This is a genomic window from Pseudomonas sp. AM4(2022), from assembly GCF_036346515.1.
Classification (GTDB): Bacteria; Pseudomonadota; Gammaproteobacteria; order Pseudomonadales; family Pseudomonadaceae; genus Aquipseudomonas; species Aquipseudomonas paracarnis.
Window position 1 is genome coordinate 57,672 of sequence record NZ_JAOTNW010000013.1, and the last position, 57,671, is coordinate 115,342.

The window sequence follows — 57,671 nt, forward strand, 5'->3', positions numbered from 1 at the left end:
GCACCCTCATGGAGTTTCACGTGTTCGCCGTCTGGGACTTCATGACCTTGCTCAAGCGTATCCAGCGCGACCTCACCTGCGTGGAGTTGCCCTGGGTGCCGCCGGTACACATCACCGCCGCTCGCCTGATCAACGAAATCGTGGTGGGTGAAGAGACCGACGAGCACCCCAATGGCGGTTTTATCAGCCACCTGGATCTGTACCTCGCCGCCATGGATGAAATCGGCGCCGACAGCAGCGTATTCCGCCGCTTCCTGGCCGCCATCCAGGCCAAGGTGCCTCTGGCTAAGGCGCTCAACGACGCGCAGATTCCGACGGCCGCCAAAGTGTTCATGTGCCAGACCCTCGATGTTGCGCAACACGGCAGCACCGAAGCGGTCCTGGCGTACTTCTTCTTCGGGCGTGAAGACATCATCCCCGACATGTTTGGTCGCCTGCTGTCGCAATGGTCGGTCAGTGAACGCGATGTACCGATGCTCACGTATTACTTGAAGCGCCACATCGAGATGGATGGTGACGATCACGGCCCGGCGGCCAAACGCATCATCGCCGAAATCGTCACCAGCCCCGCGCAACACCTGCACATGGTCGAGAGTGCGAAAACCGCAATCAACTCACGGATTGACCTGTGGAATGGCGTGCATCAGTTCCTGCTGGACAAGGCTCAGCCGACGGTGGGTCGCCCTGCGCGGGAGGTCCACACCGTTTCTGAGCCTGCTTGACCTCAACGCGCATCGACAGGGAGTACCACATGACCAAAGGCAAGTTGATAAAACTGACGCTGTGCGGCGTCGTGGTCGGCGGGTTGCTGATACTGGGCTGGCAGCGCTGGCAGTATTCCAGCACCTACGTGAGTACCGACAACGCCGAGCTCGACGGGGTGATCATCCCGGTACGGGCCAAGCTTTCGGGCGTGGTGATCAGTGTGCCGGTGGTGGACAACGTCAGGGTACAAAGCGGCGACCTGCTGTTTCAGATCCGCGACAGCGAGTACCGCTACCAGTTGCAGCAGCGCGAAGCACAGTGGCAAGCGCTGCTCGCCGCCGCCGGGCGCGCAGGCGTGCCGGGCGCGCTGGACAGTCAGGTGCTCGGTGCGGTGGCCATGCGCGAGGCCGCGCAGGCGGCCCTGGCTCAAGCAAGCGCCAACCTTGAGCAAGCGCGCAACGACTACCAGCGTGCCCGTCGCCTCGGCGCCCAAGGCGTGCTGAGCACCCAGGACCTGGAGGTGGCCAAGGCGCGTTTCGACGCCCTCAGCCACGCCCAGGGAGTGGCGCGCAGCAACGCCCAGGCCGCCGCTCAAAGCACCTTGGCCAACAAAGCCGAACTCAAGGTGCAGGACTATCGGATCGCGGCCGCGCAAGCGGAGCTGGAACAATCCAGGATCCAGCTCAACGACACCCGCCAGACCGCGCCGATGCGCAGCATTGTCTCGAAAAAAGAGGTGGAACCCGGCCAGTTTGTGGTCGCTGGCCAAAAGCTCATGAGCCTGATCGCCACCGACGCACTGTGGATTACCGCCAACTTCAAGGAGACCCAGGTGGGCCGCGTGCGCGTGGGCCAGAATGCCCGCGTCACCGTGGACGCCTTCCCCGGGCACGCCTTCGACGGCGTCGTCGAAAGCCTGGCACCGGCCACCGGAGCCAAGTTCTCATTGCTGCCCCAGGAGAATGCCACGGGCAACTTCACCAAGGTGGTGCAGCGCGTACAGGTGCGCATCGCGCTCAACGATGTGCCAGATGACTACAAGTCGCTATTGAGCCCGGGCATGAGCGCGTTTGTCGAAGTGGCCGCACCTGACGACGCCGGCCACACGCTATGAAGTCGCCTTACCTGATTGCGCTGACCGTCACGCTGGTCTCGATGATGGAGTTGCTCGATGTCACCATCGTCAACGTAGCGATTCCCAGCCTAATGGGCACCTACGGTGCGTCGGTGGATGAAATCTCCTGGGTCTCCACCGGTTATGTGGTGGCCAACGTGGTGATTCTTCCGGTCAGTGGCTGGCTGTCGGCGTGGTTCGGCCGGCGGACTTATTACCTGGTCTCTACCGCGCTGTTCGTGCTGGCATCATTGGGCTGCGCGATGTCTGCCGAACTTTGGCAACTGGTCGCGTTCCGGGTGCTGCAAGGCCTGGCGGGCGGCGGGTTGCTGGGGATTTCCCAGGCAATCATCTACGACGTGTTCCCCAAGGAAAAGGTCAGCAGCGGCATGGCGCTGTACGGCGTGGGCGTGATGATGGGGCCCACCTTGGGTCCGACCGTCGGCGGCTACCTGATCGACACGTTGTCGTGGCATTGGATCTTCTTGATCAACTTGCCGATCGGTGCCGTGGCCTTGTTGCTGTGCTGGCTGTGTATCAACGACTCGCCCAACGAACAAAAGCCTTCCAGTGTCGACTACAGCGGCTTTTGTTTGCTGGCCCTGGGCGTGGGCAGCCTGCAGATCCTGCTGGAGCGCGGCGAGCACTGGGACTGGATGGCGTCCAACTGGACCGTGGCCTGCCTGTTGCTCAGCAGCTTCAGCCTGGTGGGTTTCTTCTGGTGGGAGCGGCGTGTAGCCAACCCGATCGTCAACGTCGCGCTGTTCCAGAACCGCGAGTTCCTGATGGGGTGCATCTGTGCGTTCTGCGTGGGCTTCGGGCTGTACAGCACGTTGTTCATGGTGCCGCTGTTCTTGCAGACCCTGCTGGCGCAGAGCGCTTACCAGAGCGGGTTGGTGATTTTCCCCGGGGCGGTGGCCAGCGCCATCAGCACCTTGGTGATCGGCAAGCTGTCCCAGGAAAACAAGATCGACGAGCGTGTGTTCGTCACCCTGGGCATTGTCATGTACTGCTATGCGATGTTCCTGCACACCCAGTTCACCCTCGACAGCAACCCCGACTCGCTGTACTGGCCCTTGGTGATCCGCGGCCTGGGCCTGGGCATGATCTTTGTGCCGCTGACCAACCTGGCGATGCGGCGCCTGCCGCTGACATTGATCTCCGGCGCCTCAGGCGTACTCAACCTGATGCGCCAGTTGGGGGGCAGCGTTGGCATCGCCATCGCAGCCACCTTGCTCACACGGTTCTCGTGGGAACGCTACCGCCTGCTTTCCGAGCATGTCACCGAATCGAGCCTGGTGGCCAGTGGCTGGGGAGGTGTGGAAACCGACCCGTTGTTTCTTTCCCTAGGCCTGGCGAGCCATCAACAAGCCCTGGCCCTGATGCCTTACCTGCAAGCGCGCGAACAAGGGCAAATGCTGGCGTTCAGCATGCTGTTCGGCACCTTGGGAGCGGTGATGGCCATCGGGATTCCCATGGTGCTGATGATGCGCAGAAGCCACCTCAGTCGATAAATCTTTCAGTGGAGCACACCCCTTGCGTATTCCAGGCCTGCATCTGAACACCACCCCGCTGCTCATGCCGCTGTATTGGCTGGCACTCGCCTGCGCGCCCACTCAGGTATTGGCAGATGACTTGTACCACCTGTACCAGAAGGCGCTGACCCACGACATGCAGTTCGCGGCCGCACAGGCCCAGCAATTGGCCACGGCAGAAAAGGAACCGCAAAGCCGTGCCAACCTGCTGCCGGACCTGTCTGTCACCGGCGGCGCGGCCTGGGTCGATGCCGAGGATTCGTCCGACTATCATCGCAATCGCAATAACACCAACGCCTACGCCGTGGTCCTCACACAGCCGCTGCTGCGTTGGCAGAATGTGATCGCCCACGACCAAAGCAAACTGTTGATCAGCGCCAGTGAACTGCACACCGAACAGGCGCGCCAAGCGCTGATGCTGCGCGTCGCCCGCGCTTATTTCGACGTGCTGCTCAATCAGGAGCTGTTGAATACCCGCACGCAACAGCTACAAACCCTGCGCGAGAGCCAGACGCGCAGCCAACGACTGCTGGCCGACGGCGCCACCACCGCTAATGCGCTCGCCCAGGTGCAGGCCAAGTACGACCAGGCCTTCGCCGAACAGGTGGCCGCCCGTGGCGCACTGGACATAGCCAACGAAACACTCACCCAATTGACCGCCGCGCAGGCAGGCCCGTGGTCAGGCAAAGAGCCGCAGTTCAGTGCCCCGGTGCCCGCTGCCATCGATGATTGGGCCACGACCGCGCAACAAGGCAACCTTGCCGTACAGGCGGCGCAGATTGCCCAGCGCCTGGCCGAAATGGACATCGACAAAGAACGGGCCGGGCATTTGCCGACCCTGGATCTGATCGCCGCCCATGGCCGCTTCGCCTCTGTCGGCGGTGATGTCTACGATGTGACGTTGCCGGAAAACCGCTATAACCAGACCGTGGTCGGGGTCAAACTGAGCGTTCCCCTCTACAGCGGTGGCCGCACCAGCAGTCGCGTGCGCGAAGCCCATGCACTGCAAAGCAAGGCGGCGGACGAAGTCGAAGATGCACGCCGCAACGCCGGGCTGAAGGCGCGCCAGGCCTACCTGCAAGTCACCAACGGCATGAGCCAATACCAGGCACTCAAGCAGGCCTTGAACTCCAGCCAGATCAACCTCGCCGCCGTGACCCACGGCTTCGAAGCCGGCTCGCGTATCAACACCGATGTACTGGATGCCCAACAGAAAGTCACCGATACCCAGCAACGCCTGGTCCAACAACGCTATGCGATCCTGATGGCCCAGTTGCACCTGTTGGCATCCACCGGCAACCTGAGCGACGCGCGCCTGCGCGAAATCAGCCACACGCTGAACTGACGCGCTGGTGAATAATGCGCTGACATTCGCTCAACGTGAGGGCTGAGTTGGATTAAGCTTGGGCATCTCAAAAATGGAACGGTGCCCATGTTCGACCTCAACGAACTCTTCCTCTACGCCAAGGTGGTCGAGCACGGCGGTTTTGCGGCGGCGGGCCGTGCGCTGAACCTGCCCAAATCGACCTTGAGCCGCAGAGTCAGCCAGCTTGAAGCCAGGCTGGGGGCACGGCTGATACAGCGCTCGACGCGCCAGTTCCAGGTCACCGATATCGGCCAGGCCTACTATCGCCATTGCGTGGCGATGATTGCCGAAGCCGAGTCGGCCGAAGATGTGATTGCCTTCAACAAATCAGAGCCGCGCGGCGTGATCCGCTTGAGCTGCACCACTGCGCTGCTCAACTATTGGGTGGCGCCGATGCTGGCCCAATTCATGGCGCAATGCGCCAGCGTCGAACTGAATGTGAAGAGTTTTAACCGCAAGGTCGACATCATCAGCGAAGGCTATGACATGGCCTTGAACCTGTGTTTCCCCCCGCTGGAAAGCAGTGAGCTGGTCATGAAGGTATTGGCTAAAAGTCCTCAGGTGCTGGTGGCGAGCGCGACTTTTTTGCAGGGCGCTCCCCTGCCCTCGCTACCAGCTGACCTTGCCGGGCTGGCGACTATCCATTGGGGCAACCCGTTGCTTCAGTACCTGTGGGACCTGACCGGGCCGGACGGCGCCACGGCGCAGGTAGTGCACACGCCACGCCTGGTCAGCGATGACATGTCCACCCTGAAAAACGCTGCACTGGCGGGCGTGGGCATCGCCAACCTGCCGCAGGTAGTGGTGAAAGACGAACTGGCCGACGGACGCTTGATTGCCGTATTGCCTGAATGGCAACCCGCTGAAGGCGTGATCACCGCCGTGTTCCCCTCCAGGCGTGGGCTGATGCCGTCGGTGCGGTCCTTGATCGACTTTCTGGGCGATGCGTTTGAGGCGCCGTGAGGCACCCATGCCTAACTGCAAAAGTTCCTTGCACCCTCAGCAACAGTCTTTTGTCATCAATGACATTGATAGCTCCCTAACAAAACCCCCATGCTAGAGGGCTGACTCCGCGCTTATATCATTCCGAATGATAGTTACCTTTGCTTCATTCGATTCGTGACATAGCACCTCCCCGCGCATGATCCGCCCATCTCAAATACATTGGCGGATGCACCTCATGGAACAGTCACTCAAACATTTGCGCTTCCCCTTGGCGATCTTGGCCGTAGTGGTGATGAGCGCGTGCGGCAAGACCCCGGAACAAGCGGCCGCCATGCCTCCTGCCAAGGTCAGCGTGGCCAAGGTGCTGGAACAACCGGTCAACGAGTGGGACGAGTTCACCGGGCGCCTTGAAGCGCCGGAAACCGTGCAGATTCGTCCGCGGGTGTCCGGCCAGATTGACCAGGTGGCGTTCACCGAAGGCGCGCTGGTGAAGAAAGGCGACCTGCTGTTCCAGATCGACCCTCGCCCATTCCAGGCCGAAGTGCGCCGCCTCGAAGCCCAGCTTGCGCAGACTAAAGCCGCCGCCACTCGCAGTGAAAACGAAGCGCAACGTGGCGAGCGCCTGCGCCAGAGCAATGCGATCTCTGCCGAACTGGCCGACTCGCGCACCACCGCCGCCCAGGAAGCCCGCGCCGCGATGGCCGGGATCCAGGCGCAGTTGGACCTGGCCAAGCTGAACCTGAGTTTTACGCGCGTGACCTCGCCCATCAGTGGCCGCGTCAGCCGTGCCGAAATCACCGCCGGCAACCTGGTGACCGCCGATACCACTGCGCTTACCAGCGTGGTCTCCACCGACAAGGTCTACGCCTACTTCGACGCCGATGAGCGTGTATTCCTCAAGTACACCGAACTGGCCCGTGAAGGCCGGCGTGGCGCAACCACCCCTGTGTACCTGGGCCTGTCCAACGAAACCGGCAACCCGCACCTGGGCCAGATGAACTTCGTCGACAACCAGGTCAACCCGGCTACCGGCACCATCCGTGGCCGTGCAGTATTCGACAACAGCAAGGGCGAATACACCCCTGGCCTGTATGCGCGCTTGAAACTGGTCGGCAGCGGTACCTATTCGGCAGTGTTGATCAATGACGAAGCCGTCGGCACCGACCTGGGCAAGAAATTCGTACTGGTGATGGACGGCGACAAGCCGGCTTATCGCGCGGTGGAACTGGGGCCGAAAATCGAAGGTTTGCGCATCGTGCGTAGCGGCCTGACCAAGGACGACACCGTGATCGTCAAGGGCCTGCAGCGTGTACGCCCAGGCTCACCGGTCGCACCAGAAACCATCCCGATGGCCAGCAAGGAAACCCTCGCCGCCTTGGCCCAACAACGACAAGCGCTTGAAGCCAGCAACCTGGAGCAAGTAGCGCCGCAAACCGCAGCGCCCAAGCTCGCCAGCGCTGCGACTCCACGCGGTTAAGGGATACTTAAGATGAATTTTTCCAAGTTCTTCATTTCACGGCCGATCTTCGCAGCGGTGCTGTCGCTGTTGATCCTGATCGCCGGTGCGATCTCGTTGTTCCAACTGCCGATCAGCGAATACCCGGAAGTGGTACCGCCGACCGTGGTGGTGCGCGCCAACTTCCCGGGCGCCAACCCCAAAGTCATCGGTGAAACCGTGGCCGCGCCGTTGGAGCAAGCCATCACTGGCGTCGAGAACATGCTGTACATGTCCTCGCAGTCCACCGCTGACGGCAAGCTGACCCTGACCATCACCTTCGCCCTGGGCACCGACCTGGACAACGCGCAGGTGCAGGTGCAAAACCGTGTGACGCGCACCCAGCCCAAGCTGCCAGAGGAAGTGACGCGCATCGGCATTACCGTGGACAAGGCCTCCCCCGACCTGACCATGGTGGTGCACTTGACCTCCCCGGATCAGCGTTACGACATGTTGTACCTGTCCAACTACGCGATCCTCAATATCAAGGATGAACTGGCACGCCTGGGCGGCGTCGGTGACGTGCAGTTGTTCGGCATGGGCGACTACTCCCTGCGCGTGTGGCTCGACCCGAACAAAACCGCTTCGCGCAACCTGACCGCCACCGATGTGGTCACGGCGATCCGCGAGCAGAACCGCCAGGTGGCAGCCGGTGCCCTGGGCGCCCAGCCTGCGCCGAGTGACACCAGCTTCCAGTTGTCGGTCAATACCCAGGGCCGCCTGGTCACTGAAGAAGAGTTCGAGAACATCGTGATTCGCGCCGGCGCCAACGGTGAAATCACGCGCCTCAAGGACATCGCCCGGGTCGAGCTGGGCTCCAGCCAATACGCGCTGCGCTCGCTGATCGATAACCAGCCGGCCGTTGCGATTCCGATTTTCCAGCGTCCCGGCTCCAATGCCATCGACATCTCCAACGATGTGCGCAGCAAGATGGCCGAGCTGAAAAAGAGCTTTCCGGCGGGCATGGATTACCGCATCGCCTATGACCCGACCATCTTTGTACGCGGTTCCATCGAAGCGGTGGTGCATACCCTGTTTGAAGCATTGATCCTCGTGGTATTGGTGGTGATCCTGTTCCTGCAGACCTGGCGCGCCTCGATTATCCCGTTGGTGGCGGTGCCGGTTTCGTTGATCGGTACGTTTGCGGTGATGCACCTGTTCGGGTTCTCGCTGAACGCCCTGTCATTGTTCGGCCTGGTACTGGCCATCGGTATCGTGGTGGACGACGCCATCGTGGTGGTGGAGAACGTCGAGCGTAATATCGAGCTGGGCCTTGAGCCGTTCCCAGCGACCGAAAAAGCCATGAGTGAAGTGACCGGCCCCATCATCGCCACGGCGCTGGTGCTGTGTGCGGTGTTCATTCCGGCCGCCTTTATCAGTGGCTTGACCGGGCAGTTCTACAAGCAGTTCGCCTTGACCATCGCGATCTCAACCGTGATCTCAGCGTTCAACTCCCTGACCCTGTCTCCTGCACTGGCCGCTGTGTTGCTGCGCGGTCACGACGCGCCGAAGGATCGGTTCTCGAAGTTCCTCGACAAGATCTTCGGTGGCTGGCTGTTCCGTCCCTTCAACCGCTTTTTCGAAAAGGCCAGCCATGGCTATGTAGGCACCGTGCGCCGAGTGATTCGCGGCAGCGGTATTGCCTTGTTCGTCTACGCAGGCTTGATGGTGCTGACGTTCTTCGGGTTTGCCCACACGCCGACCGGTTTCGTCCCGGCCCAGGACAAGCAATACCTGGTGGCCTTCGCCCAACTGCCCGACGCCGCAAGCCTGGACCGCACCGAAAACGTGATGAAGCGCATGTCGGAGATCGCCCTGAAACAACCCGGCGTGGAAGCTGCAATTGCCTTCCCGGGCCTGTCGATCAACGGGTTCACCAACAGCCCGAACAGCGGCATCGTGTTCGTGACCTTGAAGCCCTTCGATGAGCGTAAAGACCCAAGCATGTCTGCCGGTGCGATTGCCGGTGCACTGAACGGCCAATACGCCAATATCGAAGAAGCCTACATGGCGATCTTCCCGCCGCCGCCGGTACAAGGCCTGGGCACCATCGGGGGCTTCCGTCTGCAGATCGAAGACCGTGGCAACCTCGGCTATGACGAGCTGTATAAAGAAGTGCAGAACGTGATTGCCAAGAGCCACAGCGTGCCTGAACTGTTCGGCCTGTTCACCAGCTACACGGTCAACGTGCCGCAAGTGGACGCGGCTATCGACCGCGAAAAGGCCAAGACCCACGGCGTGGCGATCAGTGACATCTTCGACACCCTGCAGGTCTACCTGGGTTCGTTGTATGCCAACGACTTTAACCGCTTCGGGCGTACCTATCAGGTCAACGTGCAGGCCGAGCAGCAGTTCCGCCAGGACTCCGACCAGATCGGCCAATTGAAAGTGCGCAATAACAGAGGCGAGATGATCCCGCTGGCGACCTTTATCAAGGTCAGCGATACCTCGGGCCCGGACCGTGTGATGCACTACAACGGCTTCATCACCGCCGAAATCAACGGCAACGCCGCGCCGGGCTACAGCTCTGGCCAGGCCCAGGCCGCGATTGAAAAACTGCTCAAAGATGAACTGCCCAACGGCATGACCTACGAGTGGACCGACCTGACCTATCAGCAAATCCTTTCGGGCAATACCGCGCTGTTCGTGTTCCCGCTCTGCGTACTGCTGGCGTTCCTGGTACTGGCCGCCCAATACGAAAGCTGGAGCCTGCCACTGGCGGTGATCCTGATCGTACCGATGACACTGCTGTCGGCCATCACCGGGGTGATCATCTCAGGCGGCGACAACAACATCTTCACCCAGATCGGCCTGATCGTACTGGTGGGCCTGGCGTGCAAGAACGCGATTCTGATCGTCGAGTTCGCCAAGGATAAACAGCAGGAAGGCCTCGACCCGCTCGCCGCAGTGCTGGAAGCCTGCCGCCTGCGTCTGCGGCCGATCCTGATGACCTCGTTCGCGTTCATCATGGGTGTGGTGCCACTGGTGCTGTCCAGCGGTGCCGGTGCCGAGATGCGCCATGCCATGGGCGTGGCGGTGTTCTCCGGGATGATCGGTGTGACCTTCTTCGGTCTGTTGCTGACACCAGTGTTCTATGTACTGATCCGTCGCTATGTCGAGCGCAGTGAAGCGCGCAAAGCGGCCAAGGCCTTGAAGCTGGAGACACAGCAATGAGTGTGAAAGTATTCCTGCCGAGCCTGTTGGTGCTGGCGCTCGCCGCCTGTGCCGTAGGCCCGGACTACAAGACCCAGCAATTGGAGGCGGCCAACATCACGGCCGCCGCCGACAGCAAAAGCTACGACCATGCCAAGTACGAAGGCATCTGGTGGCAGCAGTTCGACGACCCGACCCTCAACCAACTGGTGACCCAGTCCCTGAGCGGCAACCGTGATTTGCGCGTGGCCTTCGCCCGTCTGCGGGCGGCACGGGCTATCCGTGATGATGCGGCCAACGACATCATGCCGGTGGTCACCTCCCGCGCCAGCAGCGATGTGGGCAAGGGCCAGATTCCAGGGCAGACCACCAAGCGTGTCAACAGCGAGCGCTACGACCTGGGCCTGGACATGGCCTGGGAAGTGGATTTGTTCGGGCGCATCCGCCGCAACCTGGAAGCCAGCGACGCTGACCAACAGGTGGCCGAAGCCGACCTGTACCAGCTGCAAGTCACCATGATTGCCGAACTGGTGGATGCCTACGGTCAACTGCGTGGCGCGCAACTGCGTGAACGCATCGCCCTGGACAACCTGAAGAACCAGCAGGAGTCGCGCACCATCACCGTCAGCCTGCGGGATGCCGGCGTAGGTGATCAGCTCGACGTAGAGCGCGCCGACGCCCGTCTGGCAGCAGTTGAAGCCAGCGTGCCGCAACTGCAGGCCGAACAAGTGCGCGAGCGCAACCGCATCGCCACCCTCCTCGGCCAGCGCCCCGACAAGCTGAGCGTGGACCTGAGCCCGAAAGACCTGCCAGCGATTGCCAAGGCGTTGCCGATTGGCGACCCGGGGCAACTGCTGCAACGGCGCCCGGACATTCTCAGCGCCGAACGCAAGCTGGCCGCCGCCACTGCGCGTATCGGCGTGGCCAAGGCCGACCTGTTCCCACGGGTGAGCCTCAGCGGTTTCCTCGGTTTCACCGCCGGGCGTGGTTCGCAGATCGGCTCGGCCGCCGCGAATGCCTGGTCTTTGGGCCCGAGCATCACCTGGGCAGCGTTTGACCTGGGCAGCGTGCGTGCTCGTCTGCGTGGCGCGAATGCCGAAGCCGATGGCGCGTTGGCAACCTACGAACAGCAAGTGCTGCTGGCCCTGGAAGAGTCCGAGAACGCCTTCAGCGATTACGGCAAGCGCCAACAACGCCTGGTCTCGCTGATCCGCCAAAGCGAATCCAGCCGCGCCGCCGCCGACCTCGCCGCGATCCGCTACCGCGAAGGCACCGTGGACTTCCTGGTACTGCTCGACGCCCAGCGCGAACGCCTGGCCGCCGAAGACTCCCAGGCCCAGGCCGAAGTGGACCTGTATCGCGGCATTGTGGCGATCTACAAGGCCTTGGGTGGTGGCTGGCAGCCGGATACGGTGGTTGCCAGCAGCAAGTGAGGTAAAGAGCTCCTTTGGTTGGTCGCATCCAGCCAATTTTTAGCCCTGCGGTCCATTCGGTCGCGGGGCTTTTTTTTGCCAGGACTTCCTAAAATGTTGAAAGTAACTTCTGTAAGTCAAATAAGAAGGCCTTCGTAGGTAATGTCCTAGTCCCGCGCTGTACCTCGCCGCCAGGCTTTAATGCCTCACAACCAACTCACATTTCAGACGCCACGCGCCATTAAAGTAATACGCACACGCGTCGACAACGAAGTGTCACTTACTAATGGAGGAAGGGACATGGCTATCTTGTTGACTGCTGAACAGATGCGGTATACCAAGGCAACCAATGCGTTCGTGATCAAAAATCCTGAGCAGACAATGAATGCATTCACAATTACAGAGAAGAAGGTGGCAGCTGACACCCTACAGCTCAATGACAACAATCAAATCATCCAGCTGAAGGCTTATTTGAAAGATTATGACATGACGTCTATCAGTTCAGATGACCTAAGAAAAGTAGGGCGCACACTATTTGAGCAGGAAATGATTGATATCTATGCATTCAGAATGTTCATAGGTGGTAATTTGCATACCGATGCGAAAGGTGTTCCAACAGAGACGCACGTAAAATTCAACGCAATTGCCTTATTTAATGAGCGACTGGTGGAGTACAGTGAATTCCTGGAAGACAACCCTGCAACCGCAAACGAGCATACGTTGAGATGGCGGCAGGGAATGGTTGCAGCTAATCACGCCATGGGGGCACTGGTCTATTTTGTAAACTCTTCCAATACGGCTTTATCCATAGATGAAAAAGCTTGATTCAGATGCTCGCAAATAGTGCGCCAATAACCTCGTGGCGCACTGTTTAGCTTAACGACTCAGCGACCGTATCGTGCGGTGCCAGAGTAAGATTGCACCTCGGAACCAGAATTAATCATGACGACTCGATAGGTTCCAAACACACCTGAGAAGGACGTACTACTTCCAAAGGTTCCAGCAACATCTCCCCAAGAAGCCCCGGTCTGCTTTTGAATTATCAACTGCGGCGCCCGCCCCCCACCGCTTGTGGAAGCAGAAACATCAATGGTCGCACCAGCACACCCATTAGCAGATGTTATTGTGAACGGACCATAAACTGCCGTTTCCACGCCTGGCTGCAAAAGCCCGCTATAGCTATCACTTATATACAGACACAAGGCCGACACCTGAGCAGACAAAAGCATTAACGCGAGACACGGCAACGCAATAAGACTTTTCATGATCTCACCTCAAATCAGCAAATAGTAAATAAATCCCCACTCGATATATCTGATCTTTTATTTCCCCATAAGCGCACCTCGCAGTTAAGCAACGGCTGCCAGCACATGACACTCGATATCAACCCAGCAGATATCAAGCACCCACTAATGCGGGTAGAAACACGTTGCTTACGGTGCACGAAATCAAGCGCTAAATATGCCAGCCACGTCCTAAAATATCGAAGGAGCGTTCTGTCATACTTGGGTGAAGGAATAAGTGAGAATTGTCCTAATCCCGCATGACGGAAGTTAGAGTCGACTCGACTCGTTCAAAATCAAACTTCGATAATGCCCGGGATTCGATCCAGACCACTTACGAAACGCCTTATAAAACGAACTCGCATCGGCAAACCCCAACCGCGTGGCGATTTCGGCAAAACTGATCTGCGGTTCAGCCAACCACACAATCGCCAGTTCTTTGCGCACGCTGTCCTTGAGGCCCTGATAGGTCTGCCCCTCTTCCGCCAGGCGGCGACGTAGGGTGGACGCAGAAATACACAACCTGGCGGCAAGCCCTTCAGTTTCCGGCCAGGTGTCGGGGGGCATCTGCCGAAGGTCGTGCTTGATGCGTGTGGCGAGGCTTTCCGGGTCGCGGTATTTGACCAGGATGTTAGCCGGTGCATGAGCGAGAAAACGTTGGAGCTCCTGCGGGCTGCGCTTGATCGGCAGGTCCAGGCAGTCGGCTGAAAAGATCATGCGGGTGCGTGGTCGATCAAAGCGCAGGTTGTCAGAAAACATCACCTGATAGTCGTCACAGAAGTCCGGCTGAGCGCAGCGCAGTTCAATGGCGAGGATCGGAATACGCCGCCCCGCCAGCCAGCAGGCGACGCCGTGGACGATCATCCAGTAGGTGAAGTAGGTAAACGCACGCTTGGGTTCATGCTCAGGTTCGAGCAGGACGATCTCCGCCAGGCTCTGTTGGCGCACCAGCTGGGCCGGAAGGTGCTCCAGCATCAGCGAGAGAAACCCCAAGCCGGTTTCCAGGCCCGCAGCCAGGCTGGGTTGCGCCATGGCGGCGCGACACAGAAACGCCAGGCTGCCGGACTTGAGTGGGCGTGGGTCCATGCCAAAAAACTCATCGTCCCTGCGCCGCGCCAGCAAACGCCACAGGCGTGCATAGGCGGTGGCCGCCACGCGAGCGTCGGGCTGCTCAAGCAACGCCGGATCAATCCCGACTTTGCTCAATGCCTCAACGGTGGCCGCTCCCGGCGCGCAACTCTGCAACAGCGCTTCGCGCACGAGGTGAATGGAGATGGTGTCTTTTTCCGACATGGGGCGTTGAGCTATCCGGCTGCGGTCTGATTGGCCCGCATCATAAAGGCGGTTGCGCTTCGCCACCACTGTTCAGCCCACGTTCAGCAAAGGTCAATATTTCTTGTTTAGCAATGAGTATCATTATGTTACAACTTAGCTCCCTAACTAGTTGCGCCCGGGTGCCCGATGCTCGTTCCTTTTTTAATCATGCTGCGCGAAGGCATTGAAGCGGCATTGATCGTTGGCATTATCGCCAGTTACCTGCAACAGACCGGGCGTGGCCAGTGGATGCCTGCGGTGTGGATCGGCGTGTTCCTTGCAGCGGCGCTGGCGCTGCTGGTGGGCGGCGGCCTGGAATTGGTCAGTGCGGAATTCCCGCAAAAGCAGCAGGAATTGTTTGAAGGTGTCGTCGGTCTGGTCGCCGTGGGCATCCTCAGTTCCATGGTGTTCTGGATGCGCAAAGTAGCGCGCTCGATTAAACACTCGCTGCATGAATCCCTCGACCATGCGTTGGCCGGTTCCAGGCATCAGGTATTTGCCCTGATCGCCATGGTGTTTTTTGCCGTGGCCCGCGAAGGGCTGGAGACGGTGTTTTTTCTGTTAGCCGTGTTTCAGCAAAGCGAAGGCCCGGGCGCTCCGGTGGGCGCCCTGCTCGGCCTGGTCCTGGCCATTGTCGTGGGCTTGCTGATTTATTCCGGCAGCATGCGCCTGAACCTCAGCGCGTTTTTCCGCTGGACTGGCCTGTTCATCCTGGTGGTCGCGGCCGGCATTCTCGCCAACTCGGTGCAAGCCTTGCACGAAGCCGGCGTGTGGAACCACTGGCAGACCGTGCTGTTCGATTTCAGCGCTGCATTACCCATGGACAGCCCGCTCGGCTCGGTACTGGCCGGCATGTTCGGCTACCAGGAGGCGCCGACCGCCAGCACCCTGGGCGCCTATCTGATTTACCTGGTGGTGGCCCTGGTGATGTTCTTCCTGCCCTCGGCCCCCGCCAAGCCTGTCGCCACGACTTCTTCCGTTTCCAGCCAGTAAGGACCGTCTCTTGTCCAACCCAACCCCTCAATCGGCTCCGCCATCCCGCGCCTTGCGCTGGGGTGTGGCCGGCTCGGTGGTGGTGATGATCGCCGCCGTTGGCCTGTTCTACTACGCCTCGCAATTGGCCGCGACCAAACGCCAGACCAACCACAATGAAATCGCGGTCACGATTCACAGTCACGCCTGCGAGCCCAACGCCCTCACCGTGCCGGCCGGGCGCGCAAGCTTTCGTATCATCAACCGCTCCGACCGTGCGGTGGAGTGGGAAATCCTCGACGGCGTGTTGGTGGTCGAGGAACGGGAAAACATTGCCCCAGGCCTGAGCCAGGTGATCAATGCCAACCTGTTGCCCGGCGACTACGCCATTACCTGTGGCTTGTTGAGCAACCCGCGTGGCACCTTGCATGTCACGCCCACGGCAGAGTCCGACGCCCAGGCTAAGGCCAAGCCGTCGATGGTGGCGTTTATCGGCCCGTTGTCGGAGTTCCGTGTGTACTTGAGCGGCCAGAGCGGTGCGCTGATCAAGGCGGTGACGGCGCTGCAACAGGCTATCGACGCCGGTGATCTGGCCCAGGCGCAGGCCATGTATGTGCCGGCCCGTGAGGCGTATCAGCGCCTGGCGCCTGCCTCTCAACGCCTGGCCGAATTGGATAACGCGATCAACGCCCGCGCCGACTACTTTGAAAAGCGCGAGCAGGACCCCGCCTTCAGCGGCTTCCACCGCCTCGAATACAGCCTGTTCCAGCAGCACAGCCTCGATGGCCTGGCGCCGGTCGCGCAACGACTGGTGGCCGACGTCACCACGCTCAAGCAACAGTTACTGGCCCAGTCCCTGCCACCGGAGCAACTGGTGAGCATTGTGGTGCGCAACCTCAACAGCCTGGCAGACGTTCGCGCGGCGAGCGGTGAAGAGGAACGCTACAGCCACATCGACTTGAACGGCTTTGCCGCCAATCTGCAGGTCGCGCGCAAGGTGGTCGACCTGATGCGCCCGTTGCTGGGCAAGTCCGCCGCCGACCTGCTGCCCGCTATCGACAGCGCGCTCAGCGCCTTCGACACCGAACTCGACAGGCTCAAGGTGAATGACCGCTACCCCAGCTACGACAAGGTTACAGCTGATCAGCGCAAGCAGATCGCCGACAAGGCCAAGGCACTGGCCGTTGCACTCGATGGAATCGACCCCGCCCTTGGCCTTTCCGGCCTGCAGTGAAGACGACCGCATACATGAGTGATAAAGAACAGTTTGACCTCCAACGTCGCCGCGTCCTGTTGGGCATGGCGGCCACCGGCGCTGCGATTGCCGGCAGCAGCCTGTCCTGCCCGGCGATGGCAGCAGTGGCCGAGCAAGTCACCACGGCCCCGCGCAGCGACAAGACCCAGGACCACCAGGCGTTTTTCGGCAAGCACCAAAGCGGCATCGTCACCCCGCGCCCGGCCTGCGGCATGGTCGTGGCGTTCGATGTACTGGCCAGCGACCGCGATGACCTGGAACGCCTGTTTCGCACCCTGAATGAGCGCATCGCGTTCCTGATGACGGGCGGCACCGTGCCCCAGGTCGACCCGAAATTGCCGCCCACCGATTCCGGTATCCTCGGCCCGGTGGTCACGCCGGATAACCTGACTATCACCGTGTCGGTCGGCGAATCGTTGTTCGATGAGCGCTTTGGCCTAGCGGCGGCCAAGCCCAAGCGCCTGAGTCGCATGGTCGGTTTTCCCAACGATGCGCTGGAACCGGCGCAGTGCCATGGTGACCTGAGCCTGCAGTTCAGCTCCAACACGCCGGACACCAATATCCACGCCCTGCGCGACATCGTCAAAAACCTGCCCGACCTGCTGCTGGTGCGCTGGAAGCAAGAAGGCAGCGTGCCGCCCCAGGCACCGTCCAAGCCCGGCGAACCGGCGCAGAGTGCGCGCAACTTCCTGGGCTTTCGCGATGGCTCGGCCAACCCCAACTCCAACGATGACAAGGCCATGGACCAGATCGTCTGGGTACAGCCCACCAGCGACGAACCGGCCTGGACCGCCCATGGCAGCTACCAGGCCGTGCGCATCATCCGTAACTTTGTCGAGCGCTGGGATCGCACCCCGTTGCAAGAACAGGAAAGCATCATCGGCCGTGTCAAACCCACGGGCGCGCCCATGGACGGCCAGCATGAAACCCAGGTCCCGGACTACAGCAAGGACCCTGAAGGCAAGTTGACCAAGCTCGATGCCCACATCCGCCTGGCCAACCCGCGCACCCCGCAGACCCAGGCCAACCTGATCCTGCGGCGGCCGTTCAACTACTCCAACGGCGTCAACAAAAACGGTCAACTGGACATGGGCTTGTTGTTCATCTGCTACCAGGCTGACCTGGAGAAAGGCTTTATCAGCGTGCAAACCCGGCTCAACGGTGAACCATTGGAGGAGTATCTCAAGCCGGTGGGCGGCGGGTATTTCTTCACCTTGCCAGGGGTCACCGGGCCCAAGGACTTCATCGGGCGCACGCTGCTCGCGGCAACGCACCCTCACGAACCTGCCAAGACCTAAAACACACCAGAGCGGAATGTCTCCCATGAAGAAGTCGTCTATCGCGTTGTTGTTACTCAGCCTTTCGCCACTGGCAAGCTTCGCCGCTACTGCGCCGTTGGACCTGGTGGGCCCGGTGTCGGATTACAAGATCTACGTCACCGAAGAAATCGGCGAACTGGTCACCCAGACCCAGGCGTTCACCGACGCCATCAATAAAGGCGACCTGGCCACCGCCAAGAAGCTCTATGCGCCAACCCGCGTGCACTATGAGTCCATTGAGCCGATCGCCGAGCTGTTCAGCGACCTCGACGCGTCCATCGATTCGCGTGTCGACGACCATGAAAAAGGCGTGACGGCCGAAGATTTCACGGGCTTCCACCGGATCGAATACGCGCTGTTCTCGCAGAACTCGACCCAGGGCCTGCAAGCGCTGACCGCCAAGCTCAACGCGGACGTGAATGACCTCAAGACCCGCGTCGACGGCCTGACCTTCCCGCCGGAGAAAGTCGTCGGTGGTGCCGCTGCCTTGCTCGAAGAAGTCGCGGCCACCAAGATCTCCGGTGAAGAAGACCGCTACAGCCACACCGACCTGTACGACTTCCAGGGCAACATCGACGGCGCGAAGAAAATCGTCGACCTGTTCCGTGGCCAGATCGGGCAGCAGGACCAGGCCTTCCTGGCCAAGGTCGACAAGAACTTTGCCAGCGTCGACAAGATCCTGGCCAAGTACAAAACCAAGGACGGCGGCTTTGAGACCTATGACAAGGTCAAGGACAACGACCGCAAGGCCCTGGTCGGCCCGGTCAACACCTTGGCTGAAGACCTCTCGACCCTGCGCGGCAAGCTGGGCTTGAACTAACTGCCGCACACAGAAAAACACCCAGTCCCTGTCGAGGGGCCTGGGTGTTTTTTTGCCAGCCCGTTGCTCGGCTAGAGGATGCGGTACAGCAAGCGCTCGATCCGCACCCGGCTGACACGCCGCAGGAATTTGCCGACGGCGGGCGGGTAATCCACCAGCGTCTGCAATTGCTGGTAACCCTGGATACGCGTGGTGTGCTGGAAAATATTCGCAAGCTCAGCGCCTCGCGGCTCCAGCCATTGGCCTTGAGGGTCGTCGATCAGCAAGCCGTTTTCCAGGTCGAGGCGAAACGCTCGCGGGTTGAGGTTGTTGCCGGTGAGCAAGGTGTAGCGCTCGTCCACCCACATGCCCTTGAGGTGATAGGTGTTATCGCCGTCGCGCCATAGGTGCAGGTTCAACTGGCCGTTGTTGATCATCGGCTGGTGCCGCTTGGCAAAGCGCCGCAGGCTGATCTCGTACAGGTACGGCAACGCCGCAATCACCTTGAAGGGTTCAGTGGGCGGGATATAGAAGTCGTTGGCGGTCTTGTCACCCACCACGATGTCGATCTTCACACCGCGTGCCAGGGCGCGGTTGATCTCGCGGGTCACCGGCAATGGCAGGTTGAAATACGGCGTGCAGATAGTCAGTTGCTGCTGGGCGCTGGCGATCAGTTCGAGGATCACACGGCTCAACGGGTTGTTCTTGCCGACGCCCAGCAAGGGGCTGACCGACAGATGGCCATTGGGCAACTGCCCGGCTGTGGTGTCGTAGGTCGCATGCTTGAGACGGCTGCGCAGGTCGCCGATATCGTTGCGCAGGCTGCGGGTGGTGGGCGGGTTTGGCAGGTCCAGGCGATGCACTGCCTTGGATGCCACCAGGCCGTGTTCCACCAGGTGCTGCATCGAATCGGCCAAGGGCTGGCTATGGATCAGGTGATAACGGTCGAAGCGGTATTTGTCGAACTTGTGCAGGTACACATTGTTCAGGCTGGCGCCGCTGTACAGCACGCTATCATCGATCACGAAACCCTTGAGGTGTAACACGCCGAACAGCTCGCGGGTTTGCACCGGCACGCCGTACACCGGTACTTCGCTGGCGTGACGCTGGGTCATCGCCTGGTACCAGGCGCTGTTGCCCGGTTGCTTGCCCGCGCCGATCAACCCGCGCTGGGCGCGCAGCCAATCAACCATCACCACGATATCCAGTTCGGGCCGTGCGGCTTTGGCGGCGTGCAAAGCGTCGTAGATTTCCTGCCCCGCCTCGTCCTGCTGCAAGTACAAGGCAACGATGTAGATACGCCGGGTCGCCTGGGCGATTTTCTCCAACAGGCAGCGACGATAGGCGTCGGCGCTGGGCAGCACCTCAAGGGCCTCGGTGGACAGCGCAAAACCGCGCAGCTTGGGCAACAGGGAGCGTTTGAAGAACGACGGCATAGGGCTCGCAATGGGTCGAATCCGAAGAGGCCCAAAGCTTACACCATGAGGCTGCTCAGGTCTCGCAACGGGCAATCGAAAAAAGACTGTTGACCATGAAGAACGATCGTTCTACTGCGCTCGACATGAACGATATAACCCAGAATGAAACCCGCGACATTATCCTCGACGTCACCGAGAAGTTGATCTATCGCCACGGCATCGCTGCCACCGGCATGGACTTACTGGTGAAAACCGCCGGCGTGTCGAGAAAAAGTATCTACCGCTACTTCGCCAACAAGGATGAGTTGGTGGTGGCCGCCCTGCAACGCCGCGACGAGCGCTGGATGCAATGGCTGCGCAGCGAAGTAGAACGCAGCACCGACAGCGGCGAGCGCCTGCTGGGGCTGTTCAGCGCGCTCAAAGGCTGGTTCGGCTCGGTAGACTTTCGCGGCTGCGCCTTTATCAACACCAGTGGTGAAACCGGCGATGCCCAAGACCCGGTGCGCCTGTTGGCCAAGGCCCATAAACGCAAACTGTTCGAGTACGCACTTGAACTGTGCCAAGCACATGGCACCCCCGACCCGGAGCAGCAGGCCGCGCAACTGCTGATCCTGATCGATGGCGCCATTACCGTTGCCCTGGTCATGGGTGATTCAACAGCTGCCGATAATGCGCAATGCATGGCGCGGACCTTACTGCAACTTTGAACTCACAGCCCAGGCAACTTTCGACCCAACCTTTATTGCATTGAGGAGTCGCCCATGTCAGCCCAAGAAGAAGTCCGCCCGCCCCTGCCGCCGTTTAGCCGCACGTCTGCCATCGAAAAAGTCCGCCTGGCCGAAGACGGCTGGAACTCCCGCGACCCGCAGCGTGTATCCCTGGCCTACACCCTGGACACGAACTGGCGTAACCGCGCCGAATTTGCCCATAACCGCGAAGAAGCCAAGCAGTTCCTGAGCCGTAAATGGGCCAAGGAACTGGATTATCGACTGATCAAGGAATTGTGGGCCTTTACTGATAACCGCATCGCCGTGCGCTACGCCTATGAATGGCACGATGATTCGGGTAACTGGTTTCGCTCGTACGGCAATGAGAACTGGGAGTTCGATGAGAACGGCTTGATGGCCAACCGCTTTGCCTGCATCAACGATATGCCGATCAAGGAAAGCGAACGCAAGTTTCATTGGCCGCTGGGGCGGCGCCCGGATGAGCATCCGGGCCTGACTGAGCTGGGGCTATAACCCCGACTCTGCAGACAGAATGAGATCCAATGTGGGAGCTGGCTTGCCTGCGAAGACGGTGTATCAGTCGCTGCATCTGTTACTGAACCACCGCCTTCGCAGGCAAGCCAGCTCCCACATTTGGATCGCGGGGCATCAATTAGATCTGCGTCTGCTGTCAGCCCCCTCCCACACGTTTAGTCCTGATTCAGCCCAACCCGGTACAACACGCCGTCATCCTCATCGGTCAGCACATACAGAAAGCCATCCGGCCCCTGCCGTACATCGCGGATCCGCGCTTTCAATTCGCCCAACAAGCGTTCCTCGTGGACCACCTTGTCGCCCTCGAACTGCAACCGAATCAGCTCCTGACTCACCAGCGCACCGACAAACACGTTGTGCTGCCATGCCTTGAATCGGTCGCCGTCATAGAACGCCATGCCACTGACGCCCGGCGACTTCTCCCACACATGATGGGGCGCCACTGTGCCCTCTGCCGTTTTGCCCTTGGCTTCGGGAATCGGCAGCAGGGAATAGTTGATGCCATGGGTCGCCAACGGCCAGCCGTAGTTCTTGCCGCGCTCGATGATATTGACTTCATCACCGCCACGGGGCCCGTGTTCATTTTCCCAGATCGTGCCGCTCCAGGGGTTCAGGGCCAGCCCTTGCGGGTTACGCTGCCCATAGGACCAGATCTCGGGACGCACGCCGGGTTGACCGACAAAAGGGTTGTCGTCCGGCACGCGCCCATCCGGGTAGATGCGCACTACTTTGCCTTGCAACTTGTCCAGGTCTTGGGCCGTGGGGCGGTCGTTGTTCTCGCCCAGGGTCACGAACAGGTAGCCGTCCCGGTCAAAGGCCAGGCGTGAACCGAAGTGGTTGCCAGTCGACAGCTTGGGCTCCTGGCGCAGGATCACCTTGAAGTCCTCCAGGCCACTCAAGTCAGCTGCCAAGCGCCCACGGCCTACAGCTGTGCCGGCCTTGCCGCCCTCGCCACCGCCTTCGGCGTACGACAGGTACACCAGGCGGTCCTGCTTGAAGTCTGGCGACAGCACCACATCCAGCAACCCGCCCTGCCCTTTGGCCCATACCTGCGGCACGCCCTTCAAGGGCGCGGACAGCTTGCCGTCCGGGCTGACAAACCGCAGGTTTCCAGGCCGTTCGGTCACCAGGAAACCTTGCTGGTCGGGCAAAAACGCCAGCGCCCACGGATGGTCCAGGCCCTTGGCGACTGGCGTGGCGGTGATGCGGCCTTGCTCACTGGGGAACTGTTGGCTATCGGCGGCATACACCGCGCTCAACGGCAGCAATGCGGTGGCGCACAGGGCGACTAGCAGGGTTTTACGTGCAAACATAAGGCGAAATCCTCAGCGGCGATTGCCGTTGGCATCATAGGTGGGCGCTTTGGGTGCGGTGGCCGGTCGGCTGGGGGCCGCCTCCTGCTTGGGGTAGCGGTTGCCGATGCCGCCGTTTTCCAGCGTCGGCCGCGGGTTGGCCGGGACTGGCTGGATACTGCGAACCGCCGGTGCATTGGGCTGGGTGCCCTGCATGCTATTGGGGTTGGCCCGGTGAATAGGGCCGTGGTCGCTGCGCCCTGGCAAATTTTGCGCCTGGGCCAATGGCGCAAGGGCCAGGCCCAGCGCCAGTGCTGCAAGATGACGTACACAACGGTTCATGGCCAACCTCTCTATGCCAAGCACTACGTGCTTTCGATAACACGCTACGCCGTGGGTTCGCGTTGTGACACTAAATAGTTTCTCATCAGGTGTAACACGATCTGTCCGAGCATCTGTCCGCCGAAACTTTTGCCCTGCCCTGCGAGTCACCAGCACACAGGCTCTTCGTTGAGGAATCACACCTATGCCACGGGCAATCTGGAAAGGCGCCATCAGTTTCGGCTTGGTTCACATCCCGGTATCGCTGGTCTCGGCGACCTCTTCACAGGGCGTCGACTTTGACTGGCTGGACAAGCGCAGCATGGATCCGGTGGGCTATAAGCGCATCAACAAAACCACCGGCAAGGAAGTCACCAAGGAAAATATCGTCAAGGGCGTGGCCTTTGAAAAAGGACGCTACGTGGTGCTCAGCGAAGACGAAATTCGCTCCGCCCACCCCAAATCCACCCAGACCATCGAAATCATCGCCTTCGTCGCCAGCGACCAGATCCCCCTGCAAAACATCGACACACCCTACTTCCTCGCTCCGGATAAACGCGGCGGCAAGGTCTATGCACTGCTGCGCGAAGCGCTGAAAAAAACCGGCAAAGTCGCCCTGGCCAACGTCGTGCTGCACACCAAGCAACACCTGGCCGCGTTGATGCCGCTGGAGTCGGCCCTGGTGCTGGTCATGCTGCGCTGGCCCGCTGAAGTGCGCAGCCTGGATGAGTTGGAACTGGGCAGCGATGTGACAAAGCCGACCCTGGCCAAAGGTGAATTGGACATGGCCAAGCGCCTGGTGCAAGACATGAGCGCCGATTGGCAGCCCGATGAATACCGTGACAGCTTCCAGGACAAGATCAGGGCGCTGGTGGCGAAGAAGGCCAAGGCCGGCAAGATCGAAGATGTGGAAACGGTCGAAGGCGGCGAAGAGCGCAAATCCGCGGATGTCATCGACCTGACCGAACTGCTCAAACGCAGCCTGGCGGGTAAACCTGCGGCGAAAAAAAGCGCCGCGAAAAAGTCCAATAACAAGGCCTCTTGAGCCTGCCATTGAAGGGAGAACGACATGGCAAAGCCCCTGAGTGAGTACAACCGCAAGCGCGATTTCAAGATCACCGCCGAACCCGCCGGCAGCTCACCCGCCAGCAAGCGGAACGTCTCGGCCCTGAGCTTTGTGATTCAAAAGCACGATGCGCGCAACCTGCATTACGACTTTCGCCTGGAACTCGATGGCGTGCTACTGAGTTGGGCGGTGCCCAAGGGCCCAAGCCTGGACCCGAGCCAGAAACGTCTGGCGGTGCATGTTGAAGACCACCCACTGAGCTATGGCAGTTTCGAGGGCAGCATTCCCGCCGGCCAATACGGTGCGGGGGATGTGATCGTGTGGGACCGAGGCATCTGGCAGCCCCACGATGACCCGCGCAAAGCCTACGCGGCGGGCAAGCTCAAATTCACTCTGGTGGGTGAGAAACTCTCCGGTGACTGGGCGCTGGTACGAACCCGGCTCAAGGGCAGCGGCGACAAGGAGCAATGGCTGTTGATCAAGGAAAACGATCAGCAGGCGCGCCCGGCGGCTGAATTCGATATCGTCCAGGCCGAGCCCGCCAGCGTGCTCAGCGATGCGGTGGTGGGTAAGCCAAAGGCCAAGGCCAAGGCCAAACCCAAGGCCGCGCCAAAAGCCAAAACGCCCAAGCGCACCGCTGCCTTACCGGATGAGTTTGCCCCCCAATTGGCAACCTTGGTGGACCGGGCGCCCGAAGGTGATTGGCGCTACGAGATCAAGTTCGACGGCTACCGCATCATGGCGCGCATTCGTGACGGTCAAGTGCGCCTGTTCACCCGCAACGGCCACGATTGGACCGAGCGCCTACCGCGTCAGTGCAAAGCCTTGCAAGCCCTCAAGCTCAAGGACAGTTGGCTGGATGGCGAAGTGGTCAGCCTCAATGGCGACGGACTGCCGGATTTCCAGGCGCTGCAAAATGCGTTCGATATCGGCCGCAGCCTGGACATTGTCTATTACCTGTTCGATGCACCGTTTTTGAACGGCCGCGACCAACGTGAGGACCCGGTCGAAGACCGCCGGGCCGCGCTTAAATCTGCGCTGTCCGGCAGTCGAAGCAAACTGCTGCGCTTCTCCGAAGCCTTTGCCGCCAGCCAACGCGATATTTTCGAGAGCGCCTGTGACCTGGCGCTGGAAGGTGTGATCGGCAAACGTGCCGGCAGCCCCTACGTGTCGCGGCGTAGTGACAACTGGATCAAGCTCAAATGCCGCCTGCGCCAGGAATTCGTGATTGTGGGCTACACCCGCCCGCAAGGTTCGCGCAGCGGCTTTGGTGCGCTGCTGCTGGCGGTCAACGATGAGGCGGGCCTGGTGTATGCCGGGCGCGTGGGCACGGGCTTTGACCAGGCGGCGCTGAAAAGTATCTATGCCAAGCTCACCCCGCTTGAGCGCAAGGACTCGCCACTGCAAAAGCCATTGACCAGTGCCCAGGCCCGTGGCGTGCACTGGGTTGAGCCGAGCCTGGTCGGTGAGGTGCAATTTGCCGAATGGACCCGTGAAGGCGTGGTGCGCCAGGCAGCGTTTGTGGGCCTGCGCACCGACAAGCCAGCGTCGCAGATCATTCATGAACAGCCGCGCGCGGCCAAGTCCGTCAAGGCACCCCACACATCGAAAGCCGGTAAAGCGCAGGCAACGGTGAAGAACGTGAAAATCACGCACCCCGAGCGCATTATCGATAAGCACAGCGGCACGCAAAAACAGCAACTGGCGCAGTTCTACACCGATATCAGCGGATGGATCCTGCCGTTTCTGCGCGCACGCGCGGTATCACTATTGCGGGCGCCAGAAGGGATTGAAGGGGAGCAGTTCTTCCAGAAACACTCAGAACACCTGGCCATTCCCCACATAAAGCAATTGGACCCGGCGCTGGATCCGGGCCATGCGCGCCTGATGGAAATAGACAGCGTGGATGCCCTGGTCGGTGCCGTGCAAATGGGTACGGTGGAGTTTCACACCTGGGGCGCCACCGCAGACAAGATCGACACGCCTGACCTGTTCGTCCTCGATCTGGACCCGGACCCGGCCTTGCCCTGGAAAGCCATGCTGGAAGCGGCCCAACTGACCTTGTCGGTGCTGGATGAGTTGGGCTTGCAAGCTTTCGTCAAAACCAGCGGCGGCAAGGGCCTGCATTTGATCGTGCCGTTGGCCCGGCGCGACGGCTGGGACACCGTGAAGGCGTTCGCCAAAGCTATTGCCCAATTCATGACTCGGCAACTGCCCGAACGCTTTACCGCCACCAGTGGCCCCAAGAACCGCGTGGGCAAGATCTTTATCGATTACCTGCGCAACGCCCGTGGCGCCAGCACCGTGGCGGCGTATTCAGTGCGGGCACGCCCAGGCCTGCCAGTGTCGGTGCCGGTGAGTCGAGAGGAGTTGAAAGGATTGCGTGGCGCCCAGCAGTGGACAGTGGCGAACCTGCACCAGCGGCTGCAGGCGTTGAAGGATGACCCCTGGGCGGGGTATGCCAATCGGCAGAAGATCAGCAAAAAGATGTGGGACAAGCTTGGCGCGCAACCACCCGGGTGATCCGCGCCTTGAGCCAGGTCAGATAAGAATGAAGATCAGCGCCAGACCGGCAAAGATCGCCCACTTTTCCAGGTAGTAGCGCGTGCGATTACGCTTCTTGAGCTCTTTGCCACGCAGGCGAATCTTATACAGACGGGTGAATGCACGGTTGAGGCCGCCGGTCTTGTCGCCCTCATCGTTGGGCGAACCCGCGGCCGCCATCACATTGCGGCTGAACCAACGGTTGAACGCTGCTGCCCAGCGGTACTTCATCGGCCGTTCGATATCACAGAACAGAATGATGCGGTTCTGTTGGGTGGTGTTTTCCGCGTAGTGAATGTAAGTCTCGTCAAACATCACCGGCTCACCGTCGCGCCAGTAATAGTTTTCACCATCCACGTTGATATAGCAGCCTGGGTCATTAGGCGTATCCAGCCCCAGGTGATAACGGTAGGAGCCTGCATACGGGTCTCGGTGACGCACCAGCTTGGAGCCCGGAGGCAGCTCGGCGAACATCGCCGCCTTGATCGAGCCGATGCTCTGCACCAGCTCGGTGGTGCGCGGGCACAACTTCATCGCCGACGGATGACTGTCGCCGTACCACTTGAGGTAGAAACGCTTCCAGCCGGTCTTGAAAAACGAGTTGAAACCTACGTCGTTGTATTGCTCCGAGCGCTTGATCTCCCCCGCTCGCATCAGATTCTGGCCTTCTTCGCGGATCTCTTCCCAGTGCTCCTGCAATGGGCTCAGGTCCGGGAAGTCGCTGGGCGAGAGAAAGGGACGGCTGGGCTGCTTGGAGAACAGGTACAGGAAACAGTTGATCGGCGCCAGGAACGTCGAGTGATCGCTAAGCTGGCGACCCAGCTTGTGTCGCACCCGACCGCGCAGGTGTACATACGCAATGGAAGCAACGTAGAGAGCAACAATGATGAGTTTCAAGGGATTCGTCACACGTCAGGGAGAGAACAGGCTGCTCCTGCGGGCCCACAACGGCCGAGGATGGATAAGCAGCACCTGAAATCACAATTCACATACAGGCGACACGGCCGGCGGGATAACCGCCTGCGTGCGTCCATTGGCAGTTATTTAGCCACACTTTGTAACCAAAGGTTAACTAAGAATTGTGAAAAGCTGTCTACTGAGTGTGCTGGGGGTAGGAGCAGGCAGGCTCATGAGCCTGCCTGTTTGAGGGCGTTTGAAGGGTTACAGCGGGGTGTCTTTATCCTCGCGGCGATCCCCTAATGCCGTATAGGGAACGGCCTGGGTGCGGCTGCGAACGAAGTAGCGGATCAGCGCAATCATCAGGCCCAGCAACAGGCCGCCGACGAGGCTCAACGCGATGACCAGCGGTTTTTTCGGCTTGATCGGCGACAGAGGCTCTTGGGCTCGACGGTCAATCGTCACCAGCTTGAGGTTGCTCATGTCGATGTTCAAACCACGCAACCTGGCGACTTCAGCCCGAAGCGGCTCGACGTCCTGCAAGAAGATGTCTTCATTGCCACGCTTGCGCAGCACCTCAACCTCGCGGTTGCTTTCCAGCAGTTGCAGCTCTTTGCCGATCTCGGCAATGCGCGGGTTGGTAAAGTCATCGCTGGTACGCTGCTGCAATGCAGCGCGCTCGGCTTCCAACGCCTCGGTCCCCATGAAATACAGCGGGATCTTCTGGTTGTTCACCTCGGTACGCATGACCTGGCTCGAACCCGTGCGGGTGGAGTCAGCCATAGAGGACGGCGTTGTCGGCGTACGGATGCCCATGGACTTGGCAATGCTGATCGCTTCGGCCAATTCGGCCAGGCGGTTGGTGCGCTCCATCTTCATCTGCAAGCGCAAAGCGCTGAGCTCGTCCTGCAGTTGGGCACGCTTGAGCCGGTCAGCTTCCAGCAGCTTGGCGATTTTCGATTCTTTATCGGTATCGTAGTTGGCGCGGGCGGCGTCGATCTTGCCCTTGAGCTCGCTCAAGCGGTTATTGACGATCACCTTGAGGTCGGCCCCTACTTGCTGACGCTCGGCGGCAATGGCGTAGTCCACAAAACCGTTGAGGATCGCGACACCATCGACGTCGGTCGGGTATTGCAGCTCCAGACGGATGTAGCTGCTCAACGAATCGGATTTCTTGGGGTCGGGCAAAATCAGATTGACGGAATTACGGTTGAACGCCTCAAAGCTCTGCTCAAGGGTTTGCCCCGGTTTCTTGAACGCCTTGAACAGCTCCTCATGATCTTTGAAGAATCCCAGACGCGCATCATAAGAGTCCAACTGCGCGCCCACTTTGAGCAACGCATCGGCAGGCGGCAATTTATACACTTCCGAACGGTTCAAGGCGTCTAGCTCGTTGATTGCCGCAGGCCGTAACACACTGCTGACTTCATACGTCTTGGGTGCCAGGAAGGCATAACCTGCGCCTAATACCCCGGCCAGAAGCGTACACCCGACCACCAGCTTTTTTTGTCGCCAGATGGCGTGAAACAATTCAAATAAATCAATTTCATCAGACGCTGCGGAAGGCGGAAGCGGGGAAGTACGATTCAAAATAAGAACACCTTAAAATAATACTAAAAGGCCATCATTCTCAGAAGTCTGAATGACTTCAAAAATCAGGGGCAACGCCCTGGATACGGCAGACCAATGGCGATGTGACCACTCAGTCCCCTGAAATATCCCACAGACTTAGGGATTATTTCGGTTTCATTTCGGTGAGTAAGCCAAATGACACAGCCATGTCAGACTGATCTGGTTGCAAGCGTAGTCAATACAACATGAAAAAGCTGTCAAATACCTGTCTTATAAAGAAAAAAATTTCGCCTACAGGTGGGACAGTGTCAGCCTCAATACAATTGAACATTTTTTTGAACAGCAATAAGGAGTTTGCATGTCACCGCTTTCAGCCTCGGACTTTCACGCACTGCAAGGCACTTGGGAACAAACAGCTCTTGAAGACGGTGGCGTGCTCAACCCCGTGGATGCCCACAGCGCGCCCGGAGCGACGACGACAATTGCGGGGGATCGCTTCGAAGTGACCACGGTCAGTGGCGAAGTATTATTGGCAGGACGCTTCGTACTGGACGCCAGTACCACGCCCAAAAGCATTACCTGGACGGACGACATGGGTGATGATGCAGGCAAACAGCTCCCCGCCAGTTACCGGCTCGACGGCGATGATTTCGTATTTATCGCAGCGGATGAAGGCATGCCCAGGCCCACCGTGTTCAGCACCGGCCCAGGGCAAACCATGCGCACCTTCGTACGGCGCTCTTGATCAAATGTGGGAGCTGGCTTGCCTGCGATAGCGGTGGGTCAGATCAACTAACCTGTCACTGATACACCGCTATCGCAGGCAAGCCAGCTCCCACATGTTGGAACGCGGGGCGTCAGGCAGATAGGCGGTGGCTGGCAGGCTGTTACGGGAGCAAGCTCCCTCGCCACAGGTGGACACATAAGACGTGATTATCCGATTTGATCACGGTATTTTCACAAGGCCTTCACTTTTCGACCTATAAGGTCAGGCCTACCTACTCCAGTGAATCACTTGGCCCGCCCTCTCCTCGCGGGCCTTTTTTTGCGTGCGCAAACCTTGATCAGCCATCACGCCTGATCGCGGTCATGGTAAAGCACAGGGGCAGTTGCGCGGCCTGATGCTCATATTGATCGTAGAGTTCTTCTCGGTTGGAATGCGGGTATTCCTGCAAATCAGCGATCTGCAACTGCGCTGCGATAGCCCCGCTGACCACACTGCCCAGGGTATGTACATACCAATAGGAGGTCGGCCCGGGCCGCTCATCCTTCCCTTCATAGACAATTGCCTCCTGCAGCACAAAGGGTTCGCGCTGGAAGTAAGAACTGGCAGGCAGCATCGGGTTGGCCCCACAGGGGTCAAACATCTCGAGAAAGGGATGGGTTTCGTACATGACCAACGTACCGCCGGGCTTCAGCACACTGGCAACCTGCTGCATGAACAACGCCACATCCGGCATCCAACCCAGCACGCCAATGGTCACCAGGGCGATATCGAACCGTGCCTGCAAACGCTCGGGCAAATGGTGGATATCGGCCTCAATAAACTCAGGGCTGTGTGGCGAGACCTCGGCCAACTCCCGCGCCTGTTCAAGAAACGCCCGGGATTGATCAACCCCCACCACCGAACGGGCACCCAAGCCATACAACGAAAGGCTTTCGCGCCCGTTGTTGCAGCACAATTGCACCACATCCTTGCCCACCACGCCCGCCTCTTGCAGCAAGGTGGTGATGGTCGGGTCAAGGCAGGAAAAATCAGGCTCGGCTACCGAGGCCAGCAGTGCCGCCCAGGTCGCGGTATCTTTGTGCAACCTGGCGGATTCGTCCCAGGCATTTTTATTGCTGGCGATCGCCTCTTGCGCTGAGGGCATGTCCATTGCTTCTCCAGAAACTCATTACAGTGGGCTTTGGAAAGTAAATTAAACGCGCGCTGGAGGAAACCCTGGCCCACCGCGAAACTTATCACCCAGCCCACCGGTCATTAATCCAACGCGTGTTCAGCCCCTGAACGCCGCTCTTGAAGGTCGCATCGTGGCCCGTCATTCAGACCTGCGCATCGCTCTATCGCTGGACAGCCTGAACTTCTTTCTCGCCGATGTGCGCGACGGTCTCGGACCGTACCTGGCGATCTACCTGCTGGCCGTGCATCAATGGGAGCCGGCCAGCATTGGTGTGGTCATGACCCTGGCAGGCATCGCTGCCTTGCTGACCCAAGGCCCTGCGGGTGCGCTGATCGACCGCACTCGCAGCAAACGCGCGGTGGTTGCCATTGCCGCGCTGTTGGTAACGGGCAGTTGCCTGATGCTGCCCTTCGTCAGTTCGTTTGGCTGGGTAGCGTTGACCCAGGCTGCCAGCGCCGTAGCCGCCTCTGTCTTTGCCCCGGCCATTTCCGCGATTTCGCTGGGGATCACCGGGCCGCGCGCCTTCACCCGGCGTACCGGGCGCAACGAGACCTTCAACCACGCCGGCAATGCTGTGGCCGCGTTGCTGGCCGGCGGGCTGGCCTACCTGTTCGGACCGGTGGTGGTGTTCTACCTGATGGCGTTCATGGCCGTCGCCAGTGTCATTGCGGTCAGTTGCGTGCCGGCCAAGGCAATTGACCATGAGGTCGCCCGTGGTTTCGATCCGGCCCATCACAACGACCATGAACAGCCCTCGGGCCTGAAAGCATTGCTGGCCAACCAACCGCTGCTACTGTTCGCCATCTGCTGCGCACTGTTTCACCTGGCCAATGCCGCGATGCTGCCGCTGGTCAGCCAGAAACTGGCGCAGATCAATTTGCAGATGGCCACCCCGCTGACGTCAGCCTGCATCGTCGCCGCCCAATTGGTGATGGTGCCGATGGCCTGGCTGGTCGGGCTCAAGGCCGATGTCTGGGGGCGCAAGCCGCTGTTGCTTGCCGGTTTCCTGATACTGCCACTGCGTGGCGTGCTCTATACCCTGTCCAGCGACCCCTACTGGCTGGTGGCCGTGCAGATGCTCGACGGTATCGGTGCCGGCATATTCGGCGCCCTCTTCCCGGTAATCGTCAAAGACCTGACCCAAGGCACCGGGCGCTTCAACGTCAGCCTGGGGGCCCTCTCCACCGTATTCGGCCTCGGCGCGGCGCTCAGTAGCAGCCTGGCCGGTTTCGTGGTGCAGCAAGCTGGCTACAACGCGGCCTTCCTGACGTTGGCGGCGGTTGCAGCCGTTGCCTTGATGCTGTTGTGGCTGGCCATGCCGGAGACATTGGCAAAACCATCCTTCGCTCGCCATACAACTGTCGCCTGACATATGCGACAATGCGCGCCAAATTCCAACACACATCCCAAATTTTGTGCTCAGCGACCGGGTTTCGCGCCTTGATGTCGCTGTTGACGCACGCCTGAAGGCACCTGCCGTCACGCTCGCAACCCATTGATAGGTACAGTAATTGATCTCCACAGCTAACATCACGATGCGATCTTAGATGCATCGTGATGCGGCCAAAAGCGCAATAAAATCAGTCGGTTAGCGCGCAGGAGATCGCACCAGAATACGCCTTTTTGCAGCTGATGGTATCAAAATTGGTATCAGCTTTAGTCCTGCAAGCTTTCGATATGCCAGCTGCTGGGTAAGCAGCCCCCCTGGGCGCCTCTTCGTGAGCATTTTGATCAAAACTAGCCCACCGAAGATTAAATTGGGCATGTCCTACAAAACACGGGATTTTAATTCCATAACTTTCTTCTTTTAAATCATTAACTTAGGGACATGATTTTTCCGCATCGCACACATTTCTTATCCGTTCCAAGACAGCAAAATCAGCACCTCAAAATAAATTGCGGAAAGAAATCTGGCTGTAGAATCCCGCATTCTAAGACAAGCCAGACGCCAGTATGTAGAGAGGTCTGGCCTTCACCGTGCGCCGGTCGACTGGATCGCCGATCAGTTGGGCCATACTCATGGAAAGATGATTAGTCAGCAGTACGGAACGTGGATCAAGGATGACGGACCGGACGTGGTAGATATGCTACAGATTGACATGAAGCTATCACTGGTAACGGTCGCCTCGTCTAGCTAGGCAGAAAGGATCGGTGGACCCAGCCCACGGGGGCCAGTTTCCGAAGTGGCAAGAAAGGGTGCCCACGCCTGGGCTAGGTGTAGGGGCCGATTGAACATATGCAGGAATTCCACCTATCAGTCTTCAAAGGCCGCTATCGGCCGTAAGCGGACGTTCGCAAGCGGGCGCTATCGGACAGCAACGGACAGTGGACAGACTGATGGCGAAACAGTAGCGTCAGGTTTTTATCTAGGAAATTAAAACCATGTCATCGCCGCTGCACCTCTACAAGTATGAGCGCTTTACCGCTCAGTCGCTTCAGAATCTTAAGGACCAATTAATCTATTTCGGTTCCCCGCTCGCTTTCAATGACCCTTACGACTGCGCCCTTTCACCGCGTATCAAGGAGCCAACTGACGACGATGTTGAGAAACTGCGAAGCTATTACTTAGCGAAGCCCGAAATCGAAAATGGGATTCGGCGAGAGTTCGAGAAGGCATCCCCTACAGTGCTTCGGGATATGCTTCTTCGCATAGGACAAAAAACTTTAGATGACATGATCAAAAGGTTTCTGTCACAACGTGGGGTCAGCTGCTTTTCAGAGAAGAAGGACAACTTGTTGATGTGGTCCCACTACGGGGATCATTGCAAAGGTTTCTGCCTGGAGTTCTCAACCTTGGCCGATCCATTTCACAAGATTAAGAAGGTCCGCTACACACAAGACATGCCCATTCTCGACATCGTTCCGATCCTGTGCGGTGAAGACTCCGACCCTGTATCCGATCTCTATTGTACCAAAGCGATTGATTGGGCTTATGAGCACGAGTGGCGTGCTATTCATAGCCAAGCCGGTACGGCGTATCGGTATCCTTCCGAAGCACTCACCGGCATCTACTTCGGCCCCGACATGCCCCTAACTGCGATTGAGATCATCGCGTTAGTTCTCGCAGGACAAAATGAACACGTCCAGCTCTGGCAAGGCTCTCGTAGCAAGTCTAACTTCTCAGTTGAATTTCAGCCCGTAGAATACATGTCACATCTGGAAGCAAAGCGGCTAGGACTGCTGGGGACAGCAGGTACTTAATCGGCCACTCAAATTGCCCCCTCGAATCATGATATCTCCTGCCCGTCCAGCACAGCAGGCTTCTTTCGGCCATTAGCAGCCATTCAAAAGAAGATGTATTCAATCCAAAGCCCGCAGGCATTCTTCTCTTAAAAAATGCGCAGGTGCCGTTGGGTTGAATGGCAGCAACGCTATGCCTCCAAATAGCTAGAAATTATATTGTCGAAAGTCATCCGGAGTTAGATAAATCTAATACAAATATGTCAACCAATCCGTATAGCTCAGACGGCAACGATGTCTGAATGCAGAGCTTAAGTTCTTCCGCTGATCCTATTCCAGAGGTCTTGATACCCGCTGTAGATATGTCTGCCCCAAACCACAGAACGAGAAAAACTCCTTGGTACTCGGCATCGGGATGTATTGAGTAACGCTCATGCAACTGACATTTTGCGGCTGTATATAGTTCTTTGTGCCACTGTCCTTTGACCTCCGTAACCAGTAGTCGTCTTTTTCCATTTATCACCTTTGAGGCAGTGAAGTCGCTTCGCTTGTCATCTTTAAGATGATGCTCAGGTGTAATTATAATGCCTTTCGACAAAAGCTTAAGGCTTAACCGCTCCGCTATGATTGATGTACAGGAGTTTTCATTTAAATGCTTTCCGTTTTCGAAGAAGCGAGCGCCTGAGTTGAATTCGCCCCCATCGATAGCTCTTTGAAGGTCACGTAGCTCATCAATGATGCATTGACGCAATCCTTCTACTGTTACAATCGAATCTAAATCCAATAAGTCCGAAACCTGCTTTGGACTAGGCGCCTCGTAATCTTGAAGGGAGAGTTTTCTAAATTGGCTACTGTATATGCTGTTAAGATCCCTGTGCAGATCGTTGAACCTAGGATCTGCGATTAGCTCCATTAGCGGCACTATAGCGTCATCTGGATCAAAGGAATTAAAACTCCAAACCAAATCCTGTATATAGCGGTATGCTCTTTCGCTATTTGGACTATCGCTTCCCCATTGGTCCGGTAAATATACACTCGGCCACCGTTCGACATAGGCGTCTAGCACAGCTTTCGTTTTTAAGGCCGTCAAACTTGGCCAGCCGTGGCTCCGATTGCCGAATCGACTCGACCGGTTGCACAGATTAAAGATTGAATTTGGATCTGCTTGCAGCCAGTGCCATTGCGGATAGCTGATGCAATCAATGAAGTAAAATTCTCGAATGAACCAGAACTTGCATTTGCAAATTATGTCAGGATCATCTGGAGTCTTGGTGATTTTGTCTACTAAAGCAGAAGTGCGCTCCCTAATGATATCAATTAGCAGCGAGCGCTCGCCATACCCTGCGGCAACATCAAATATACTTTCGAGTACACTAAGATTTAAGTTTTCGAATCTAACGAGCCACTCGATCGAAAGCTTGGGTTTCAGCTCACTGAATGCATCATCGCTACACAACAACCAAACGTCAGGATTCGTACAGGATGAATTTTCCAGTTGAGGCTCGACAAACTGCCTTAAAAACGTCTCTAATGCACCAGCTTCTGCAAATATAATCCTATCAATCTCTTGCTTCAGAGCGGTCTTGGTGTTCTCGCCAATAGTGCTGTAATGAATGTTGATGCATGGTCGCAATGATCGAAGCAGGCTCGGATCAACTTCATCCAATGAGTTTTTGGCCACCATGATTAGAGCGCAGGCGGCGTGCAGTATCTGAATGTTTCTGGAAATTCTGGAAGAGCAGCTTAACTCTGCCAGTTCGCGTAGCCCTGGGACTGATGGGGCTATAAAGCTGAGGCAGTTTTTCAATGCTGTATGTACTATTTCTTTGTCACCAAACTCTTCATTAATTTTTTCTGGGTGCATCAATGTAAGCTCTGCGAATCGCGCAAGACATGCCCAATGTGCGCCCGATGCAATTAGATCTCTGTTCTCCCTGACGTATAGAATATTTTTTTCATGAATTAAAGCCTGCCTCCTTTGACTGCGTTTGAACCTTCGCTTGAGGTTTCTGGGGAGTCCATCCAGTTTTCCCATTTTAGATGCCGCACGAGCAAAAATAGCCCAAGCGCGCATGAATTCAGGTTTTGCCAAGGCTTGTTTGCGAAGGCGTTGCCTCAATGGATCAGACCCTAGCTCATCCGCCGTACGATGTTTGTGGTGAAGAGGAATGCAAGTTCCCCATAGAACGGGGTTATCATTTTCAAACGCAAGATCAGCTAAATATTGCGTGTCATCTCGAAACACACCAAGCCCAGAGTGTGAATGAAAATCAAAGTTGTGGATTCTTGTGTTAATAATTTCCTCTCGATCAGCAAGAGGAGCAAATACTAGTGCGAGAACGCCTTGTCTCAATTCGATATTCTCTCGCATCACTTTGACGGCAGCGCTCTGCTCAGTGCTTTTCTGATAGTAATAGTTTAAGTTTCTCACCCACTGCCAGACTTGAATCGGATTGTAGGGTGAAGGCGCAGCACTAAAATAATTATCCAACAGCAAGCCGATTATTTTGCTAATTCCGGTTCTACAACTGCACTCGTAGTTTTTTTTGTCACAGATGCACTCTAGCCCCAAGGTCAAATCATCTAAGAGGCGCTCCGCCGTTCTAAAATCTAAATCCGCTACGAAACGTCTTACAAAGTAGCGAGATTCAATCTGCGGGTTATACTGTTCATATCCCTCTGGATAGAGCTTTGCACACTCCCTAAGAAAGTCGAGCGTGACTTCATGGTTGTATGGCGAAATATAGAGAGACTTGATGATTTCTGAAGCCACGCGCAATGAATTGTGACTGGTCTCAGAGATTAAAACTGAAATATCTTTTTTATGATCGAAAGAGGAAATCGAAAGCAGGCACTTACTCGCTAGCAACCTAGAGTTTTGGGATTCTTCCGCCGATAGGAGAATGCTTCGAAGATCCGCCTCAAAATGTGATGCTTCTTTGCTAGAAACAAGCAACTCCAGTATAAGATCTCGAAGATGCCCATCTGTTCCAGCTGATAAAATTGGTCTAATTTCATCGATGACATCCTTCGAGAAAAAGCCAGCTATGCTGAAACTGCGTCCGTAGTCGCCTCTTCGAAAATAAGGATCTTTTATTTCAATCTCACGGAGCTTATGAATTAGCGCCCGCCTTGTGGATGAATGGAGCTGAGAGGGGTCTCCGTTAGCAAGCACCGCGTACGGATCAAGCTGGATAATGGTGTTCTGTACATCTTTACCTCCCAGTGCGGCCATCCATCCGATTAATCCACGCAGTTCATCTCGTACAGTAGCGTTGGGTGCAATTATCGACACGCATTTTGATAGCGTCAGCGTATCTTGTGCGTTTTCAATTCGTCTCACTAGATAGCAAGCTGCGCAATATTCAGCCACAACCTTATGGACGGGGCGGTGAAGATCAGGGTGATCTCCAAGCTTAAACAATCTCGTCGACAATATATCGATGTTACAGATATTTTTGCTTTGTACCGAGTTAAGCATCGGAAATATCCGTGTCTCGCTTGCCTCGCTAGTAGTAACGCCATCTGAGCCGGAAAGAAGTAATTTGGCAAAGATTTCATCCGCTAAAGCAACCTTTTCTGCTACTGGAAAAGAGTTGTGCTTGCTCGCAATACTAGTGTTGACTTCTCTTGCCAGCCGGTCAACAGCCATCGAGAATATCGAGTTTTTGTCTTTGAATCGTCTACCGCTTTCTATGTAAGCGTCAGCGAAGAGCTTAAGAAATTGTGGATTAGGTAGAAGAGATTCCAAATCAAACCTTGACACTTCATCACGAAAGGCAACGAAGTCCTCACCTACGACATGATAGGAGAATATGGCTTGTTGTTCTGCTTCGTTAAATTCTTCTAATCTGACCACCAGTGGGGTACGTCCTAAGGCATCTTCAAAGGCCTTGGTTGACGATGCACCCCACTCGCTCGACCGACTGGATATGATGACATGTTTTGGATCAGATTTTTTCGCATAGACTAGAAGCCTGTTGATACCAACCTGATCGATCTTCGCAAGTTCGTCAAATGCATCGATGACCAAAGAGCCATTCTTCGAATCTGCACCCATATGGCTGAAGAGGTTGGCAGTCACACATTCGACTTTCAGCTGATCCGCGAGACTTTTGAGCAAGGACGACTTTCCGCCCCCTGGCTCAGATAGTACGACCACATAGGCCGAAGCGCTCATCAGCTCCTGCTCTGTGAATGTCCTCTCATCGGAAGCAAGCGTACGAGGAAGGTAGAAGTCTTGGCTCATTGGGGGGGCGCTCGTTTTATGCAGGTGCGCTGCGGTCTGAGGCAGATGGTGACTGAGACTCAAAACGCTACGTTCAATATAAATACGGTGCAGCTATTTCGGTTAAATCTGCCTGATGACCTTCCTTATTCATACGTACTCCATGTTTGCTATGTTGAGTCAAAACCCCATTGAAAACATCCGGGAAGAAGATATAAGCGATTCCCACTTTACACATTCATTTTCTGCGCATCGAGGCGTGCACTTCGGATCGATTCTGCTGAAAACTTCGGTGCGGGTAAAGCCCCTGTTGAACTATCCGGAAAAGCCTGAATACCTTTGGTTTTAAGTCCTTCGAGTGACTGCATCGGGTCGAAAGTAGTTTAATATGGCGGCTGCTTTTGGCCGATAGCTCGCTTGTGAGGGTTCGATATGACCGACAGCGGTCGCTTGCCGATGTCTCTTTCTGGCCGGCAGCAGACCGTCGCGATGAATTGCACTACGCAACGAACCACTGGGCGGCTGATCAAGATAAAAACTGGCATAAAGTTGCCGCAATTCATCAAGTTAACAGAGCACCACACCACCCAAATCGCAAGTTCGCGCTCAAGCGGTGGGATGGCGCTTTGAAGACCAGTCTGTACCACACCTAGGCTATGATCATCGCTTGTCGAGCACCTCGATCAAGCGCTGAAAGCGCTCCAGAAGATCATCGTAAGTGAGAATCTTGATATCTGACTTTGCGTTATGGATCATCAAGGTGTCTTTCTGCTCCTGCGTCAAATCCTTAGAGCGCCCGATCACCACCATACCTTCTGCGGCATAGTTGCCCGCTAGCCACTGTGGCAGGTTACTCGCGTTGTTATGGATCTCCCTGATCCAGTCCTGCACCTGCTGCACTGCGTGGGTCACCTTGTGCCGCTGGCTATTGCGCTTGGTGAATATCTGCGCGCTGTGGGGTTCGAGTTCCACCAGCACAACACGCTTGTCCGATTGGCGGTATTGCAGCACCAGGTCCGCACGGTATTTGCCGATGCGAACTTCGCTGTAGACCGCTGCCACATGGGAATCCAGTACTTGGGTATGCTGCTTGAGGAAACGGTGCAGGTCTTTTTCACGCGTGCCGACCCGGCCCAGTAGATGGCACAACTCAATGAAGTTGCGCTCAAACCTTGCCGATTGAGAGACCTTTGGCCCCAGCGCTGATACTTTGCGTTGCAGCAAATGTTGCTTGTCGACACTGCCCCGGCGTGAGCGATTGTCCCGGCGAGTGACGCCTATGGGCGGTATCAGCTCGCGCCCCCCTACCTCTATTACCTCGGCAAGCGGCTGGTCGAATGCACCTACAATCACTGCTTTCACCCGCGTCAGGCCAAGCGCCCTGCATGCCATATAGACGATATAGTCGTCGTCCATGACCAGCGCGCCGTTCTCTTCGTACAAAAGGATATCGGTAGTTCTAGCATGGGTGATGAACCGGCTAATGTCCTCATCCGGGATCCGCAGTGCATAGTCGATGTCCCGGGGCTGCACGATGGCAAGGTCTACCCTGACCCGCGTACACGCCACCTGACCATGGTAAGCACGGGCGATGAGCTGCACCAGGTACGGGTTGTCGCGGGGGCGGTCCTTGCGGTTATCGACGATTGAATTCAGCGGCAGTACCGGATAAAGGTATTTCTTGTATTGATACAGGCATTGCAGAAGGAACATGATGTGCGCCACCTGCACGGCGTACTCGCGCTCGAACCGGACCCAGCCTTCTTCCGTGCACATGGAAATGAATGGCTCCGGTCGATTGCTCGATAGCTGCAGGTTCAATTGCCCCACCTTGCCAGACAACCCTTCGCGCCCAAAAACCGTAATTTCGAACAGAACTCCGCCATCCACCATTTCCGAGCGCCTGAATAGGACGCCACAGGGCCGGCCCTCGAATGTGGAGGAGACAAAGAACTCGCGATCCAGCTTTAACTTTTCTAGGCGATGAAGATCGCGCAGTACTTCGTCAGGGGTAGGCAACTCCGAATCGGCCACCACCAAATCTTCGTTGATCACGAACATCGCACGAGCTATATCGCCGATTAGGGGATTCTTGCGATAACAGTTACGCACCCAACTGACGATCTCATCAACATCGGGCGTACGATGCTCGCCTTGCACGATTTCACGCAGGGTGCCTTGGCGGACCTGCTGCAGCATGGGTTCGGTACCAGGTGGAAGGTCGTTTTCGCTAAACGATAGCCTGGTATCCGTTGCCAGCGAACCGTCCATGTAATGTGCTTCCAGCTCTTGCATCTGGGCTTTCCTTAGGTGTTGAACGCAGGGTGCGAAACGCCATTAAGGTATCACCTCTGCCGCCGCCTGCTACATTGCCGACTATCCTTCGCGCTAGGGTCGTAGTTCGGTGAGAGGATAATTCTGAAAGTTAGCCGAACCTGCATACAACAGGGGGCGCATCCTCTTTTGGCCGATAGCTGACGGTGACGAAAGGCAACTACTGGCTTTCAACGGCCGTACCGAGTGACGTTTGCACACAATCAAAGCGGAATACTTTTGGCCATAACCCATTGAAAATACTTGCTTTAGTCATGGGCTTGAAAACCGTCGACTGTAACAGGTCCATGAGTTCGAATCCCATCGCCTCCGCCATCTTATGTACGACAAAGCCCTGATTATTCAGGGCTTTGTCGTTCCTGAGGTTTGTAGAATTAGGGCGCCTGCTCGATGGTCGTTTCCGCATCGTTTCGGCTATTTCCGCAACTCGCCTCCAAAATCTCCCGCAGGACTCTACCGATAGCGATTCTCACTTTTAAAAAAACGATGTATTGCGTTACATGGAAACACAATCCTGTATAGCCAGGGAGATGGTCTGTCGATATCAAACGGCGGTGAAAGTGGTTCCGCTCCAGCAGGAAACTCCGGTGGGCCGAAAACACCAACAGTAGCGACAACCTTCAGGACGAAGCCCCATAACGCACCGGCCAAAGGTAATCCAGACATTCAGCCTTGCCGGGGTCATAGCTGTACGCCAACCTCACTGCCACCACAACGGGTCGGTCGTGAAATGGGGTACCAAGCCTTTATTGATAAGACATTGTAATTGTCATTCCCGCGTTTACTTTGCCTGCAACAAAGTGGGTAGCCGTCTTATGATAGCGAACTGTAAATGATTTTTTCAGATGACCGCCGACACTTGTGATTTTTCCGAAGTCTCGCTGGTTGATAGTGCCTATTGCTGATGAATCAGGACCGAAACTTACAGGCAAACCATTTTCCATAACTTGAATAGCAAAACCTGACGCGGAGTCCGGTACTTTTGCTAATTCTAGCGTCGATGAGGTATTTGTGGGGGATGAGATATCAGTGAGGGTGTATTTCACGTTTACGTTTGATGCGCCTGCTCCGCAATCTAAATCGATAGAAAAAGGGGTTTCCCCGGTTGTCGATTTTTCATTCTCCAAAGCTCCGATATCTACCTTCGGTAATTTTATAGTCGCTGGCAAGCTTAGTTTACAGACAGGGTATTTCACATCAAGAGATGTTCCCTGAGCACTTATAGACCCCCACCCATAATAACCATTAATGAAAAAACCGTACCGCATAACTGCGACTGATGGAATGTTTATTATTCCCGGCTTTAGGCGTTCTGTGACAACAAAGCGAATTCGAAATTTACTTCCCGCAACAGGAGGAGCGTCCGCAGTATTAGAATTCCACATTCTAATTTCAGATGATGCAAAAGGCAAATAACGTGCATTGGTATCGCCTGCGGCCATAATTATGCCAACACCGTTTACACCTGACCTGTAAATATCATATGTCTCGCCTTCAAAGTTTAACGTTTTTCCCGTATTACCAGCCGAATTATTCGCGAGCGTGTAGAAATTGGTTTTTGATGGCGATTCTTTACATGTCCCAACTACTCCTGAAACCTCATGCCAAGAGTTAGAAATCACTGCCGGCAAAGTGACGTCCCTAGCCGCCAGCGTAAGAGCAGGCGTAAGAATTGTGCCGTTATCGAATGTACAGGTTGTTTCAGCAAATAAATTACTGCTAAAAAATGCAGATACTAAAAGTAATTTTCTCATAAAGTTCTACTACCGTTACTGCCCATTGACCATGCGAAGCCGGCCGTAAGCCTTGCTTGATTTGCTCCGACCTCCATAAAACTACTTCATTTCGGCTTTCTTTCCAGATCCTGCGCGCGCCGGCAACCAGCGCAACAGATCCTCGCCGGTCATCGGTCGGGCGTAGAAATAGCCTTGCCCAGAAGTGCAACCCAACTCTAGTAACAAGTCATGTTCTTCTTTATTCTCAATGCCCTCGATCACCACCGACATTCCCAAGCTTTTACCCAACGCCAAAGTACTGAAGATGGCTGCCCGGCAGCGCGGCTCATGTTTGAGAGTGCGGATAAACTCGCCATCGAGCTTGATCTCGTTGAACGGTAACTGACATAACCGTTGCAACGACGAGAATCCTGCCCCAAAGTCATCAATCGACAATTGGCAGCCCATCATTCGTAACCGCACCAAGGTTTCAAGACTAGTGACAGAACTTTCCAGCAACCCGCTTTCCGTGAGTTCAAAAGTCAGACTGGAACCCGCCGCACTGTGAAACTTCAGAATGCGTTTGACGATCGATGTGAGGTCGCTATTGATCAGTTGCGTTACATGCAGGTTGAACGCCAGGTTTAATACAAAGCCATCGCTCCGAGCTTGCTGTTGCAGGCGCAGCGATGTATCCATTTGTGCGAATAACAACTCATCAAGCAATCCGCAACGTTCTAGCACTGGCATGAACACCGCTGGGGACAGAATGCCTGATGCAGGATGCTGCCATCGCGTCAACACTTCCACGCCTTCCACCTCCCCCGTGCTCAGGTTCACCTTGGGCTGATACCAGGCTTTCAGCTGTTGCTTGCGTAGCGCTCCACGAACCTCATCTTCATTGGCCAACTCAACAGGCGCGCAAGCTGGCGACACAACATCCGAACCACACAAGTGCTTTTTCAGCAGGATGTTTAGAGCGGGCGCTTTCATCGGTTTACCGACATCACCGAGCATTTTCAGCCCCAACAACGATACGATTTGCTGCACCGCCCGGCGCAGGTCAGCGGACAGCGAGCTGCTGATGATCACAGAACGCACGAGCGCCGAGTGTCCGATTCGCTGAAGAAACTCCAGACCATCCATGCCGTCCATACACAGATCACAGAGGGCAATGTCTACCTTGCCCACTTTATCTAAAACGCTGAGTGCTTGGGCGCCGTCTACAGCCTCGAAAACTTCCTGACAGCCAAGCTGGCGCAGCATATTTACTGCAACTGAACGCTGAAAATCATGATCTTCAAGCACCAGTACACGTAGACTCTTCATGGAAATCAGCTCAGTGATGGGGAGAACCATCCTGCCGAAAGCTGAACAAAATCTAATTAGGAAGTATCTGATACTTACTAGGATTAATCTTACGCCGACGGGTTTCTCTGTCGAGGCATCAGTGCAACACGGGACGTTGAGCACGCCTCATTTCGCGCGGATAGCTTGTTCGACCTGCTGAATAAACTGATCAACTTCGACTGCACAGTAGCCAGAGCTCGCGACTAATCTTTCTAACTCTCGACAAAGAACAATGAGACTTTTGGCTTTGCCGACCGCAAGAGCGCCACGAATCCGGTGCAACAATCTAACGATTTCTGCAGCGTCTGCTTCCTTCATCGCGGATTTTAATCCGCTCAAATCTTCACGAATGGTGAGCATAAAGAGCTCAACCATGCGCTCTGGAATCTGGATCAGATCTTGATGGCCCGTAGCCTCGATCACTTCTGCGTGGTCGAGCGACGGTTGGTTCATCGTACTTTTCAGACTCAAGTAAAGGCCTTGAATATCGATGGGTTTGGTCAACCAATTGTTCATGCCAGCATGTATGCAGCGCTCGCCCTCCTCTCGTAACGCATTAGCAGTAACGCCGATTATTGGTATCTCCAGATCCCGCTGTCTTACGGACTCTGTAAAGTCATAGCCGTCCATGATCGGCATGTTGACGTCAGTGAGGATCAGGTCATAGCTTGCGCTCTCAAGAGCTTTCAGCGCCTCAATACCATTCGATGCCACTTCGACCGTACAACCGATGGCTTGCAGTTGCTCTTTCATGAGCTGCTGATTAACCGGGCTGTCTTCAGCCAGCAGCACGCTCAGACCCAAATGACGTTTATCGGGGGCGGGTGCATTGGCATTGGCATTGGGCTCCAGCATGGTACCGGTGACTGCCATAGTGAGGGCTTGGCGCATGCCCGAGAGACTGTGCTGACTGACCAGAATATCTTTACCAATGACTCGCGGCACTTCACTGAAGTCATGCTGGGCAAAGACTTTGACGCCACCCCAATCAAGCACTGGCAATTGTTCAGGCATAACATCCAATAGCGCATCGTGGAATGCGTGGACCTGAGTCGAAACAATCACGCCCAGACGCTCCAGCCATACAGTCAGACTCTCCGTCAATGCCGGGTACGGCGTGCGCAGCAATACCTTCTTACCGGATAACAGTTGATCGGACGCAGAGATCATCGCTGGTTTCAGGACATCCACTGTTAACGCGAAAATAAACTCACTGCCCTCTCCCGCTTGACTGCTAACCCTGAGCATGCCGCCCATCATCTGGCTGAGCATGGAACATATGGGAAGGCCCAACCCTGTGCCCTTGACCGTGTGTTGCTTGCTGTTGGCCTGGTAAAAACTCTCGAACAAGCGCTCCTGGTGAACAGGCGAAATACCCGGCCCGGAATCGACGACTCGCCACTCCAATCCGACTTGACCTTTATCGCTGTAGGTCACGGCCACATACACTGCTATATATCCAGTGTCGGTGAACTTGATTGCATTGTTCAGCAAATTACTGATGATTTGCCGAATACGAAGAGTGTCCCCTAATACTTCTTGAGGTAGGTCCGGATCGATGCAACAAAAAAGCGATAAGCCCTTACTCGCAGCAGTACCTGCGAAGAGGCGAATGATGTCTTCGACAAAATCCAGCGGATTGAATTTGATAGGTTCAAGAACCAGTTGTCCTGCTTCGATTTTCGACAGATCCAGGACATCGCTGATCAAATGCAGGAGAACGTCGGAAGAACTATTTATCGTCGCGAGGTAGGCTCGCTGTCGCTCTTCCAGTTCTGTCATGCCCAGTAATTCGAGCGTTCCAAGCACACCATAAAGCGGCGTGCGAATTTCATGGCTGATAGTCGCCACAAAATTGCTTTTTGCTTCGTTGGCGGCGTCCGCAACCTTGCGCGCAAACACCAGAGTTGCCGCCGCCTCACGATGGGAAGTTATGTCCGTGAAGGTGCACAGCAAAACCCGTTCGCCCTGGTAATCTGTCGGGGCAAAACGAACATGCAGTGATCGTTCAGCCGTCATCAGACAACCTTCACCCGAGAGCACCTGATCGCGGTCGAACATGGGCCAGTCGCGCATCAAGTCGTTAAGATCTCCGGCATCACCTAGCCACTCGGCGAACAGCCCGTTTCGGATGACCTGCTCCAATCCCTCCGCTCTTATTACGCACAACGCCAGCGGCACCGTTTGCAGCAGTGAATGATTAAAGTCGTGATTAACCAACAACTCCTTATAGTCCGTACTTGCTGGTACCAAAACACGACGCCAATACCATGTAATCAGCCACCAGCCACTGAACACACACGTCATCAACAAACCCGTCAGCCCCAATAGCGGCCATTTCGCGTTGTGAATAAGACTCTCATAACTGATGTGATACAGCGCCTGCCAAGTTCCACGAGTGGCGGCACTAACCTTGATCAACAGACCGGAGGTGGTCAGGTGCAGGCCGTTTTCGTAATCACGAAAGTCAGTGTTCTGTGAACCGACCAGCACGCTACCGTCAGGTGCTATCAAATCAATCGATTCAACCGCAGGTAAATTGTAAAACTTTTTGTCGATATTTATGCCGAAGGCATTGAACTCATTGAACTCCAGTAGGGTCGCCACGATCATTTCTGGGGGGGGGCGGCCATCTGCACTGTATTCATGGGATTGATCGGAGATATAGGCCAGCATTTCCCGTCGACCATCAACCATAAAGCGCTCACCGGCGGTCCAATGCACAATCAAATCGCTGTTTTTGGGCGGACTCTTGGCAATAGTTGCCTTGACCTTTTCGATGACCGGTAACAAAACGGGCTGTGAATCCACAGGTTGCGAGTCAATCGCGGGCACGGCTACATCAAATCCATTCTCCAGATCGAACAAAAACATCTGAGGGGCGGCAAAAGATGATCCACTCCAGAAATCGCTGTAGACATTCGCCATGCTACGAGCCTGATCCAGCTCCCGAGCAACCGCGCCACTGACAAGCAAATCGATGCGATCAGGCCCGAGAACCGATACTCTGGTCGAAAACTGTGAGGCCCTGCCCTCATAGAGGCGCAAGTCACCCATTGGACGCTCATTGAAGGCATAGCCGACGCCTTTCGCCGGTTTGTAATCAACCGAACCACTGGCTTTTATTGCTCGCAACAGAAACGTTTCGTGATCGTTGGCGCGTGCCACCAGTCTCAAAAAATGATGATTGACTTTGACAAGTTCGCCTCTGACTACTTTGTAGGTTGCCCAATAGCCAACAATTACAAAAAACAGCAGCAACAAAAAAGAAACAATCAAAACAAAACTGAGACGCAGAGAGATTTTCTCCAGTCGTCCTACTCTGGATTGCCTATAACGCATAAAAAATCAAATCAGACGGCATCAAGCTACGCCCGTAAACCATCAAAAAATCCCCCGTCACAGGAGCATTTTCGCTCCCTTTCCATGCTTACTAGCCATTAAAGCAGAGTCATTGAAGCCTGTAAGATTAATCCTACAGGCACTGTAGAAACTGCCGACCGACAGTCTGCGCGAGCTGCGCCAAGGTTCACAAACAGTTTCTCTTACCTGTTTCTGCCCTTGGATCGCCCATGAAAAATTTGAGTGTGCGAAATCTGGATTTGCTCGACCGCGCTCGATTGCCGACAGCAGAAGAAGATCGCAATCCATCTTCAAATCCACTTGCTGCGGCGCCGCCTGCTATCACTCCATACGAAATTTTCCGGGGGCCGCGTAATCATGAGTTCGCATCTGATTACCAACCGAAATCTTCACTGAAAAATGGCACCTTTACTGGCGCCCAAGTACTCGTGTGCTGGAATCACCCGCAGCGCGGGGTATTGAATCCGGCGCAGTTTTTACCGGCGATGCAGCACCATGACCTGATAAACGAGCTATTTTTTGAAATATTCGAGCAGGGCATATTATTGAGCAGGACCTTATCGGCGTTCGGCCTCTCCATGGAACTCGACTTAACCTGCATTCTTCACAACTTGGCTGCACGTTATTTTCCACGACGATCCACCATTGGCTTGAACAAGTTTCAATGCCCCGCCAGCCGAATCACGTTTGAAGTCACCGAAACCAGCTCGACGCACTTGTCAACGATCTCTCTGAAGAACCTTTTGCGACCGATGCCGGAACGGCAGTTCATCAGCTATTGCCTGCAATACAACGCCCAACCCCGAAGGGCCTCGCTCTGCGCGTAGCGCTCACTAAGCCGCACAAGGTATTTCGCAGTTTCACCTCCACAGGCACCAGCCTGCCAAGAAGACGTTCAATGTTCAGCACTAAATCCGTTCTATTTTTTTTTCTCGTATGCCTGAGCTCGCTGATTGCGAGCAGTCGAACCCTCGCCAACCCGGCCGGAGGCTATCTTCATCTGACCAGTCAATTAGCCAGCGAGCCGCAAAAGTTGCAACTGGCACCCGAGGATTGGGCCTGGCTACGTGAACGGCACAGTCTGACACTGGGTGTACCGGGGACGTCTGCCCCGCCCCTCGACGTCATCTATAGCAATGGCGATTACGAAGGCATCAGCGCCGATGTCATCACGCTGCTGAAGCAACAACTGGGGATCGAGATCAAGGTTCTTGGGCTCGCTACACGCAAGGATGCACTGGCGGCGTTACAGGCCGGCGAAATTGATCTGATCAGCCGCTCCAGCGTATATGAGCATCACCATCCGGAAACAACCTTGAGCATTCCGTATGCGGTGAACGCACCTGCGCTGTATCGGCGGCCGGGGGATGAACGCCCCGTTCCGTACGATCTGCGCGGCATGACTATCGCCGTGGCGAAAAACTACATTCCTGCCGACTTGTTCCGTGCCCGTTATCCCGAAGCGCGGATCATCACCTTCAATAACAATATCCAAGCGATGGCCGCCGTAGCGCTCCAGGGTATCGACGGGTACATCGGAGATTCCCTTTCTGCTCACTACATGATCAACCAGAGTTTTTTCAATTTCCTGAAGTTCTCACAGTTCATCAGACTCGACGTCGGCGGTTACGGTTTTTTGCTCAGGGGGGATGAGGATCGACTGATGAACATCCTCAACTCCACCCTGTCATCCTTCGGTACGTTGAAAATGGGCTATCTTGTCAAGCGCTGGACCGGAGGCGAAACTGTGATGCCCGAAGACCGAGTGGCATTGTCAGACCAAGAGAAGCGCTGGCTTGCCAAGCATCCGGTTGCGCGCTTGACGATCAACGATGACATGGCGCCTTCGGCTTACTTCGATGCCAAAGGTCGTTTCAATGGTGTGGTCTCGGATCTCTTCGAAACCATCACCCAGCGCACCGGCTTACGCTTCGAGGTATTGCGCACATCGAGCTTCCAAGGTGTCCAGGATGCGCTACGTGAAAACGAAGCGGATCTCGCGCTGCTGACACCCAGCGCCGAACGCCAGGAAACACTGCGGTTCAGCCATCCCTTCGCGACCAGCTCGTTCAGTCTGGTGACTTCGTCGAATCGTCGGGACATATTCGGCCTTGACTCTATGGCCGGCAAACGCCTGGCCATTGCCAAGGGGCACGTGCTGATCAACAACCTGCGCCGTGATTTCCCAGAGGTGATTTTGCTCGAGCCAGCCAATAACCTCGAAGCCATGAGTATGGTCATCAATGGAGAAGCCGACGCCGCGGTGATGGCGCTGTCCATAGCTCGCTACTACACCGCCCGCCTGTACGAGCAAAAACTGCGTATTTCGGGAATCCTCGACGGTGAAGACGCAACCGCTACCTTCGCCATGCGCCGCGGCGATACCGAGTTGCAATCGATTATAGACAAGGCGATCTTGAGTATTCCACCCGATGAGCTGAACGCGTTGACGGTGCGCTGGCGCTCCAACGCTGCCATGAGCGGACAGAGCTGGCGCGATTACTCGCGGGTGATTCTGGAAATCGTCGGTTGCGCTCTATTTGTGCTGACCATCTCGATGCTGAGAATTTTCCAGTTGCGCCGACAAATCCGACGTCGTGTGGCTGCGGAAAAAGCCCTCAATGATCAGTTGGAATTTTTACAGACCCTGAACGACTCGATGCCGATTCCGATATATGTTCGCGACCTGGAGGGTCGCTTGCTGTCGTGTAGTCGCAGCTATGAAGAGGTCATGAACCTGCGTCAGGCCGACGTGCTGGGCAAGACCACGCTGGAAATGCCGATCGAGCATTTTGAGGTGGCGATGGCGCTGCACAATAGCTACCTGCTGGCGATGGAGGCTGGCAACGCCCTGGCGCAGCGGTTTGAAATCTCCATTGCCGGAAACAGTCGAAGCATCGAGCACTGGATACAACCCTTCCGCGATTCCTCGGGGAGCATCAAAGGTGTGATCTGCGGCTGGCAGGATATCTCCGAACACCGCCGACTGATCCACGATCTGCAAGAGGCAAAAGAGCTCGCCGATGAAGCCAACCGGGCAAAAACCCAGTTCCTGGCGACTATGAGTCATGAAATCAGAACCCCAATGAGCGCAGTGATGGGGACACTGGAACTTGCACTCAAACGTGCAGATCAGGGCGTACTAGATCGTGACAACATCGACGTGGCTTACAGCTCGGCGAAGAACCTGTTGGAGCTGCTGGGCAATACCTTGGACATCGTGAGGATCGAATCCGGTCGCCTGAGTTTTTCGCCAAGACGTTCCAGTCTCAAGGAAATAGTCGAACCCGTGGCGCGGGTCTTCGAGGGTCTGGCACGGCAGAAAAACCTCAAACTGTTACTGGAAATCGACGCGGGTACCACGCGAGACGTGCTGGTTGACCCTTTGCGTTTCAAACAGATTCTGTCGAACCTGGTCAGCAACGCGATCAAATTTACTGACGAAGGCAGCGTGGCCATCCGCATCACCACTCATGTCGATGCCTTGCGTATGTTGCATGTGCAACTGCAGGTCACTGACACCGGAACCGGTGTTTCCGACGAAAACCTGCAGTTGCTGTTCCGCCCTTTCGCACAGGTGGCGCAGTCCACGCTCAATATCCACGGCGGTAGCGGGCTGGGTCTGGTGGTCTCGCGCTCACTCTGCGAAATGATGGGTGGGCGCCTGGAAATGCACAGTGCACTGGGGCATGGCACTACGGTCAATATTACGCTGAAACTGAAAACGCTTGAGCCACTTCCATTGGTGGACAGCGTGCCGGTGATCAAGCCCTTGCAAGCACCGAGAAAGCTCGCACACGTGCTGATCGCAGATGACAACACCCTCAATCGGCAGATGCTGCGTGCACAGCTAGAGTTCCTCGGGTGCACGGCGGTGGAGGCCGAGAACGGCCTCGAAGCACTGCAAATCTGGCGACAGCAATCGTTCGATCTGTTGATCACTGATTACCACATGCCAGTCATGAACGGCGTCGAATTGACCTTGGCGATCCGCAAGGAAGAGCACGAGCGACAATGCCCCCGCTTAACCATCCTCGGCCTTACCGCCGACGCCCAACAAGAGGAAATCGACCGCTGTATCAGCGCCGGCATGCGTGACTGCCTGATCAAACCCGCCAGCCTCGGGGTGCTGGAGGAACGCTTGAATGCTTTAATTCCAGCAGCTGCGTCAGCGTCCACAATCGAGGTGTTTGTGCCTGCCTGCAACGCCTACGCCGAGATGCCCGAGGGCTACGCCGAAGCGATTCACACCTTGAGTAAAATCAGCATGGGCAACCCCGTCATCCTTGAGCAACTGCTCGGGGAACTGCTGAAAAGCAACCACCGGGATCTTGAAGAACTACGCCGACTGAGTGAGCACATGGACATCAACGCACTGATGCAACTGTCCCATCGCATTCGCGGGAGTGCAGCTATCATGCGCAACACCCGCCTGATCGAGTTATGCAAAGCTATCGATCTGGCCTGTGTCGAAAGCAGCTACGAGGAATTGACAGGCAAAACCGCTGATGTCGACAGAGAACTGTTGCGAATAGAAAAGGCCTTCACCAAGCGCCCTTTTCTTTGTTGCTCTTGAATCCGGGCTCAAATCAAAGCGTTACGCTTGGCCAGCTCGACCAGGGCAATCAGGTTTTCCGCACTCAATTTGCGAAGCAGTCGCACTTTATAGGTGCTGACAGTTTTGTGGCTGATCAGCAATTCTTCGGCAATATCCTGATTACCCATGCCTCGGGCCAACAACTTGAGCACTATAATCTCGCGGTCCGAAAGCTGGGAGATCTTCTGGCTTTCCTGGCTGGCAGCCTGAGAGTTGTCCCGCAACATCTGAATGGTATCGGCGGGAAAGTAAGTGTATCCCGACAGCACCGCTTTTACGGCCCCCACCAACTCATCCAGACTGTCATCCTTGCAGACAAAGCCATCTGCGCCAGCCTGTAATGAACGCACTGCAAAGTTACTGGTATCGCCGGAGGTCAGAATCAACACCTTGGTAGAGATACCAATCGCCTTGAGATGTGCGATCACCGACAAACCATCCATTTTAGGAATGCTTAAATCCAGCACAATCAGATCCGGGAGCAACTTGCGGACCGTTTCCAGTGCGTCCACACCGTTATCGACTTCCGCCATGATGGTGTGCCCTTCGCCTTCAAGCATCACCCTCACCGCCATACGCATCAGCGGGTGATCATCGACGATGACTATATTGCCCATGGTGTTTACTGCTCCTGAAGTGAGGCCGATCGAGTAGTGCGCTATGAATTGCGCCAACATAGCACAGGCCCGAGAGCGCAATGCTTGCGCGCCGGGCCTGTCGTGTTCAGTTCTATAAGTGAGTGGTTTGCAAACGGTTAAATTCTTGCGAAGGAACAAACCACATCAAACTTCTCGTACATCATGTCTTTCTTTGCAGGCGGCACGTCGTAGCTCGCGCGACAACTGCCGTTGCTCCAGCGAATATCCAGTACGCCTTTATCCTTCACACCGAATACCAACAGACGCGACAGATTGTCGACCACGCCACTGACGTTGCCCTTCTCGTCGAAGGCCTGTGCACCAAACGGAATTTTCTTGCCGTTGTCCAGGCTCAACGTTAATTGCATGCGACGCCCGGTCTGCGCTTCGAATCGACCTTTGACGATGGCACCACGGGTCGGTACGACCATTCGGGAGGTGTCGCTCACCTCCATGTCGCTACCCAAGGTGCTGGTATCCAGGTTGATCCAGTTAAAGCGATACGGTTGCGCATAGGGCACCACTGCGTAGCCCTTGCGATCGGTGCGTGCCGCTCCGGCAGACGCGACACCGACATCGGCGACGCCCGGGACCTCAACCAAAGCAAAGGTCTCGCCGACAGGCTGACCAAACGTCACGCCACCACCGTGCACTACCATGGAGCCGGAAGCACCAGCGTTGATGTGAGTGCTGCCCTGCCCCTGACCATAGTTGCCGTTGATTTTGGCTTTCGGGGTATCCCAACTCAAACCGAGGTCGCCGTTGGTGCTGCCGTTCGTGCTGTGACCGGCTTGGGCCGAATACATCAGGTTATTATCGTCGGTCAGGCTGCCGGCAATACCGGACTGGATCGACGAGTCGCCTTGGGTTGAGGACGTGACGCTGGAGAACGCCCGTTGCGAACGTTTGCTGCTACCAAACGGCATGCTGATCGATGCGGTGATCTGGGTGTCGGCACCTTGCACCATGGCTTGGCCATCCGTCCGCGATACCGCAAAACTGTAGCTCGTATCCGAGTAGCTGCCGCTGTAGCCGAATTGCCAGCGACGGGTGCTGCCTTGACGATTCCAGTAACTGGTTTCACCGAGGCTCACGAACAACGAACCACGGTCGGCAAACGACTGGTTGATGTTCATGTCGAATCGGCTTTTCTGCCGTCCGTAACTCGAACCGCCAATGTAGCCTTGTTCATCGACGTGCTGGCTGAACGTACGATAACCCTCGGTGGAATAGCGATAACCAACCATTGTGAAGGTAGTATCGGTGGAGCTGAGTGTCTTGGAATACAGGAAGCGCGCGCTTTTCCCGGTGTTCTTGCGGCCCCCCGCATCTGCGGAGGTGCTACTGGTGACGTCAAACGACAGGCCGCCCAACGAAGTATTCAAGCCCAGACCGAGGTTGAGCGCTCGGTACTGCTTTGAAGTCAGCGCGCCGCCGTAACCGGTTACGTTATCACTTACACCGTATACAAGAGTGCCTTGGCCGAATTTCGGCGCAACTGTGCCTTGGCTCTGATATTGACCACCGGCAAAACTGTATCGGGCACTGCCACGGCGAGTCATAACAGGCAGATACGAATAGGCTTGGGAATACTGGCGTTCGCGGCCATCGGATTCGATGATCTTGACCTTGAGGTCGCCGTTCGAACCGCTGGGGAAAATGTCGCTGATCTCGAACGCACCAGGCGACACCGTCGTCGAGTAAATGACGTAGTCGTTCTGGCTGATCTCGACAGTCGCGTTGGTCTCGGCTATACCACGCACCACCGGGGCAAAACCGATCTCGTTGTCCGGCAACATGCCCAACTCAGAACTGATTTGCGCGCCGCGAAAGCGAACGCTGTCGAAGATATCTCCCTGCGTGTACAACTCCCCCGCCGCCAGTTTGGCTTTGAGGCCGATGAGATCGCGCTCCACGTAACTGCGGTTGCTGCTGAATTTGTTCCGTGTGCCGGTAGTGCCGATAATCGACGACTCATTGCGTAGGCGCCAGGCCCCAATATTGAAGCCGTTGCGCAAACCGATGTAGCGGTAGTCGTTGCGATTACCCTGATTGATATTGCGACTGAAGTTGGTCTGATAATTGGTGTAGAACGCAGTAATCCCCTGATCCCAAAGCGACGGGTCAACGTAGCTCCGAGGCTGACGCTGGACATAAGCCTGGGGAATGCTGAACTGCAGCGCCAATGAGTTTACATCAAACTCGACTGCCGCACCGGGTGCCAGCGTCGCTACATCAATGACGGACTGATCATCACTGTCCTGGGCAATAACGTTTTCCCGACGCAAGCGGTCGACGTTGACGCCGAGGTTTTGCAGTACGCCTAGCTGAATGATCGGGCGCACTTCTCCATTGTCGCCAGCCACTGCAAATTCGATATCCTGTCGGACAATCAGAATCTGGTTGAGATAAATATCTACCGCGTAGCGACCCGGCGACAGTGAACTGCCCTGCTCAAAGTATTTGAGTTCAGCCTTGGCACCACCCTTACTCAGGAAGCTTTCATTGAATTCGACCGAAAGCGCCGCGACAGGAACGGTCATCCCCAGAAAAAAGACACAGGAACCACTTGCGCGATTAACGAGTTTTGGATTCGCTTTCTTCCTGAAAACATACACAGGCTCTTTCCCCAACTTCTTAGTAAACTTGTGGCCCCTCCGCAGCAGAACGCGAACCCACGAACACGAACTTAGCTATTACTCAAAAACACTCTGCGTGTGTCTAACCGGTGCCCCGTAATCATTGATATTGTAATACTCGACCACAGACCGTTTATCGGTGTTGCCTACCGGCGCTCCCTTAACCGGAAACTTTCCGGTAGAGAGTGGTGCGACCATATCGGTATCTACCGGGTATGTTTTGCCATCGCTTTTATATTCAGTCGTGCCGAAGGACACGTGATATAGCGAATCGTTAGTGACACGAAGATAGCGCTTGCCACTTTCATCCTGAACGCGCCATTTAAGACCGCTGGCGGCTTCCGCCGAAGTACCCGTCAGAGAGTCGGGGCGATAGAACACCTTAATCCGTTGGCGCATCGCCAACTGCAAAGTATTTTCACCTTCGGCCTTTTGCGGAATTTCTTGCACACTGAGCCAGAACACCGATTCCTTGCCGTCTGGCAAGCCCTGCCCGTAATAGAAAATCCGCAGAGTCTGCTGTTTTTTAGTGGCAAGACGGCTCAGGGCCGGGGTTAGCGCAAACGGTACATCCTGGCCTTTGAAGGCTACGTCCGGCTCGATCCAAGACTGGATCATGATGTCCTGATTGCCGTCGTTTTTAACCAGAATGGATGTTTCCTTACTCTTCTGAGGATAGATAATTCGCGTGCCGCCTAATGTGATACCGGCGGTGGCGGCGCTGCTGAAAAGCAAAGCGATGCCAGCCAGCACATATCTGGATTTCAATATCATCGTTTGGCCCTTCAAGAGATAAGGCAGAGAAACAATCGATATCTCTCCGCCTTGAAGATTTACTGGTATGTCAGGGTGTAAGGCAAAGTACCATTAGCTGCGCCCGGAACAATGGTCGGTTCGCCGTTGGCAACATACGCGGCACGCATGTTCAGATTGGCGGTGTACTTAGCGGAGGTATCCGCACCGGTTGCAATAAGTGCAGAGTCGAACGAATCGCCAGCCGCCAGGTTCAACATGGTGTTGTTAGCGGCGAAGATACCGATGCCAACCCCGGAAGCGCCGCCCGGAGAAATTTTCAGCAGGGAGTTGTTCTTGTCATCCACTCCGCTACCGGAGTACGGGTCAAACTTGACTTTTACTGTGGTCAAGCCGGTAGCGGTATTGCCACAATCGAGGTTGATGTTGATAGGTGTCCCCGAAACGATTGGTGTACTGCCCGTATTTTTTAGCGAATCAATACTGACTTTGCCCAACCCGACGGCAATAACTGTATTACCTTTATTGCCGGTAATGCCCGCACCGGCACCCGCAGTTGCACTGCAAGAAGCCGCAGTGATCTCCCCAGTAAATTCAATCTTGCCATCAGCAGCTATCGCGGAAGTCGCAATGAGACTGGCTGTGGTGGCCGCCAGAATACCTCTCAGTGAAATGAACATCGGATGTTCCTTATGCTGCGTAAAGTGAGTGTGTTGAGTGCTCTTTAAAAGAGTGGGGCAATCTTCACCGAGTGCAGCTATAGCTACAATTGCAGGAATCGTCCTACCCCAATAGATAAATCCGTCGGACATGTAGGATAAATCCTACCTGCTTGAGAGGTTTGCAAAAAAACGCCTGAACCTTACGAATCAAGCGGCGTTGTAAACAGAGTGAATTAGTGAGGTACAAACCATGGTGCAGGCGTGTTCGACTGTAGCGTAATGGTCTTTATCGGGGTATAGGCGTTGAGGGTCTCGCGACAGAATTCACGTCCGATGCCGCTGTTTTTGTAACCGCCGAAGGCCGTGCCATCAGTAATTTTTGAATAACGGTTAATCCAGACAGAGCCGGCTTAAAGCTTGTCTGTGGTCGCCATCGCATGCTTGAGGTTAGTGGTGTAGATCCACGCTGCCAGGCCATATTCGGTGTGGTTGGCATGGGCAACATTTCGTCGTAGTGATGCCATTCGATAAGCGACAGCACCGGGCGAGGATCTACTCCTGACAAATGCGCATGTTATTGCGCGCCATCAAGATCGTCGGTTCGATAGCTTAAGGGCGCAGTTGCGCCGGGGTAATTCGTGAAAAACCTTAAAATCGTTTGTCATCGTCCACGGCGCCACAACCTCCGAGCACCCCACAGGCAGAGAACAAGCAACGTCAGCACACCGGGCACCAGACCGATATTGATGGCTTTGAGCAGCGCCCCTAACGTCTCCACCTCCAGATTCGATTGCCTGGCCACCGCGCGCATCTCACTCGCAAGGGCGGTTTTTTCCTGAATGAAACGGTCGATTTCCGTTTGCTGATTGGCGCTCAGACCGGCATCGTCCTGATTCTCGGATTGCAACAACGACAACTGTCGTTCGGTTTCATCGAGCTTGCTCTGCAACGTGTCGCTCATGTCCCGAAATCGCTGCCGAGCTTGTCGCTGGAGGACTTCCACAGTGGTGAACGTGCGGCTGTAGTGCCCACGGGAGCGTAAATTGATCAAGGCATCAGTGCCGGTCAGGCTGTCCAGTGCATTGAGCACAAACACACCGTTGTCGGCCCAGGCTACGGGTTCGTTGATACGGCCTTGAGAGTCAACCCAAAGGTTGTCGCTGAGCAGATCGGTGTCGGCTACCACAATCACATTAATGTTTTCAGTCGAGGTAATTGCTCCAGGCTTGCCCTGCACCTCAGTCAGAAACGCCGACTGCGTCGGGCCTTGCA

At 56.2% G+C, this 57,671-nt stretch carries 40 protein-coding genes (2 of these 40 cut by a window edge); 22 read left to right on the forward strand and 18 right to left on the reverse strand.

Translation table 11 applies throughout. The annotated features are described in order from the left end of the window. The 9 genes from ODQ19_RS18560 to ODQ19_RS18600 all read left to right on the forward strand — a co-directional run. Positions 1–722, forward strand: partial view of a DUF3050 domain-containing protein gene (locus tag ODQ19_RS18560; RefSeq protein WP_330210865.1) — the 3' portion only. It extends 94 nt beyond the left edge of the window; the window shows 722 of its 816 coding nt (coding positions 95–816); its start codon lies beyond the left edge, outside the window; the stop codon is at positions 720–722. A gap of 29 nt (positions 723–751) precedes the next feature. Beyond that, positions 752–1,819, forward strand: coding sequence for an HlyD family secretion protein (locus tag ODQ19_RS18565; RefSeq protein WP_116668729.1), 1,068 nt, complete (start codon positions 752–754; stop codon positions 1,817–1,819). Then, the gene (locus tag ODQ19_RS18570) at positions 1,816–3,333 is read left to right on the forward strand and encodes a DHA2 family efflux MFS transporter permease subunit (protein ID WP_330210866.1); all 1,518 of its coding nucleotides are present in this window, start codon (positions 1,816–1,818) and stop codon (positions 3,331–3,333) included. Before ODQ19_RS18565 ends, ODQ19_RS18570 begins: the two co-directional genes overlap by 4 nt. A gap of 22 nt (positions 3,334–3,355) precedes the next feature. Further along, a complete protein-coding gene (locus ODQ19_RS18575; protein ID WP_330210867.1) occupies positions 3,356–4,699 on the forward strand; it encodes a TolC family outer membrane protein in 1,344 nt (447 codons plus the stop codon). Positions 4,700–4,786: 87 nt separating this feature from the next. Next, complete coding sequence (locus ODQ19_RS18580; protein WP_330210868.1) at positions 4,787–5,683, forward strand: LysR substrate-binding domain-containing protein; 897 nt, start codon at positions 4,787–4,789, stop codon at positions 5,681–5,683. 217 nt (positions 5,684–5,900) lie between these two features. Then, on the forward strand, positions 5,901–7,142 hold the full coding sequence (gene mexE, locus ODQ19_RS18585; RefSeq protein WP_116668783.1) for a multidrug efflux RND transporter periplasmic adaptor subunit MexE: 1,242 nt from the start codon (positions 5,901–5,903) through the stop codon (positions 7,140–7,142). Positions 7,143–7,154: 12 nt separating this feature from the next. Then, entirely contained in the window at positions 7,155–10,334 is a 3,180-nt protein-coding gene (locus ODQ19_RS18590; protein WP_116668725.1) for an efflux RND transporter permease subunit, read from the forward strand. Beyond that, the gene (locus tag ODQ19_RS18595; RefSeq protein ID WP_116668724.1) at positions 10,331–11,746 is read left to right on the forward strand and encodes an efflux transporter outer membrane subunit; all 1,416 of its coding nucleotides are present in this window, start codon (positions 10,331–10,333) and stop codon (positions 11,744–11,746) included. Before ODQ19_RS18590 ends, ODQ19_RS18595 begins: the two co-directional genes overlap by 4 nt. 279 nt (positions 11,747–12,025) lie before the next feature. Further along, complete coding sequence (locus ODQ19_RS18600; RefSeq protein WP_330210869.1) at positions 12,026–12,550, forward strand: hypothetical protein; 525 nt, start codon at positions 12,026–12,028, stop codon at positions 12,548–12,550. 728 nt (positions 12,551–13,278) lie between these two features. On the opposite strand, the gene ODQ19_RS18605 is transcribed toward ODQ19_RS18600, so the two are convergent. Next, positions 13,279–14,301, reverse strand: a complete 1,023-nt coding sequence (locus tag ODQ19_RS18605) for an AraC family transcriptional regulator (RefSeq protein WP_330210870.1) — start codon at positions 14,299–14,301, stop codon at positions 13,279–13,281. 168 nt (positions 14,302–14,469) lie between these two features. Between ODQ19_RS18605 and efeU the strand changes: the two genes are divergently transcribed. The 4 genes from efeU to efeO (ODQ19_RS18625) are packed head-to-tail and all read left to right on the forward strand — an operon-like array spanning position 14,470 to position 18,688. Then, on the forward strand, positions 14,470–15,315 hold the full coding sequence (efeU, locus tag ODQ19_RS18610) for an iron uptake transporter permease EfeU (RefSeq protein WP_330210871.1): 846 nt from the start codon (positions 14,470–14,472) through the stop codon (positions 15,313–15,315). A gap of 10 nt (positions 15,316–15,325) precedes the next feature. Beyond that, positions 15,326–16,528 carry an iron uptake system protein EfeO gene (gene efeO / locus ODQ19_RS18615; RefSeq protein WP_330210872.1) on the forward strand — a complete coding sequence of 401 codons (1,203 nt, stop codon included), beginning with the start codon at positions 15,326–15,328 and terminating at the stop codon, positions 16,526–16,528. A 14-nt stretch (positions 16,529–16,542) separates the two neighbouring features. Continuing rightward, positions 16,543–17,847 carry an iron uptake transporter deferrochelatase/peroxidase subunit gene (efeB, locus tag ODQ19_RS18620; RefSeq protein ID WP_330210873.1) on the forward strand — a complete coding sequence of 435 codons (1,305 nt, stop codon included), beginning with the start codon at positions 16,543–16,545 and terminating at the stop codon, positions 17,845–17,847. Between the two features lie 25 nt (positions 17,848–17,872). Further along, positions 17,873–18,688 carry an iron uptake system protein EfeO gene (gene efeO, locus ODQ19_RS18625; protein ID WP_014718370.1) on the forward strand — a complete coding sequence of 272 codons (816 nt, stop codon included), beginning with the start codon at positions 17,873–17,875 and terminating at the stop codon, positions 18,686–18,688. A 71-nt stretch (positions 18,689–18,759) separates the two neighbouring features. Here efeO (ODQ19_RS18625) and pssA read toward each other — a convergent pair whose 3' ends face one another. Continuing rightward, complete coding sequence (pssA, locus tag ODQ19_RS18630) at positions 18,760–20,103, reverse strand: CDP-diacylglycerol--serine O-phosphatidyltransferase (RefSeq protein WP_330210874.1); 1,344 nt, start codon at positions 20,101–20,103, stop codon at positions 18,760–18,762. Between the two features lie 125 nt (positions 20,104–20,228). On the opposite strand from pssA, the gene ODQ19_RS18635 reads away from it, so the two are divergent. Beyond that, a complete protein-coding gene (locus tag ODQ19_RS18635) occupies positions 20,229–20,792 on the forward strand; it encodes a TetR/AcrR family transcriptional regulator (RefSeq protein ID WP_330210930.1) in 564 nt (187 codons plus the stop codon). Between the two features lie 54 nt (positions 20,793–20,846). Continuing rightward, the gene (locus ODQ19_RS18640) at positions 20,847–21,326 is read left to right on the forward strand and encodes a nuclear transport factor 2 family protein (RefSeq protein ID WP_116668717.1); all 480 of its coding nucleotides are present in this window, start codon (positions 20,847–20,849) and stop codon (positions 21,324–21,326) included. A gap of 176 nt (positions 21,327–21,502) precedes the next feature. On the opposite strand, the gene ODQ19_RS18645 is transcribed toward ODQ19_RS18640, so the two are convergent. Next, positions 21,503–22,660 carry a PQQ-dependent sugar dehydrogenase gene (locus tag ODQ19_RS18645; RefSeq protein ID WP_330210875.1) on the reverse strand — a complete coding sequence of 386 codons (1,158 nt, stop codon included), beginning with the start codon at positions 22,658–22,660 and terminating at the stop codon, positions 21,503–21,505. Between the two features lie 12 nt (positions 22,661–22,672). Next, positions 22,673–22,981 (reverse strand): hypothetical protein, encoded by a 309-nt coding sequence (locus ODQ19_RS18650; RefSeq protein ID WP_014718365.1) that lies wholly within the window; start codon positions 22,979–22,981, stop codon positions 22,673–22,675. A gap of 184 nt (positions 22,982–23,165) precedes the next feature. Between ODQ19_RS18650 and ku the strand changes: the two genes are divergently transcribed. Together ku and ligD are read left to right on the forward strand one after the other, a co-directional pair. Further along, complete coding sequence (gene ku / locus ODQ19_RS18655) at positions 23,166–24,005, forward strand: non-homologous end joining protein Ku (RefSeq protein ID WP_330210876.1); 840 nt, start codon at positions 23,166–23,168, stop codon at positions 24,003–24,005. A gap of 24 nt (positions 24,006–24,029) precedes the next feature. Next, positions 24,030–26,549, forward strand: coding sequence for a DNA ligase D (gene ligD / locus ODQ19_RS18660; protein ID WP_330210877.1), 2,520 nt, complete (start codon positions 24,030–24,032; stop codon positions 26,547–26,549). Between the two features lie 18 nt (positions 26,550–26,567). Here the strand turns inward: ligD and lpxO are convergent, their stop codons facing one another. Further along, positions 26,568–27,467, reverse strand: a complete 900-nt coding sequence (gene lpxO, locus ODQ19_RS18665) for a lipid A hydroxylase LpxO (protein ID WP_044273650.1) — start codon at positions 27,465–27,467, stop codon at positions 26,568–26,570. Positions 27,468–27,731: 264 nt separating this feature from the next. Beyond that, positions 27,732–29,057: a Wzz/FepE/Etk N-terminal domain-containing protein gene (locus tag ODQ19_RS18670; protein ID WP_003191065.1), complete on the reverse strand. Its 1,326-nt coding sequence runs from the start codon at positions 29,055–29,057 to the stop codon at positions 27,732–27,734. A gap of 340 nt (positions 29,058–29,397) precedes the next feature. Between ODQ19_RS18670 and ODQ19_RS18675 the strand changes: the two genes are divergently transcribed. Further along, positions 29,398–29,784: a TIGR03067 domain-containing protein gene (locus tag ODQ19_RS18675; protein WP_330210878.1), complete on the forward strand. Its 387-nt coding sequence runs from the start codon at positions 29,398–29,400 to the stop codon at positions 29,782–29,784. 319 nt (positions 29,785–30,103) lie between these two features. On the opposite strand, the gene ODQ19_RS18680 is transcribed toward ODQ19_RS18675, so the two are convergent. Further along, entirely contained in the window at positions 30,104–30,916 is an 813-nt protein-coding gene (locus ODQ19_RS18680; RefSeq protein ID WP_330210879.1) for a class I SAM-dependent methyltransferase, read from the reverse strand. Positions 30,917–31,070: 154 nt separating this feature from the next. Here ODQ19_RS18680 and ODQ19_RS18685 point away from each other — a divergent pair, with 154 nt between their 5' ends. Beyond that, positions 31,071–32,309 carry an MFS transporter gene (locus ODQ19_RS18685; RefSeq protein WP_330210880.1) on the forward strand — a complete coding sequence of 413 codons (1,239 nt, stop codon included), beginning with the start codon at positions 31,071–31,073 and terminating at the stop codon, positions 32,307–32,309. Between the two features lie 1,013 nt (positions 32,310–33,322). Then, positions 33,323–34,141, forward strand: a complete 819-nt coding sequence (locus ODQ19_RS18690) for a DUF2971 domain-containing protein (RefSeq protein ID WP_330210881.1) — start codon at positions 33,323–33,325, stop codon at positions 34,139–34,141. Between the two features lie 208 nt (positions 34,142–34,349). On the opposite strand, the gene ODQ19_RS18695 is transcribed toward ODQ19_RS18690, so the two are convergent. The 5 genes from ODQ19_RS18695 to ODQ19_RS18715 form a co-directional block, all read right to left on the reverse strand. Further along, positions 34,350–38,369 (reverse strand): NACHT domain-containing protein, encoded by a 4,020-nt coding sequence (locus ODQ19_RS18695; RefSeq protein ID WP_330210882.1) that lies wholly within the window; start codon positions 38,367–38,369, stop codon positions 34,350–34,352. A gap of 639 nt (positions 38,370–39,008) precedes the next feature. Continuing rightward, entirely contained in the window at positions 39,009–40,643 is a 1,635-nt protein-coding gene (locus tag ODQ19_RS18700; RefSeq protein ID WP_330210883.1) for a Shedu anti-phage system protein SduA domain-containing protein, read from the reverse strand. Between the two features lie 785 nt (positions 40,644–41,428). Beyond that, positions 41,429–42,436, reverse strand: a complete 1,008-nt coding sequence (locus ODQ19_RS18705) for a fimbrial protein (RefSeq protein ID WP_330210884.1) — start codon at positions 42,434–42,436, stop codon at positions 41,429–41,431. 81 nt (positions 42,437–42,517) lie between these two features. After that, complete coding sequence (locus ODQ19_RS18710) at positions 42,518–43,726, reverse strand: EAL domain-containing response regulator (protein ID WP_330210885.1); 1,209 nt, start codon at positions 43,724–43,726, stop codon at positions 42,518–42,520. 147 nt (positions 43,727–43,873) lie between these two features. Next, positions 43,874–47,089 (reverse strand): hybrid sensor histidine kinase/response regulator, encoded by a 3,216-nt coding sequence (locus ODQ19_RS18715; protein ID WP_330210886.1) that lies wholly within the window; start codon positions 47,087–47,089, stop codon positions 43,874–43,876. Between the two features lie 230 nt (positions 47,090–47,319). Between ODQ19_RS18715 and ODQ19_RS18720 the strand changes: the two genes are divergently transcribed. Continuing rightward, a complete protein-coding gene (locus ODQ19_RS18720; protein WP_330210887.1) occupies positions 47,320–47,937 on the forward strand; it encodes an EAL domain-containing protein in 618 nt (205 codons plus the stop codon). A gap of 71 nt (positions 47,938–48,008) precedes the next feature. Then, positions 48,009–51,686: a transporter substrate-binding domain-containing protein gene (locus ODQ19_RS18725; RefSeq protein WP_330210888.1), complete on the forward strand. Its 3,678-nt coding sequence runs from the start codon at positions 48,009–48,011 to the stop codon at positions 51,684–51,686. An 8-nt stretch (positions 51,687–51,694) separates the two neighbouring features. Here ODQ19_RS18725 and ODQ19_RS18730 read toward each other — a convergent pair whose 3' ends face one another. The 6 genes from ODQ19_RS18730 to ODQ19_RS18750 all read right to left on the reverse strand — a co-directional run. Further along, positions 51,695–52,324, reverse strand: a complete 630-nt coding sequence (locus ODQ19_RS18730; RefSeq protein WP_330210889.1) for a response regulator transcription factor — start codon at positions 52,322–52,324, stop codon at positions 51,695–51,697. A gap of 137 nt (positions 52,325–52,461) precedes the next feature. Continuing rightward, positions 52,462–54,963 carry a fimbria/pilus outer membrane usher protein gene (locus ODQ19_RS18735; protein WP_330210890.1) on the reverse strand — a complete coding sequence of 834 codons (2,502 nt, stop codon included), beginning with the start codon at positions 54,961–54,963 and terminating at the stop codon, positions 52,462–52,464. A 78-nt stretch (positions 54,964–55,041) separates the two neighbouring features. Next, the gene (locus tag ODQ19_RS18740; protein ID WP_330210891.1) at positions 55,042–55,758 is read right to left on the reverse strand and encodes a fimbrial biogenesis chaperone; all 717 of its coding nucleotides are present in this window, start codon (positions 55,756–55,758) and stop codon (positions 55,042–55,044) included. A gap of 59 nt (positions 55,759–55,817) precedes the next feature. Beyond that, the gene (locus tag ODQ19_RS18745) at positions 55,818–56,417 is read right to left on the reverse strand and encodes a fimbrial protein (RefSeq protein ID WP_330210892.1); all 600 of its coding nucleotides are present in this window, start codon (positions 56,415–56,417) and stop codon (positions 55,818–55,820) included. 215 nt (positions 56,418–56,632) lie between these two features. Continuing rightward, positions 56,633–56,794, reverse strand: a complete 162-nt coding sequence (locus tag ODQ19_RS28205) for an aldehyde dehydrogenase family protein (protein ID WP_442962766.1) — start codon at positions 56,792–56,794, stop codon at positions 56,633–56,635. Positions 56,795–57,060: 266 nt separating this feature from the next. After that, on the reverse strand, positions 57,061–57,671 hold the 3' portion of the coding sequence (locus ODQ19_RS18750; RefSeq protein WP_330210893.1) for a Gldg family protein. 1,174 nt of this gene lie beyond the right edge of the window; 611 of the gene's 1,785 nt are visible here — the last part of the coding sequence; the start codon falls outside the window, past its right edge; the stop codon is at positions 57,061–57,063.

Excerpts from the sequence above, each read along its gene's own strand:
- ODQ19_RS18565 (WP_116668729.1), top strand. The coding sequence starts at position 752 with ATGACCAAAGGCAAGTTGATAAAACTGACGCTGTGCGGCGTCGTGGTC.
- ODQ19_RS18570 (WP_330210866.1), top strand. The coding sequence starts at position 1,816 with ATGAAGTCGCCTTACCTGATTGCGCTGACCGTCACGCTGGTCTCGATG.
- ODQ19_RS18580 (WP_330210868.1), top strand. The coding sequence starts at position 4,787 with ATGTTCGACCTCAACGAACTCTTCCTCTACGCCAAGGTGGTCGAGCAC.
- mexE (WP_116668783.1), top strand. The coding sequence starts at position 5,901 with ATGGAACAGTCACTCAAACATTTGCGCTTCCCCTTGGCGATCTTGGCC.
- ODQ19_RS18590 (WP_116668725.1), top strand. The coding sequence starts at position 7,155 with ATGAATTTTTCCAAGTTCTTCATTTCACGGCCGATCTTCGCAGCGGTG.
- ODQ19_RS18595 (WP_116668724.1), top strand. The coding sequence starts at position 10,331 with ATGAGTGTGAAAGTATTCCTGCCGAGCCTGTTGGTGCTGGCGCTCGCC.
- ODQ19_RS18600 (WP_330210869.1), top strand. The coding sequence starts at position 12,026 with ATGGCTATCTTGTTGACTGCTGAACAGATGCGGTATACCAAGGCAACC.
- ODQ19_RS18605 (WP_330210870.1), bottom strand. The coding sequence starts at position 14,301 with ATGTCGGAAAAAGACACCATCTCCATTCACCTCGTGCGCGAAGCGCTG.
- efeU (WP_330210871.1), top strand. The coding sequence starts at position 14,470 with ATGCTCGTTCCTTTTTTAATCATGCTGCGCGAAGGCATTGAAGCGGCA.
- efeB (WP_330210873.1), top strand. The coding sequence starts at position 16,543 with ATGAGTGATAAAGAACAGTTTGACCTCCAACGTCGCCGCGTCCTGTTG.
- efeO (WP_014718370.1), top strand. The coding sequence starts at position 17,873 with ATGAAGAAGTCGTCTATCGCGTTGTTGTTACTCAGCCTTTCGCCACTG.
- pssA (WP_330210874.1), bottom strand. The coding sequence starts at position 20,103 with ATGCCGTCGTTCTTCAAACGCTCCCTGTTGCCCAAGCTGCGCGGTTTT.
- ODQ19_RS18635 (WP_330210930.1), top strand. The coding sequence starts at position 20,229 with ATGAACGATATAACCCAGAATGAAACCCGCGACATTATCCTCGACGTC.
- ODQ19_RS18640 (WP_116668717.1), top strand. The coding sequence starts at position 20,847 with ATGTCAGCCCAAGAAGAAGTCCGCCCGCCCCTGCCGCCGTTTAGCCGC.
- ODQ19_RS18645 (WP_330210875.1), bottom strand. The coding sequence starts at position 22,660 with ATGTTTGCACGTAAAACCCTGCTAGTCGCCCTGTGCGCCACCGCATTG.
- ODQ19_RS18650 (WP_014718365.1), bottom strand. The coding sequence starts at position 22,981 with ATGAACCGTTGTGTACGTCATCTTGCAGCACTGGCGCTGGGCCTGGCC.
- ku (WP_330210876.1), top strand. The coding sequence starts at position 23,166 with ATGCCACGGGCAATCTGGAAAGGCGCCATCAGTTTCGGCTTGGTTCAC.
- ligD (WP_330210877.1), top strand. The coding sequence starts at position 24,030 with ATGGCAAAGCCCCTGAGTGAGTACAACCGCAAGCGCGATTTCAAGATC.
- ODQ19_RS18675 (WP_330210878.1), top strand. The coding sequence starts at position 29,398 with ATGTCACCGCTTTCAGCCTCGGACTTTCACGCACTGCAAGGCACTTGG.
- ODQ19_RS18680 (WP_330210879.1), bottom strand. The coding sequence starts at position 30,916 with ATGGACATGCCCTCAGCGCAAGAGGCGATCGCCAGCAATAAAAATGCC.
- ODQ19_RS18690 (WP_330210881.1), top strand. The coding sequence starts at position 33,323 with ATGTCATCGCCGCTGCACCTCTACAAGTATGAGCGCTTTACCGCTCAG.
- ODQ19_RS18695 (WP_330210882.1), bottom strand. The coding sequence starts at position 38,369 with ATGAGCCAAGACTTCTACCTTCCTCGTACGCTTGCTTCCGATGAGAGG.
- ODQ19_RS18700 (WP_330210883.1), bottom strand. The coding sequence starts at position 40,643 with ATGCAAGAGCTGGAAGCACATTACATGGACGGTTCGCTGGCAACGGAT.
- ODQ19_RS18705 (WP_330210884.1), bottom strand. The coding sequence starts at position 42,436 with ATGAGAAAATTACTTTTAGTATCTGCATTTTTTAGCAGTAATTTATTT.
- ODQ19_RS18710 (WP_330210885.1), bottom strand. The coding sequence starts at position 43,726 with ATGAAGAGTCTACGTGTACTGGTGCTTGAAGATCATGATTTTCAGCGT.
- ODQ19_RS18715 (WP_330210886.1), bottom strand. The coding sequence starts at position 47,089 with ATGCGTTATAGGCAATCCAGAGTAGGACGACTGGAGAAAATCTCTCTG.
- ODQ19_RS18720 (WP_330210887.1), top strand. The coding sequence starts at position 47,320 with ATGAAAAATTTGAGTGTGCGAAATCTGGATTTGCTCGACCGCGCTCGA.
- ODQ19_RS18725 (WP_330210888.1), top strand. The coding sequence starts at position 48,009 with ATGTTCAGCACTAAATCCGTTCTATTTTTTTTTCTCGTATGCCTGAGC.
- ODQ19_RS18730 (WP_330210889.1), bottom strand. The coding sequence starts at position 52,324 with ATGGGCAATATAGTCATCGTCGATGATCACCCGCTGATGCGTATGGCG.
- ODQ19_RS18740 (WP_330210891.1), bottom strand. The coding sequence starts at position 55,758 with ATGATATTGAAATCCAGATATGTGCTGGCTGGCATCGCTTTGCTTTTC.
- ODQ19_RS18745 (WP_330210892.1), bottom strand. The coding sequence starts at position 56,417 with ATGTTCATTTCACTGAGAGGTATTCTGGCGGCCACCACAGCCAGTCTC.